Source organism: Acidithrix sp. C25, assembly GCF_904848545.2.
Map to the genome: position 1 here is coordinate 732,843 of NZ_CAJHCI020000003.1, position 57,671 is coordinate 790,513.

General features: G+C 47.4%; 43 protein-coding genes (2 of these 43 cut by a window edge). 30 read left to right on the forward strand and 13 right to left on the reverse strand.

The features are described from left to right. Positions 1-348, forward strand: the 3' portion of a protein-coding gene (locus ACIDITHRIX25_RS000000102225; protein ID WP_201732079.1) for an IS1634 family transposase N-terminal domain-related protein. 198 nt of this gene lie to the left of the window's left edge; 348 of the gene's 546 nt are visible here — the last part of the coding sequence; its start codon lies off the left edge, out of view; its stop codon occupies positions 346-348. Here ACIDITHRIX25_RS000000102225 and ACIDITHRIX25_RS000000102230 read toward each other — a convergent pair. Further along, positions 339-1,403, reverse strand: a complete 1,065-nt coding sequence (locus tag ACIDITHRIX25_RS000000102230) for an IS3 family transposase (protein ID WP_201732150.1) — start codon at positions 1,401-1,403, stop codon at positions 339-341. The genes ACIDITHRIX25_RS000000102225 and ACIDITHRIX25_RS000000102230 overlap by 10 nt on opposite strands. Then, entirely contained in the window at positions 1,349-1,837 is a 489-nt protein-coding gene (locus tag ACIDITHRIX25_RS000000102235) for a hypothetical protein (RefSeq protein ID WP_052604628.1), read from the reverse strand. Before ACIDITHRIX25_RS000000102235 ends, ACIDITHRIX25_RS000000102230 begins: the two co-directional genes overlap by 55 nt. A 68-nt stretch (positions 1,838-1,905) precedes the next feature. Between ACIDITHRIX25_RS000000102235 and ACIDITHRIX25_RS000000102240 the strand changes: the two genes are divergently transcribed. Beyond that, on the forward strand, positions 1,906-3,849 hold the full coding sequence (locus ACIDITHRIX25_RS000000102240) for an IS1634 family transposase (RefSeq protein ID WP_502756226.1): 1,944 nt from the start codon (positions 1,906-1,908) through the stop codon (positions 3,847-3,849). Between the two features lie 832 nt (positions 3,850-4,681). Here the strand turns inward: ACIDITHRIX25_RS000000102240 and ACIDITHRIX25_RS000000102245 are convergent. Further along, positions 4,682-5,704, reverse strand: coding sequence for a GGDEF domain-containing protein (locus ACIDITHRIX25_RS000000102245; RefSeq protein WP_052605185.1), 1,023 nt, complete (start codon positions 5,702-5,704; stop codon positions 4,682-4,684). Between the two features lie 157 nt (positions 5,705-5,861). Here ACIDITHRIX25_RS000000102245 and ACIDITHRIX25_RS000000102250 point away from each other — a divergent pair, with 157 nt between their 5' ends. The 3 genes from ACIDITHRIX25_RS000000102250 (at position 5,862) to ACIDITHRIX25_RS000000102260 (ending at position 8,391) form a co-directional block, all read left to right on the forward strand. Continuing rightward, the gene (locus ACIDITHRIX25_RS000000102250) at positions 5,862-6,269 is read left to right on the forward strand and encodes an EamA family transporter (protein WP_052605184.1); all 408 of its coding nucleotides are present in this window, start codon (positions 5,862-5,864) and stop codon (positions 6,267-6,269) included. A 208-nt stretch (positions 6,270-6,477) separates the two neighbouring features. Continuing rightward, positions 6,478-7,266: an ABC transporter ATP-binding protein gene (locus ACIDITHRIX25_RS000000102255; protein WP_052605183.1), complete on the forward strand. Its 789-nt coding sequence runs from the start codon at positions 6,478-6,480 to the stop codon at positions 7,264-7,266. A 153-nt stretch (positions 7,267-7,419) separates the two neighbouring features. Beyond that, entirely contained in the window at positions 7,420-8,391 is a 972-nt protein-coding gene (locus ACIDITHRIX25_RS000000102260) for a potassium channel beta subunit family protein (protein WP_052605182.1), read from the forward strand. A gap of 263 nt (positions 8,392-8,654) precedes the next feature. On the opposite strand, the gene ACIDITHRIX25_RS000000102265 is transcribed toward ACIDITHRIX25_RS000000102260, so the two are convergent. Together ACIDITHRIX25_RS000000102265 and ACIDITHRIX25_RS000000102270 are read right to left on the reverse strand one after the other, a co-directional pair. Beyond that, complete coding sequence (locus ACIDITHRIX25_RS000000102265) at positions 8,655-9,179, reverse strand: gamma carbonic anhydrase family protein (RefSeq protein ID WP_052605181.1); 525 nt, start codon at positions 9,177-9,179, stop codon at positions 8,655-8,657. Between the two features lie 67 nt (positions 9,180-9,246). Continuing rightward, positions 9,247-10,635 carry an MFS transporter gene (locus ACIDITHRIX25_RS000000102270; RefSeq protein ID WP_052605180.1) on the reverse strand — a complete coding sequence of 463 codons (1,389 nt, stop codon included), beginning with the start codon at positions 10,633-10,635 and terminating at the stop codon, positions 9,247-9,249. Positions 10,636-11,149: 514 nt separating this feature from the next. Here ACIDITHRIX25_RS000000102270 and ACIDITHRIX25_RS000000102275 point away from each other — a divergent pair. Further along, positions 11,150-12,364, forward strand: a complete 1,215-nt coding sequence (locus ACIDITHRIX25_RS000000102275; protein WP_152625917.1) for an MFS transporter — start codon at positions 11,150-11,152, stop codon at positions 12,362-12,364. 80 nt (positions 12,365-12,444) lie between these two features. Here ACIDITHRIX25_RS000000102275 and ACIDITHRIX25_RS000000102280 read toward each other — a convergent pair whose 3' ends face one another. Both ACIDITHRIX25_RS000000102280 and ACIDITHRIX25_RS000000102285 read right to left on the reverse strand, forming a co-directional pair. Then, a complete protein-coding gene (locus tag ACIDITHRIX25_RS000000102280) occupies positions 12,445-13,218 on the reverse strand; it encodes a ParA family protein (RefSeq protein ID WP_052605177.1) in 774 nt (257 codons plus the stop codon). Positions 13,219-13,273: 55 nt separating this feature from the next. Beyond that, positions 13,274-14,908: a CHAD domain-containing protein gene (locus ACIDITHRIX25_RS000000102285; RefSeq protein ID WP_052605176.1), complete on the reverse strand. Its 1,635-nt coding sequence runs from the start codon at positions 14,906-14,908 to the stop codon at positions 13,274-13,276. Between the two features lie 499 nt (positions 14,909-15,407). Between ACIDITHRIX25_RS000000102285 and ACIDITHRIX25_RS000000102290 the strand changes: the two genes are divergently transcribed. The 3 genes from ACIDITHRIX25_RS000000102290 (at position 15,408) to ACIDITHRIX25_RS000000102300 (ending at position 21,378) form a co-directional block, all read left to right on the forward strand. Then, on the forward strand, positions 15,408-16,799 hold the full coding sequence (locus tag ACIDITHRIX25_RS000000102290; RefSeq protein WP_052605175.1) for a metallophosphoesterase family protein: 1,392 nt from the start codon (positions 15,408-15,410) through the stop codon (positions 16,797-16,799). Continuing rightward, entirely contained in the window at positions 16,800-19,907 is a 3,108-nt protein-coding gene (locus ACIDITHRIX25_RS000000102295) for an AAA family ATPase (protein WP_201732081.1), read from the forward strand. It begins immediately after the preceding gene. 130 nt (positions 19,908-20,037) lie between these two features. Then, complete coding sequence (locus ACIDITHRIX25_RS000000102300) at positions 20,038-21,378, forward strand: MFS transporter (protein ID WP_052605173.1); 1,341 nt, start codon at positions 20,038-20,040, stop codon at positions 21,376-21,378. Between the two features lie 537 nt (positions 21,379-21,915). Here the strand turns inward: ACIDITHRIX25_RS000000102300 and thiD are convergent. The 4 genes from thiD to thiO all read right to left on the reverse strand — a co-directional run bounded on the left by thiD (position 21,916) and on the right by thiO (position 25,470). Further along, positions 21,916-22,740, reverse strand: a complete 825-nt coding sequence (thiD, locus tag ACIDITHRIX25_RS000000102305) for a bifunctional hydroxymethylpyrimidine kinase/phosphomethylpyrimidine kinase (RefSeq protein WP_201732082.1) — start codon at positions 22,738-22,740, stop codon at positions 21,916-21,918. A 141-nt stretch (positions 22,741-22,881) separates the two neighbouring features. Continuing rightward, the gene (locus tag ACIDITHRIX25_RS000000102310; protein ID WP_052605171.1) at positions 22,882-23,694 is read right to left on the reverse strand and encodes a thiazole synthase; all 813 of its coding nucleotides are present in this window, start codon (positions 23,692-23,694) and stop codon (positions 22,882-22,884) included. A 207-nt stretch (positions 23,695-23,901) separates the two neighbouring features. Continuing rightward, entirely contained in the window at positions 23,902-24,120 is a 219-nt protein-coding gene (thiS, locus tag ACIDITHRIX25_RS000000102315) for a sulfur carrier protein ThiS (protein WP_052605170.1), read from the reverse strand. A 222-nt stretch (positions 24,121-24,342) separates the two neighbouring features. Further along, positions 24,343-25,470, reverse strand: a complete 1,128-nt coding sequence (gene thiO / locus ACIDITHRIX25_RS000000102320; protein WP_201732083.1) for a glycine oxidase ThiO — start codon at positions 25,468-25,470, stop codon at positions 24,343-24,345. A gap of 465 nt (positions 25,471-25,935) precedes the next feature. On the opposite strand from thiO, the gene ACIDITHRIX25_RS000000102325 reads away from it, so the two are divergent. The 16 genes from ACIDITHRIX25_RS000000102325 (at position 25,936) to ACIDITHRIX25_RS000000102400 (ending at position 49,903) form a co-directional block, all read left to right on the forward strand. Continuing rightward, positions 25,936-27,573 carry a long-chain fatty acid--CoA ligase gene (locus tag ACIDITHRIX25_RS000000102325; protein WP_152625916.1) on the forward strand — a complete coding sequence of 546 codons (1,638 nt, stop codon included), beginning with the start codon at positions 25,936-25,938 and terminating at the stop codon, positions 27,571-27,573. A 107-nt stretch (positions 27,574-27,680) separates the two neighbouring features. Further along, complete coding sequence (locus ACIDITHRIX25_RS000000102330; protein WP_201732084.1) at positions 27,681-29,093, forward strand: M20/M25/M40 family metallo-hydrolase; 1,413 nt, start codon at positions 27,681-27,683, stop codon at positions 29,091-29,093. Positions 29,094-29,983: 890 nt separating this feature from the next. After that, a complete protein-coding gene (locus ACIDITHRIX25_RS000000102335) occupies positions 29,984-30,913 on the forward strand; it encodes a hypothetical protein (protein ID WP_201732085.1) in 930 nt (309 codons plus the stop codon). 399 nt (positions 30,914-31,312) lie between these two features. Continuing rightward, entirely contained in the window at positions 31,313-32,878 is a 1,566-nt protein-coding gene (locus tag ACIDITHRIX25_RS000000102340) for a glycoside hydrolase (RefSeq protein WP_201732086.1), read from the forward strand. A 206-nt stretch (positions 32,879-33,084) separates the two neighbouring features. Further along, positions 33,085-34,197, forward strand: coding sequence for a bifunctional UDP-N-acetylglucosamine diphosphorylase/glucosamine-1-phosphate N-acetyltransferase GlmU (locus ACIDITHRIX25_RS000000102345; protein ID WP_201732087.1), 1,113 nt, complete (start codon positions 33,085-33,087; stop codon positions 34,195-34,197). A gap of 2 nt (positions 34,198-34,199) precedes the next feature. Next, positions 34,200-35,171 carry a ribose-phosphate diphosphokinase gene (locus ACIDITHRIX25_RS000000102350; protein ID WP_052605164.1) on the forward strand — a complete coding sequence of 324 codons (972 nt, stop codon included), beginning with the start codon at positions 34,200-34,202 and terminating at the stop codon, positions 35,169-35,171. Positions 35,172-35,312: 141 nt separating this feature from the next. Continuing rightward, positions 35,313-35,846: a hypothetical protein gene (locus ACIDITHRIX25_RS000000102355; protein WP_082058551.1), complete on the forward strand. Its 534-nt coding sequence runs from the start codon at positions 35,313-35,315 to the stop codon at positions 35,844-35,846. Positions 35,847-35,856: 10 nt separating this feature from the next. After that, a complete protein-coding gene (gene pth / locus ACIDITHRIX25_RS000000102360) occupies positions 35,857-36,435 on the forward strand; it encodes an aminoacyl-tRNA hydrolase (RefSeq protein ID WP_201732088.1) in 579 nt (192 codons plus the stop codon). Positions 36,436-36,450: 15 nt separating this feature from the next. Then, complete coding sequence (mfd, locus tag ACIDITHRIX25_RS000000102365) at positions 36,451-39,942, forward strand: transcription-repair coupling factor (RefSeq protein WP_052605161.1); 3,492 nt, start codon at positions 36,451-36,453, stop codon at positions 39,940-39,942. Positions 39,943-39,988: 46 nt separating this feature from the next. Next, a complete protein-coding gene (locus ACIDITHRIX25_RS000000102370) occupies positions 39,989-40,537 on the forward strand; it encodes a YbjN domain-containing protein (RefSeq protein ID WP_052605160.1) in 549 nt (182 codons plus the stop codon). Between the two features lie 194 nt (positions 40,538-40,731). Beyond that, the gene (locus tag ACIDITHRIX25_RS000000102375; protein ID WP_052605159.1) at positions 40,732-41,760 is read left to right on the forward strand and encodes a peptidylprolyl isomerase; all 1,029 of its coding nucleotides are present in this window, start codon (positions 40,732-40,734) and stop codon (positions 41,758-41,760) included. Positions 41,761-42,567: 807 nt separating this feature from the next. Then, positions 42,568-44,028, forward strand: a complete 1,461-nt coding sequence (locus ACIDITHRIX25_RS000000102380; protein ID WP_052605157.1) for a MazG nucleotide pyrophosphohydrolase domain-containing protein — start codon at positions 42,568-42,570, stop codon at positions 44,026-44,028. Positions 44,029-44,317: 289 nt separating this feature from the next. Next, positions 44,318-45,592 (forward strand): phosphopyruvate hydratase, encoded by a 1,275-nt coding sequence (gene eno / locus ACIDITHRIX25_RS000000102385; RefSeq protein WP_201732089.1) that lies wholly within the window; start codon positions 44,318-44,320, stop codon positions 45,590-45,592. A 168-nt stretch (positions 45,593-45,760) separates the two neighbouring features. Then, positions 45,761-46,075, forward strand: coding sequence for a septum formation initiator family protein (locus tag ACIDITHRIX25_RS000000102390; RefSeq protein WP_052605155.1), 315 nt, complete (start codon positions 45,761-45,763; stop codon positions 46,073-46,075). Between the two features lie 474 nt (positions 46,076-46,549). Beyond that, positions 46,550-48,814, forward strand: a complete 2,265-nt coding sequence (locus ACIDITHRIX25_RS000000102395) for a xanthine dehydrogenase family protein molybdopterin-binding subunit (protein ID WP_201732090.1) — start codon at positions 46,550-46,552, stop codon at positions 48,812-48,814. A gap of 540 nt (positions 48,815-49,354) precedes the next feature. Then, on the forward strand, positions 49,355-49,903 hold the full coding sequence (locus tag ACIDITHRIX25_RS000000102400; protein WP_213333486.1) for a hypothetical protein: 549 nt from the start codon (positions 49,355-49,357) through the stop codon (positions 49,901-49,903). 1,024 nt (positions 49,904-50,927) lie between these two features. Here the strand turns inward: ACIDITHRIX25_RS000000102400 and ACIDITHRIX25_RS000000102405 are convergent. After that, positions 50,928-51,440, reverse strand: coding sequence for a DUF1707 SHOCT-like domain-containing protein (locus tag ACIDITHRIX25_RS000000102405; RefSeq protein ID WP_052605150.1), 513 nt, complete (start codon positions 51,438-51,440; stop codon positions 50,928-50,930). A gap of 51 nt (positions 51,441-51,491) precedes the next feature. Further along, the gene (locus tag ACIDITHRIX25_RS000000102410) at positions 51,492-52,067 is read right to left on the reverse strand and encodes a GNAT family N-acetyltransferase (RefSeq protein ID WP_052605149.1); all 576 of its coding nucleotides are present in this window, start codon (positions 52,065-52,067) and stop codon (positions 51,492-51,494) included. A 270-nt stretch (positions 52,068-52,337) separates the two neighbouring features. On the opposite strand from ACIDITHRIX25_RS000000102410, the gene ACIDITHRIX25_RS000000102415 reads away from it, so the two are divergent. The 5 genes in view from ACIDITHRIX25_RS000000102415 to ACIDITHRIX25_RS000000102435 are tightly spaced (at most 54 nt apart) and all read left to right on the forward strand, a layout consistent with a single transcriptional unit that may run on beyond the window. Then, positions 52,338-52,796: a (2Fe-2S)-binding protein gene (locus ACIDITHRIX25_RS000000102415; protein WP_052605191.1), complete on the forward strand. Its 459-nt coding sequence runs from the start codon at positions 52,338-52,340 to the stop codon at positions 52,794-52,796. Beyond that, positions 52,797-55,172 (forward strand): xanthine dehydrogenase family protein molybdopterin-binding subunit, encoded by a 2,376-nt coding sequence (locus ACIDITHRIX25_RS000000102420; protein ID WP_201732092.1) that lies wholly within the window; start codon positions 52,797-52,799, stop codon positions 55,170-55,172. A 54-nt stretch (positions 55,173-55,226) separates the two neighbouring features. Beyond that, positions 55,227-56,045, forward strand: a complete 819-nt coding sequence (locus tag ACIDITHRIX25_RS000000102425) for an FAD binding domain-containing protein (protein ID WP_052605147.1) — start codon at positions 55,227-55,229, stop codon at positions 56,043-56,045. Between the two features lie 17 nt (positions 56,046-56,062). After that, positions 56,063-57,070 (forward strand): AAA family ATPase, encoded by a 1,008-nt coding sequence (locus tag ACIDITHRIX25_RS000000102430; RefSeq protein WP_082058549.1) that lies wholly within the window; start codon positions 56,063-56,065, stop codon positions 57,068-57,070. A gap of 42 nt (positions 57,071-57,112) precedes the next feature. Next, positions 57,113-57,671, forward strand: partial view of a vWA domain-containing protein gene (locus tag ACIDITHRIX25_RS000000102435; protein ID WP_201732093.1) — the 5' end (the start) only. 560 nt of this gene lie beyond the right edge of the window; the window shows 559 of its 1,119 coding nt (coding positions 1-559); the start codon lies at positions 57,113-57,115; its stop codon lies off the right edge, out of view.

Genomic DNA, 57,671 nt, shown 5'->3' on the forward strand with positions numbered 1-57,671 from the left:
TTGTTTGAAGGTGACCTAGAACTAAAGTCGATAGCCGATAGAGTTCTCTCTAGCTTTTCTGTTACTCAAACACTTCGCTCCGATTCTGAAGTAATCACAAAAGATGCCGAGTTCCTAAATGTCAATACATCATCTCTAGAGGCATCTGATATTAGGCGCTTAGGTCCTGAACTAATAGCTAGTAGCTTCTATGACAGATTGAAGATCAAAGAGCAACTACTACGGTGTGGCCTTAGTGAAAAAGAGACAGCAATTGCGGAGCCTGCCAGGGAAGTTGTCACTTTCGCACAATCTAAGCTACCTCCTTTCGTCTCCCTTTTGGTCCATCTCCAACCGACTTATTCGTAGGAATAATAGGTACCTCTGATACTGGATCCCAGTCTCTGCATTTGCCCGAGATCCAGAAGTCCTGGTTTGGATTTGCGAGCTCCCTCGTAGAGCTCGCGCCGTCTATTTAGTAGCTCAATATGTTCGCCACTGTGTGCTTGTTGTGGAGTTACGAATTTGATGCCAGAGTGCTGATGGTCGTTGTTGTAGTGATCAACGAAGTCACTCATCCACTTACGCGATTCTTCTATTGTGGCAAATCCTCCATAGGGATAGCTTGGAAAGTACTTCACCGTCTTAAAGAGCGACTCAATATGAGCGTTGTCATTTGATACCCGAGGCCGTGACCGCGATATATTTACATCTAGCTCATACAAGTACTCAACTAGTGACCATCCCTTCATGGGTGACCCATTGTCACTATGGATCACTTTCGGAGCCATATTCTCTCGAGCTATCGCTCGCTTTACAACTCTCTTTAGCTGCTCAGAGCTTTCAGATTCGTATACTTCCCAGCCAACTATTTTCCTCGAATAAAGGTCGATGATCACATAGGCGTAGTAGTAGATACCCCTAGCTGGTCCATTTAGCCAAGTAATATCTAGGGTCCAGATGTCACCTGGTTTTACTGCTGTGTGTACTGGTCTTGCTCTCTTCTTCGGCGGCTTTGTTCTGCTCCTGCGCTTGTTTAGATTGTTATCGGCTAGAACTCGATAAAAGGTCCTCTCAGAGGCGATATATCTTCCCTGATCAGCGAGCTTTGGAACTATTTGGGCAGGGGTAAGAGACGAGTACGTACTCGAAGTACACACTTCGATGATCTTTTCTCTTTCTTCCTCCGATAAAGCATTAAAGCGACGTCTATGAGAAGCTCCTCGCCGGCGATCCGTTACACCAGATTCCCATCGCCTAAACGTACGAGTCGATATCTTGAGCACTTCACAGGCTTTGTAGCATCTGGCACCTGCGTCTATTGCTTCATTGATGAGAACTACAGCTTGAGCTCGATCTGAGGGAGAGACTAAACGTCCCCTTCTTCCCCCCAGATCTCTCGTACTTTTTTTTGAAGAACCAATAGAGCAGCAGCTTCTGCTAGCGCCTTTTCTTTCCGTCGAAGTTCAGCTTCAATTCGTACTCTAGCTTTACGTTCTTTATCAAGTTCCGCCTGGTGAGCCCTATTAGCAGCACTCTTGTTGTCAAGAGCTGACTCTAGGGTGTTGCGCCACTCCTCCAGGTCTACTGCTAGAACTCCATTTGATCTCAACCAAGAACCGAGTTCGTGCTCATTCATCGCAGCTGTGTCAACAACAGCTTTGATCTTGTTGATCTTATCGCTGGCTGAATTTGCACTAGCCTTGCGCTCTGAGTTCCACTGGTAGACAACGTTTGCATTGATTTCGTTATCCCTTGCAATCTTGGCGATAGCACCAGGTGTAGCATCTCCTGAATTGTCGAGCTCATATAGAGCTGCAACTACTTTTTGCTTTAGTTCTTTGGGGTACCTTTTCATGACCATTCCATCTTCGCCCTCTTATAAACAAAAATCAAGCTAGGTGACAACAATCTTGGCAGAGAGGGATTGCTAAAGCTGTAATATGTGCTCGTTTGGTTGCTCCTTCTTCTGATCTTGAAACACATCGCTTCCTAAAAGAGGACTCTGCACTCTATGAATTGGTAGACCAAGACCTTAGCAATATCGGTAAAGATGCTATTTATGAGATAGCTGATGCTATCTACGAAGCTAAAGACTCAATCGAGATGGCACTTATCAAAGCCGAGAATGAGCTTTACCCAACTAATAAGCGTCTCTTTTTATTTGATCTTACCAATGCCTATTTTGAGGGACGAACACTTGGTAATGATCTAGCCCAATATGGCCACTCCAAAGAGAAGCGCTTCGACTGTACTTTAGTAAGTCTTGCCCTTTTGGTGGATGATCGTGGACTACCGATCTATAGCCACATATATCCCGGTAATCAGTCAGAGCCTGAAACCCTTGGTGATGTCTTATCTAGTATCTCTAGTCACCTAAGACAGGGACTCTTTAGCGAAGATCTCCCAACGGTTATCATGGATAGAGGGATAGCAACTTATGACAACATCGCACTGATTGAGTCCTATGGTCTTAGCTATCTGGTAATTACACGCGCTAATGCAGCTAGACACTATCTAGCTGAACTACGCCAAGGAAAAGATACCTTCTTAGAGATCAAGAACTCCTCCAATGAGAGCATCTACATCAAAGAACTGGGTGATGACCTGGGTGGTGAGATGGATGACAAGGGAGAAGCTGCCGAGGCGGGTGCTGACCTGGGTGCCGAGGGAGAAGTTGCCGAGTCGGGTGCCGAGGGAGAAGCTGCTGAGTCGGGTGCCGAGGGAGAAGCTGCTGAGTCGGGTGCCGAGGGAGAAGCTGCTGAGTCGGGTGCCGAGGGAGAAGCTGCTGAGTCGGGTGCCGAGGGAGAAGCTGCTGAGTCGGGTGCCGAGGGAGAAGCTGCTGAGTCGGGTGGTAACCTGGGTGCTGAGGTGGATTCTGAGCAAATAGTTGTTCATCTACAAGGCAGTGAGTCGATGGGCATCGAGTCGATGGGCAGTGAGTCGATGCGTGTTGATTTCATCGATGCTGGATCACTCAGCGCTCATCCACAAGCTAACCATTCACTTGGCGGCGAGTCCCTCGGTATCGATTCGATGGATACTGCTCCACAAGTTGGCGGTCCACAGGCCAAGCACTCCCAGAGCAATGAACCCCAAGCCAACCATTCCAATAGAGCTCAACCATACGCAAGTGACTCCATGGACAACAAGATAAAGCAGATCCTATGTATCTCAGAGCGTCGCAGGGATAAAGAAGAGGCAATTGCTATAGGTATGCAAACTAAGTTCCAAAGTGCATTTGACAAACTAGCTGACTCAGTTAAGCGTGGTCAATATTCCAATGCCACAACTGTGGCTTCAAGAATAGGAAAGCTAAAGCAAGAGCATCGCTCTATTGCACGTCGCTATGAGATAGATGCCATAACTGGCGATGACCAAAAAGTCAAAGAGCTGGTTTTGACTGAGAAACCAAAAGTAAAAGAAGCAGCTGAGACTCTCTATGGTGCATATGTGATTGAGACCAATAGGAACGATCTAGAACCAGAAGAGATCTGGAAGCTCTATATGACCCTAACAAAGGTAGAGGATGCATTCAAAGCCCTAAAGAGCAATCTAGGGATGAGACCGATCTATCACCAACTAGCTAGTCGTACCGCTGCTCATCTATTTATTTCAGTAGTTGCTTATCACCTCTATGGAGCAATTGCACTTAGCTTATCTCAAGCCGGTGACAAAAGAAGTGTTCACAGCATTCTTGCTCAAGTGTCTACCCATAGCCGCTTGAACGTAACGATGTTAGATGATAACAAACGTCTACATAACCTTCGTATCTCCTCTACTCCAAACTCTACCCAAAAAGAGATCTACTCTATTCTTGGAGTAGTAGATACCCTAGCTCGAACCAAGAAGGTGATTGCTCAACTGTAGTGCCCAAATCCAGACACCAATATGGTCATTACCTGGGCTTTCATGGGGTGGTTGCCGAAAGTAGGGCTAACGATTTTCATCGCTTTGGATAGGGAGAGATTATATCAACCTTTTTTTATTCTGTCTAGTTGGAACAATAATATGCCCATGAGAGGCAAGGACGAACCAATGCATGCGTTTGATTCCATCGCTTGGGCCCGACCCTGACAAGGGCCAGCTAAGGAATGCTCTAAAAAGGAGTTGAAGCCGAGAATCGAGCCGCTGGACTTTGTTGCAAATAGGTCGGGCCTCCTTCGGGTGAGAAGAGTCCAACTGTCCAATTCAACGGCCTCAATGGTGCCTTTGTATCTCTTGTTGAGCTTCCATGGTTAAGGTAATTAGTCGTCTTCATGCACTTTGACGGAGAAACTCCCAAAGGGGCGTGTGTTTCGTGCTTATTCGCCTAATTTCTGCAGTTTCTAGATCTTTTATGACCTAATGGTTAAATCGTTTCATTGTCGCAAATAGGTGACAGCTCTCAAATTTGTGGGCTGATGAAGGCTGTACTTCACTTTGAGGCCTACTTGGGTGATCTGCTTGGGATCGTAATCAAATTGTCATGTTGTGGCTAGAAATGTATTCTTCTAATTCTTTCTTGAAGAGGATTTGGGCTATTGCCCTAATTTTGGCCCTTTCTGGTCGAGTGTCGCCTTTGGATATATTTGTCCTAATTTCAACACTTTCTCCAGAAGTGCGCTGGCATTGATTTGGCTCAGATTCGGGTTTGTACGACTCGCTTGCCTGTAACGGATCATAAAGAGCGATGGCAAGCTAATAATGCTTAGTTTGGAATTTAAAAGAGGGTGCCGGTCATGGCGATGGTCTTTTTGTATCTTTTGCTCTGGTACATCATACGATCCGATTCCTCGAGGAGCCTTTCGATCGAAAATGGGGTCATTCCAGAGGCATGGCCGATGGAAGCGGATACGCCAGCCGCAATTAGTTGTTGTTCGATTCGAAGCGAAAAGTCTCGTGCGCTCGATGCATTCATTTTTGGCGCCAAAATTGCGAATTCGTCTCCACCAACCCGCGCAACCATGTCGTTGTCTCGGACAGCGTTCTTCAAGACTTGAGCGAATTTCGCAATATATCGATCGCCACTTGAATGACCCGATGTATCGTTGATTATCTTGAGGTTATCGAGGTCAAAGGTGACCACAGAGTAGATCGAGCCTGGTTTCTCACTTCGAAGGTGATCGATCGCTCGTTCCCAACCGAATCGGTTCAGAACGTCCGTGAGGGGATCTCTTTCGGCTTCGCTTAGGACTATAGATGTTTGAATTTCGCGCCGCGCCGCGATGTAGCCGTCCGCGATGATTTGCGCTACCAGAGGCCCAATACCAAGCAGGGCAAGTGAGATCTCTTCAGATGAGATTATGGACTGCTGGGTGTCATAGATAATCAGTTGGTGCTCGTTTAGGTCATGTAGTTCCGGCATTATCGACAGTGCAGCCATCAGCCTTATGGGACCGACATGGAAGGCATCGTTTACCTCCAGCCAGAGAGGCTGTTCGCTTTTGTCAAGGACGAGAAGCGAGGCGAGAATGGATGAAGGGTTGATCACCTTGGTGGGGTTATCTTGGAATTGAGAATATCTTGGCGCAATGCGTACTTCGTCACCATTAAGAACGCCAAAGGATCGCCCAAATTTTCTTAAAATAACTCCCGAGACCTGAGATCGCGAGAAGCTTTGCCTCGCAAGAAGGAACCCTCCGTCGAGGCCAAAATGATCTAGAATTAACTGAACTGACGAAGCGATAGCTTCGAAAGCCTTCGAAATGGGGTGAGCCACTCTCGTTGGTTGTGCCAGGTTCATTGTCTCGTTTCACCAGACCTGCGAGTTTGAAAATTACCTATATGTAGTTATTCGGCAGATTAGTCCAATACCTTTCCTGATTTCTTCAACTTTCGTCCAATATTTCCTCTAACGTGATTCCTTGGGATTATAAGAATATTTGATAGAAGGCGATTTGATGCTAGCCAAGATTGAGCAAAATTGGATTCTGCTTGCTGTGTTCTCATCCATTGGATGGGGTGTTTGGGGATTTTTTTCCGGGCGTGCATCCAAAGGAGCTTCTCCAATTGGCTTATGGGCATCGGTTGTTATAATTGAAGGATTGATCGCGGTGCCTGCACTTTTCAAAGTGCGGCCTGTATTAACCACACCTTCCGTATTGGCAGCAGTTTCGGGTGTCATTGGTTATCTTCTGTTTTTCGTTGCACTAAAGCAAGGAAAAGCACCGACCGTCGTGGCTATCACCGCCCTCTATCCCATGGTTACCCTGATAATTACGGTATTTGCTAGTGGGTATAAGCCTTCCGCGCGGGAACTCATTGGGATAGGGGTCGCTATCTTTGCCGTCTACCTTTTGGCGGGATGAGCCAAATCTTAGATTTATTCTAATGCATAGCGATGCATTCGATTGATACTTCAATAGGCGAGTTTGTACTCTGTGGTCTTATTTGAGGCGGTTTCTTTGGCCATCAATGATGGCTCGGGGAGATCCCCTAGAGAACTCTTGGCCCATTGTAGAGTATTTGACGGATTTGCAATGGTAGCAAATTATCTGAGGGGACGTTTTGAATTCAATGCAAGATCTAGCGATCGATTTTCGGAGAGTTGGCGTAAAGGCTGGGGGGCGAGATCTGCTGTTAGATTTCGACCTATCGATTGACTTGGGGGCCAGATTTGTGATTCTTGGGCCCAACGGCGCCGGAAAAACTACCTTGCTGACAGTTCTCAGTGGCACGGTGCGTCCTTCTAGTGGCCAGGCTGTAATCTTATCTGAGCTGCTAGGGCGCACCGATATGCGTACCCTGAGGAGACGCATTGGACTCTGTGGAAGTTCGGTGATTGAACGGCTCAACGGTGCGATGACGGTTCTACAGTGCGTACTAAGTGGTATCGATCAAGTATTTTCACCCTGGTGGATTGCTTCGACTGCTAAAGATGAGGCACGAGCACATGAGTTGCTTGAACTTGTGGGGTTAGATCCTCTTAGCGGGAGAAATTTCTCGCTCCTTTCTATGGGTGAGCGCCAGCAGGTAGCGATAGCTCGAGCACTTGTTTCACAGCCCGAGATTCTGCTTTTGGATGAGCCGTCGGCGGGTCTTGATCTTGGGGCACGTGAGGCTTTGGTGAATCGAATTGAGAGGATTGCTCACAACAATCCCGCTCTAACTATTGGACTAGTCACACACCATTTAGAGGAGATTCCCCCGGCCTTTGATCGCATCATTGGTATCAATAGTGCTCGAAAGGTTGTCGACGGTAACAAAAATGCCCTCTTGACCTCGAGTGTCGTGGGCGAGATCTTTGGGATAGATGTTGATGTGACGCGAATAGGCGAAAGATTCGTTGCCTTTGCGCGTGTCTAGAATCGCCTGATTTGTTTTTGGCTTGCTCGTTTTAAGTATGATGCTATTTTCCAAAGGCATGACTTGCATCTATCTACGGTAGCGTTTAATTAGATAGCAAGAATGACTGGTTCGGCATAATTGATTGCTGGTAAATATGAAATGGATACGAAGATGGAATATAGAAGATTAGGAAGGTCGGGGGTTAAGGTTTCAGCCTTGTCTCTCGGGTCATGGGTAACCTTTGGAACTGCCGTCGATACGGATTTGGCAGTTGCAACGATGAAAGTCGCTCGTGAAGCCGGTGTGAACTTCTTTGACAACGCAGAAGCATATGCAGGAGGTCAATCTGAGGAACTGATGGGTAAAGCGCTACGGAAGTTGAAGTGGCGGCGTAACTCTTATCTCGTTTCCTCTAAGTACTTTTGGGGACTAAATGACGGCGTCAACGAGCGCAATACTCTAAATCGCAAATATTTATTGGATGCAATCGATGGATCGTTGGAACGACTGGGACTTTCTTTTATTGATATCGCCTATTGTCATCGGCCAGACCCTGAGACTCCAATCGAGGAGACCGTTAGAGCTATGAACGATATCATCGATCGTGGCAAGGCCCTTTATTGGGGCGTCTCCGAATGGTCCGCCGCCGAGATTCGAAACGCCTATGAGATCGCAGATCGTTACGGATTTCATAAGCCAGTGACAGAGCAACCCCAGTACAATCTGTTTCATCGTAAGCGTGTCGAAGTCGAATATGAAGAGATCTTTAGAGACTTCAAGATGGGCACGACAACTTGGTCTCCGTTGGCTTCGGGGCTCCTGAGTGGAAAGTACGTCAACGGAATTCCCGAAGGATCGCGTGGTGCACTTAGTGGCTATGAATGGCTTACTCCAAGTTTGACCGATCCATCAAAGAACAATGTTGTTGGTGAACTAGCTAAATTAGCAGCTGAGATTGGTGCGACGCCGTCGCAGCTTGCAATTGCTTGGTGTCTGTTGAATCCGAACGTTTCCACCGTAATTACAGGTGCGACCTCGATCGCCCAGGTAAATGAGAATATGGAATCGATTAAGGTTCTTTCTAGTTTGACTCCAGAGATTGCTCAAAGAATTCAAGCAATCGTAGCTTCGGTTGCAAACTAAGAACAACAGGTATTGCACCCTGAAGAAACTTGATTCGACTCTTTTGAAAAAGCAATTTCACGTGAACGTCATAAGGTGATCAATCCGCTGGCACGAGTTCACTTATCATCTTGCTAGGAGAATCATGAAGCTATGGCCTGGTATCGGTGAATTTCATCGGTACCAGGCCATTTTGGCGTTTGACCTAGATTTCTGCATAGCTTTCTGATGGTCACTATTAGGCGGTTTGCGGATATGCCAAGTTGCTTGTTCGAGGTGGAGTACTAGCTCTGGGTAACTTCTTTCAGCCCCAACTTGTATTTTTTACCGTTTTGTACATACTTATCCACTGCGTCGCTAAAGTCGACTTCGTTTGTACGATTTGGGTAAATCTTGGCCGGGATTCCGAGCGCCATCGCTCTGGTTGGGACTGTCACATCCGCGACTACGACCGCATTTGCCCCCACGAGTGCGAAAGACTCGACTCTAGCTCTGTGTAATACGATCGAACCGGACCCCACTAACGAATCACTTTCAATGGTGCATCCTTCGAGGTGCACTATGTGGCCGATTGTAACTCTATCGCCAATGATCGTCGGTAATTCTTCTGTTGCGTGTATCACGGTACCATCTTGGATCGACGTTTGTGATCCGATTATGATTGATCCATAGTCGCCTCTCAGCACTGCATTTGGCCAGACGGTGGACTCTTCTCCGATGGTTACATCGCCGATGATCGTTGCAGTTGGATGCACGTAGGCGCTCTTGGCGATCTTTGGTATCCGATCAAATAGTTCATAAATTGGCATGGGTATATCATAGAATTGCTTTGTCCATAGAAAAGGTCATCGTTTGGACGAATATGGTTTCGCAGGACTATCTGGTTATATTTTTAACCGCATTTCGTCCGGATGCAAAGGAAGTAGCCGCGACGATTGCGGTAAATGCGAGGGTCAGGTCTCCTGCTCCTATTGGAAGCACTACGATAGTTGGGATCAAACCTCCAGCAACCCAGGAGAGTTGAAATCGAGTTTCGAATCTTGCGAATGCTCGTCCTTGGAGCAGTGGATCAACGTTGTATTGAACTAAAGAGTCAAAGGCGAGCTTTCCAGAAGATGCGACGAATCCAATTATAAGCGCTAGAAGTACCTCTATTTGGCGGTTATTGATTGCAGCGCCAACAACTCCGAGTACGGCTTCAAAGACCAAACCGGTGATGAGGAGGATCTCCTCTTGCATCAAGCGCCTAATTTTAGGAGTCAAGGCGGTGGCCGTTGCAGAACCCACAGCTGAGGCCGCAAGAATCAGTGCGAAGTAATAGGCAGGAGCGTGTGTACGTCTGAGATTGAATGCTATGAAGAAGGTGAAAAATCCTACAGAGCCTCTAAGTACCGACATGGCAGCTGCCGCAAGTAGGACTGACTGGGGAGATCGAGGTCGGGCGGTTCCATCAGATGGCTCATCTGATTGTGAATTTTGATCATCCGGCAATCTAAGATTTCGATTGGGGTCTGTAGTAGGATCGCTGGGTTTTTGGGGGTTGTCTCCTTCTCTTCTTGGGCGACTTGGCTTTATATGTAGGTGTCTAACTTGGGTGACGCCAAAGGCAAATATCACCAGACCGACTCTAAGAACCCAAGGCGAACCTAGATGTGGGGTCTTTAATATTCCGGCTGCAATGGCACCACCGAAAAAGCCTGATACTGCTGCTAGGAGGGAGATTCCTGAGTTGACAGCAACTAAATTTGGGTTACCGCTTTGGTTTTGGCCGCTCTTCCATCTCCGAGACTTTTGGACCTCCGGTTTGAAGTCAATCTGCTTTGCGAGATCGGGAATTAATGCGGCTTTGGCTACCAAATACGTCTTGGAGGCTACCAGGACCGTGAAGGCCTCCGGAAAGAGCAAAAGACTTTTGATGTCGCGAGCCATGAAGAACATCAACACACACCGGACTATGAGTGACATTGAGATTAAAAATCGTCGAGAACCGCGATTTCTATCCAGTATCGGACCCAGAAATGGTGCCACAATTCCAAATGGCGCTACGGTCAGCAAAAGGTAGAGGGTGATTTTCGAGCGAGCAGCGTTTGGTGAGATCGAAAAGAAAAGTGACCCAGCTAAAGCGACAGTTGTAAAAGTGTCGCCTACTGTGGATAAAAAGTGGACACGCCGCATTGGCCCAAGGGGCGAATTGCGATCGAAGTAAATTTTGAGCCAACTAACCAAACGATATAGGTGGTCTTTTATCGTTGCAACAAGGGACACTGCTACTCATGCTAAAGGCGTCTTGGCAAATTCCATCGGATAGATCTAATACGAGGGTCGGGTAGTCATGGGCGATAATCCTAATTTTAAGATATGGCAATGAGTGACGATAACTTTTTGCTTCAAAGGATGTTTCTTCGCTGGTCGAAATTCAGTTTTCAAGCTTTGTTTTGTGTCAGCGCTTTGTGTCAGCGCATTGAACTATCGATTTGAACCTAACAACCTCAAGTTTCTAGAGTTACTGGCGGGGCGGGTAACTGTGCTAAATCAATGACAAAGCTGCCAGATACACAGCCGCAGTGTTTTTAAGGTTCAGTTTTTTTTGCGAGGCAAAAGATCATACTTTTATCTTGAAACAAACTAGAGGCTAAATAGATCTTTGACCTCCCTTTCAGTGTCTTGTGTGCGATAGAGTTGGTGTCTCAAAGGATGCACATCCACTTGCTCGCTCTTGAGTGCCGACCCGTCGATCACTATCAAGAGTGGTCTGGAGATAAATTTAGATTGGATTAAATTGGAGACCAGAGTTGCCCGACCAAAGAGTGCGGGAGCCATTATTGGATTGTCGATGCTCTTTGCTGCAGTTGCACAGGGATTTGGTCGGTTTAGTTACAGCCTTATCATTCCGTCTTTGGTGCGTACGACTATTCACTCTGTCGCCTTGGCTGGGACTCTAGGAACGGTAAACGTGGGCTCGTATTTGCTGGGATCTACCTTTGTAACTTTGAACTCCCGAAGAATCTCCAACATTACTCTCATTCGTGTGGGTCTCTTCCTTTCTGCAAGTGGCCTTTTGATCTTTGCCTTTACAAATTCGTTCATCACTTTCTTTTTTGCGATGGTCCTGATGGGTTTCGGAGGGGCGATGATCTGGATCCAATCTCCTGGATTGGCAGCCTCTGCAGTAAGTGTTGAAAAAAAGGGATGGGCCATGGGTCTAACTGGGGCCGGGATAGGAATCGCCATCACACTCGAAGCGCAATTTGCCAGAATGACTCAGAATCTGGGGGGCTTATGGTCTTGGAAGATAATTCTCTATGTTGAAGGTTTCATTGCCCTGGTGAGTGCTCTGATTGCGCTATTGAAATTAAAGGGTGAACAAAAGGTTGTAGACCTCTTCGAAGTGACAGATTCTGACGTAAAACCCTCTCACGTTCCACCAATACCGGAACAGAACTTTCTTTTTGGTGCATATATGGCATATGGCTTGGCTCAAGCGATATTTTTGACCTTTGTTGTGACAGCTCTCGAACACGACCACAACTATTCGGCTGGATGGTCTTCGTTTATCTTTGCTCTCGTTGGTTTTATATCGATCTTTGGTGGGGTGCTTGCTGGGCGAATTAGCGATTCGATCTCCAATCGTGGCATTGTTATGGTAGGTGGTTTCATATGTATGGCTTTTTCTGGGGTGGCTGTCGTAGAAGGGGCATACCCATTGGTTATAGTGGGAGCGATCACATATGGTTTAGGGATGTCGGGTATCCCGAATTTGGTTGCTGCATATATCTCGGACTTTCAAAGTGGTTCTGATTTTGCAAGAACTTTTGCCTTGGTAACCCTTTTCTTTGGAATTACTCAGGCTGTTGGTCCACAGCTGGCAGGAGTTGTAGAAAGTTCTACTGGTAGTTTTGTGGTTGATTTTTTGCTCGTGTCAATCTCTTGTGTGGTTGGAGTTTTGTTCAGTATAAAGTTGAGCTACCGGGCATCGTTGTCTAAACTCTCATAAATCGGCGGAGTCTAGACCTCTCTTTGATCTTAGATATTTGACTCTAAGCTTCTTATGTAAAGTTGACTATCACACCTTTACTACTCTTTTTTGTTAGGGCGAGTTTTTATTTTTTCGAGTTTGCTCTGAATCTCAAAATAGAGCGATTCAATTGCGATAGCAAGTCTATGGGGACCATTCATTTCGAAAATCGGTGCTCGTTCGATCGCCATCTTCTCCATCTCTGCCGCATAGGGAATATAGCTCGATAGAAGTTGAATATTGGAAAGTTTTTCGTGATTTGAGATCGCATCTCTATGTGCATTTCTGCGGATATCTACCATGTTGTAGACCGTGAAACTTCGATCGATCATCTTGATCTTTTCTAGATGTAACGACAGCGCTTCCAGTGAGTGAGTAGCCAGTGGGCTGGGTTGTAGGGGAATCACAAGGAGGTCAATTGCGGCCAGCATTGAATCCGAGAGGCTATTTAAGCTGGGTGGCGAGTCGATTACGACAAGATCAAACGATCCTTTGGCAGATGATGTTGCCCTAGAGATCGTGTTTTTGCCTGAGTTTGAATCGAAGATTTTTTCTGAGAGAAGTCGTTGCGCATTCGAAGCCGGAACGATAAATAAGCTTTGGTAGTTGGTGCGTATGGCTAAATCTTCCAAGGAGACATTTTTGTCTAAAAGCGCCTTGGCCCTTGGCGCTAGGGTTTCGTTAACTCTAAGAACATAGGTGGCACTCGCTTGTGGGTCTAGATCCCAAAGCAATGTTCGAAGGCCCGACCGGGAGGCGAGGTATGCGTAGTTTATCGCTAATGATGTTTTACCTACGCCTCCTTTTTGGTTGTAAAACGCGATTGTCTTCACTTGTCGTCCTTTGTCTGGGTGCTTCTAGGGCGGATTTTTTTCGTTGTCTGTAGCTTCATAACGTCTTGGAGCCGTGTTTTTTCGAAGTGGTACTTAGAGATTTTGAAGTGTTTGCTCTTTTACTGTTTTTGGACTTGTTAGTTTTAGAGATCTGCGATGGGTGCGACCAACCAGGTTTGCCAGAGAGTTCCACCAATGCCAAGACCGAAGAGGCTTTCGTCTCTTGTAGTGAGGTTTGTGCTTGATTGATTAGCGACATAAGTGGTGCAAGGTCATTTGAGTCCTCGAGTCCTTCTTTTTCTTGCTCTAAAAACTCCATCCTTACTGTGGCGTCTTGAAATAGACCAAGTTCAGTTTGGAGAACTTTGGAGAGAAAGATATCAGTGTTGGTGGTAGCCGTATTGTCGCTGGCGAAGGTCTCGCTTAGATACCTCAGGCGTTTGAAGTCTTTACGAAGGTCGTGTAGTTCTTGGGAGGATGGATCATTTTTCTTTGCTATCTCTGAAACCGTAATTTGGCAGTCGCTTTTTGCCATCGAGATAGTTTTTTCGACGAATTTTTTGGTTTGAGTACTGGCTATCTCCAGTTTCCCATCCGGCCCTTTGAAGGTTCCCGATGATGCCGCGATGAGCTTGGCAATGCTGGCTTGCCAGATGCTTTCGAGTGCCACGAACCTCTCCTCTAATTCGCGTTCTAACGTCTCGTTTATCTGAGATTGACGTTCTTTGAGCTTGTGCAGGAATGGGTTATACGGAGAGGTCTCTCCAAAGTACGTGACTATTACATCGATGTCGCGGGCAGAATTTGTGGCTTGTGCGATTGACTTTACATTTGAGAGCAGATCTTCAAGCGAACTAGAGTTGAAAGTTTTGACCACGGGTTCTAGGATCGCTCGGGTGGAACGCAAAATGACCCGAAGATGATGAAGTGACTCTTGGTCGGCGCGAAGTTTCGCGACATCCAGGGCTAGTTTGGCGTTTCGGAGTGATTTTGACAGGTATGTAGACATCGAAAGTGCAACGTTTTCATTTGCTTTTGGAATGACGCTAAATTTTACCGCGAAATCGCCGCGTGCTCGATTGGCACTTCTGAGTGCGCTATCGTAATAGTCGTGGCTGGGGGCGACCCTCCAAAATGACCCCATCGCCCGCTTGAGAAAGTCAAGAATGCGGTCCATCAACTCGTTGTCGTCTGAATCGCACTCTAGATGGAGCCAAAACTCAAAGGCAGCTGGGTTGGCAATGATCTCAACGCTTGCGTCCCGCCGTTGATGTGAATCAATATGGATCAGTTCGGCATGGTTGGTATCAACTTCGACGATTGAGATCACCGCCATCTCTAGGGCAACTTCATTGACTCTTTCGACTAGCACTTTCGAACTGCATGATTGAATTGAGATTGGTTGGGGGTGACTCGAGGTTGTGGGCTTTCCAGTATATTCACCACGAAAGCTCACACCCTTTTCGTCGGTTAATACGAGCTCACATTTGGAAGTTTTCGGAATCTCTTGAAGTTCGAGACGCCACCCGTGACTCGCAAATCGCCAATCCAAAGTATCTAAGAGAATTCTTCGTTGGCGAATGGAAGTTGGAGACTGTGCCTTCAAGAGGTCACTTTTACCAAGATGGTCAATTACGGTTTCAATTGCAATTTCACGGGTAGCAAGATAGCGTTGGAAAATTCTCTTCAAATTGCGCCGTCCTTAGGCTGGGATACCTTAACAAAAGGTAAACAATTAGAGTCTAAATGGTAAATTCAGTCGTTAGACGCAACTTTTAGCTTGGTAAATTTGGACTTCAAATTGAGACTAGCAGGCGAAATGATCTTCGAATGGACAGTTTTGGCCATTCTAGGTATTTTGTAATTCCCTTTAGAGCGCGCTAGCTTAGATCTTTTCTCGAGTTTTGAACTGTAGCTGCTAAGTGGTTTGGCTTTAGCCTGTAGATTTTAGAGTCGAGCCAAAATCAATTCTTGTTACATCTCTTTGATAGTATCGTATTTAAAGTCGTAGCTTCTGATATTTACTTAAATAGCGGTCATGCTTTAGAAGGGCAACCACTGAGTGCCATGAGCAAGGACTCTTCCTGAGTAGGAATTAGCTTCAACTGTCGGCTTTAGGCAACGATTGACTTGGGAATGTGGAATGTCAAATGTCGAGCTATAGCTCCACAGGTGAGAACAAATAACAGATGAACGACCAAGTTGTGACTTTTATACACGCGTCCGACCTCCATCTCGACTCTCCATTTGTCGGCTTGGCGGATCGCTATGGCCCAAGAGTCCGTGATGCTGCGACGCAAGCCTCTATCTCGGCATTAAATTCTCTTGTACGCAATGCGATCGATCTGCAATGTGATTTTGTAGCCATAGCCGGGGATCTTTACGATGGTGTTTCCGTCGGCGTAAGAGCAAGGGCGGCCTTTTTGGATGCCGTGCACACTCTGTCTGAGCACGAGATACGGGTTTGTGTGGCCTTGGGAAATCATGATCCTCTGGATGAGCAATGGCTGCGTTCGTCTAATCTTCCTAGTAATCTGACGATTTTTGATAGTTCTGAGCCCGAAGTTCTTACTTTCCCTAGCCGCAGCGGTCTGGTTGTCAATGTTGTTGGAGTCTCTTACTCAATACGAAACGAGAGCCGAAACTTAGCTTCAATGTTTCTCCACAAGAGTGCTTTGGATGGATCTGCGGTTACTGTTGGCATATTGCACTCCAATGTTGGTAGCGTCAAAGAACATGCCCCCTATGCACCTGCAAATTTGGACGATATAACTCGTCTCGAATATGATTACTTTGCGCTTGGCCACATCCATTCCTTTGAGGTGCTCTCGCAAAGGCCAATGGTTGTCTATTCAGGCACTACTCAGGGGCGGAGTTTTAAATCTTCCGAACAGGGTGCTAAGGGTGCTTTGGTAGTTTCAATTCGCCCTGAGGTTACTCCCGTGCTGAGATTTGTCGAGTTGGGCACCTTTCGTTTTGAGAAAATCTTGGTAGACCTCTCATCTCTAGAGTTGGGTGAGGATCCGCTTGATGCCATGGACTACATCTATGGGGTTGTCTCAAGCGAAATATCTACACTTTTGGAGGGGACTTCGCATCCATCGCGTCGCTTTTTATTGAGGGTGGTTTTGAATGGTCGGGTTAGCTCGAGGATTCGTATCGCAGAACACCTTAGGGAATATACGGATTTGCTCGGTGACAAAATTGTATCTGGGGGTGGCGGGGATTTTGTCATTTTGGAGTCGATACGTGATGAGACAGCCTCGTATTTTGACTTAGATGAGATCGACGTAGTTTCAATTTCGGAATCAGGTGGCTTTTTGAGTTTGCTAATCGAGGATTTCAATACCGACGGAGGCCACCTTGGTACAGGGGAAACCACGACGACGACGGAGGCAATTTTAACTTCGCTGTCCCGTCTTCGAGAGCGGTCAAAGGTTTCTAGCGAAATCATAGCCCTCGTGAGAGCAACTTTTTCTAGCAGCGATGCCCTAGATGGCTTTAACCTAGCAGAACTGGATCGCAGGGTTATCGGAGAGGTCTTGATCAATCTCCAGGCTCGGACAGAAAGTGCTCGCTAGATGACCTCCAACTCCATTAGTGTTCACGTCAAGACTATATGGGCGGATCAAATTGGTGCTTTAGACAAGCGCTCTTTAGGAGTTTCGAATTTACAACTTGGCGGGGCACTAAATGTGGTTATCGGACCAAACGAAGCAGGAAAGTCAACACTTCGACGGGTCGTCTCCTTTGTTTTATTTGGAAGCGAATTTTTGTCTTATCCTATAAAGGCAGGTTTGACCATAGGGGTTGGAGATATGGTCTATGAACTCCAAAGGGAGGCTCAAAGTCACAAGGCTAGTCATCGGATATTTGTAAGATTGCGCTCTGACCTTAACCCAGGGGCTTCACCGGATGATTTTCCCGGGACCTTCACCCTTGTTGATCAGGACTATATTAGAAGGACCCTGATTGGAGTCGATTCACTTACCTTCGATAGCGTCTATTCGATCGCCCCAGAGGCGCAAATTTTGAACGAGAAGATAGCGATGGCCACCACTGCAGAGATGATGGCCGGCGCTTGGTTGGTAGGTGGCGGTGAAAACCCCACTCAATTGGCCAAAAAATACGCTTCGAATAGTGATGGAATTTGGCCACCAAGAGCCACTGGCATCGATACGCTGTCGTCAATGGCCAAGGAGTTCCGAGAGCTAGAAGATAAAAAAAGAGAGCTGTTCGGGCGGTCTTTGAGCTATGACGACAAATTAGCCACGATCGATCGACTGACTCAAGAGCGTCGTCACGCAGTTCAAGGTCTAAACGAAATTGAAGTTGAACTTAGAAATTACGAAGTTGCCCTCAAACTAGTCGAGATTAAGGCTGAGGTCGGCAACCTACGCGCTCTTCTTTTGCCCTTTGTGGATACGCGGATATTAACGGATGCAGAAGTATTTAAGCTACGAGAACTTTTGAGCGAGAACGACTTTAGGGTTAGACACTATGAAGCCATAAAGGCGGAACTTGAGGCTCTTAGCTCCTTGGACGAGCTGGGCAACCTAGATATTGACAGAAGCTCCCTTCGTTTGTTGCTTGAAGAGATGAGGACGCATCGCGAACTCTACTTCCGTGCCAAAGCCCGTAACAACGCTATCGAGGAGTCGCTAAAACGCTTGGAGGGGGAGATCCAAGAGACACTGGGTGTCGAGGGTCTCCCCTTTATTAGCCCGCTCAAGCTTGAGATGTTGGGGAAAATTGAGGGAGAATTGATTCGAATTAGAGGCAAACTTGCGCAAATCACCTCAATCGAAGGCGCTCGAGATCGAACCTTGGATGTACTGATCGATCTTGATGTCCAGCTCAACAGGGAAATGGCTGCACTCGGCGGTTTTGACCTACCGTCGATAAAGAGCTGTGACACCTTGAATTCGAGGGAGTTCTCGACGCAGCTGAATCAAGAGATATCTACCATTATCTCCCTCTGCGACGAAGCCATTGCGCTGCAGGCTCGCAAGGTCGAATATGGATCGACTCTAGGATTGGCCGAAGATGTGGCGTCTAGGACTAGAGGGGTCCTAAGGTTCGCTCCTTACTTTCTGGTACTTTCTCTACTTGGAGCAATATCTATCTTTTTGTTTTCCGGAGCTGCGATGGTTCTGAGAGCTCTTTTGTCATTTGCTCTCATTGCTTTTGGTGTTTTCGTTCTTTTTTTTGCCAGCAATCGTTTCAACGGTCTCAAATTGGGGAACGCTCTAGGTACGGTGGATGCGTTAAATCGACAGATCGATAAGTTGGCAGGTGATCTTCGGAGCGTCTATGTGGGGTCGATAGAGTTTGGAGCTATCAGAGATAAAGCTATTGCGATGGTGAGCCTTGCTGATCGACTTGGCCATATCTTTTCACTACAAAGACAAAAGGCAGAAGAACGGGACTCTTTAGAAGATCAAATCACGCTAATGACAGGTTCATGGGTGAGGTCTCGGGACGATGTAGCGGCGAGCCTCTCTGAAATGGGTGTCGATAAGATTGACTATTTCTTGAGTGAGAAAGGCTCATTGGCTCTCAAAGGGGCGATTGAGGATCTCTCGAACTTCTCTCGGATGAGTAGCGAATGTAAAAGCGGACGTGAGATCACTGATAGCTTTGAGGCATCTTATTCTAAGCTCTGTGAGATTTTGGCAATAGATAATCTCTCGTTTGAAAGAGATGTTATTTTGGCTGTGTTGGACCAAGCGACATCGATAGTTGAGGCTAAGGACGACTTTGACCGACAGTTCGAAGCCAAAAGTGCTCAATTCCAAGCACTTCGACTTCAGATCTTCTCTCAAGAGGTTAAGAACGCCATCGAAACGTTTGGCCCCTCGAACATGGAACAACTAGAGAGACACCTTGAGCAACAGCGCTGGTTACTTGACAGGCGTGCTCATATGAAAGTCTTAGAAAGTGAGCTTCGGAGTCTCTCTCACCGGCTAGATGGGAGTCTATTTTTGTCCGAGCATGTCGCGTCAAAGGATGCAATAGATAGGATCGTCTCCGACCTAGAGGCCTCGCAACTGGTCGCTAAGGATACCGTGGCTAAGATTGATTTAGATCTAGGTGAGCTTCGAAGTCAAAGTTCACTTTTAGCGACCGACGATGAAATGACTACCCTGAGCACCGAGATTGAATTTTTAAAGGCGCGTTTTGTTGGCCGACTTAGGGAATGGTATATCAACGCTCGAAGCCGCGAGATCTTAGAGTCGGCCATGGGGAGATATGCTAGCGAGCGCATAGGGGAGATCTCTGAACTTTCGTCGAAGTTCATTACGGATGCGACAGGCGGACGTTATGTCAGGGTTCACTATGATCTGGATCGATCTGGTCTTGAGATGATGGATGGCACTTTGTTGGCGTTCAAAGACCTATCAAGGGGAACTGCAGACCTGGCATACCTGATAACACGCTTTAGCGCTGGGCAAACGCGAAAGGTAAGGATTGGGAGCGATCTTGTTAACCTGCCATTTATCCTGGATGAAACATTCGCCCATCAGGATGGTTTGCGACTAGATGAAATTGTTAAAATCTTGATAGCCATCGCCAACGATCGCCAGGTGATAGTCTTTAGTTGCCATGACCATATTGCCAGGCGATTTGTTGAACTCTCTAAGGATAGGCCTGACGCTAGAGCGACTATAGTGGTAGACGTAAGATAAATTCTGCTGAGCCGCTGGCTCCCATCTAATCTTGGTTTTTCTAAGTAATAGGTGGTGACAAGGTCGATTAAGTTCGCCGTCGTGGAAGGTCAATAATAATCCCCAAGGGATTCAAAGAGGTAGTGATATCGTGCGTCCATTTTTCTCGGTGGCGTCCACAAAGGTAAGAGATTCATTTCCAGGCATTTCATTTGGACGTCTGGGTTTGGCAAATGTAGCTAGGGTTCCAATCGCAATGGCCCCCCTTGCGTTGGTAATTTCAGAGGGTAAAACTAAGAGTGCCTTGGCAATGGGTTCGTTCATGGTTTCAGCCTTCACCATTGGCGAGATCTTTCTTTCGTCTCGACTGGCTAAGTTGGGTGATTCTATCGATCCAAATTCGGCTCTGATACGACTGCTTTTTCCTTTAATTTTTATATGGGGATTATTTGGAGTTCTCTCATCCCATGTTTCAAACCCGATTGTATTTGGCGTTCTTGCACTATCTTCCCTTTTGATTGGCGGAATCGGAGCAGGTTTATTTGGTATCTCTCGAAATATTGTTTTGGATGGACCAAAGGTGCTCAAAGGCAGTGCTAAATCTCGTGACCGCCTGATTTCTCTAGATACGTCGCTAATGGAGGTCTTTTTCTTGGTCTCGCCAATAGTCGTCTCGTTTGCCGTTGTTCTCGGCGGTTCGGCCTTTGGCGCTATAGTCACTTCTTTTGTGAGCCTGGGTGGTCTTGGAGTTGCCTTCTATTTCAAGAGAAGCGGCCGTATTGAGACCAAAAACCAAAATTCGAACGCTGATTCAACGGTTTTAAGGGGTAGCCATCCTTTTGAAGGCGGCTCGCTGAAGCTCAAGAGTAAGGGTGAAAGCGTTTGGTTTTCCAAGTCTCGCCTGTGGATCTTTTTAGCTTCAGCGGGAGAGGGAGTTGCCGAAGGTGGGCTCATCATCGCCATACCCTCCATTTTGCTGGAGAATCATCAAAGTGTTGGATTTGCCGGAGTGGCCATTGCGATGATTTCACTTGGCAGCATTACCGGTGGAACGGTTGCAACTGCCTTTTCTCATTCGTTATCGCGTATTGATATTCGAGTCCGACTGGCCCTGTTTCTCTTGGGTCTTTCTGGTGGGGTAGTGGTTTTGACGACCCTGCACAGCCTTTTGTCGATTCTTATTGCTACGTTTATTGCTGGGCTTTTTGTAGCTCCTATAAACACTGCTCGTGCATTGGCTATTGGTGCGACTGTCTCAGAGGGGCAAAACGCCGAGGCGTTTGGGGCTCTATATGGCTCCTATTCGATTGGCTTTGCGCTTATAGGCCTCATATTGGGGATCTTTGGAACATCAGTGCCGGCGGCATCACTACTTGGTGCGACAGCATTCCTATCACTTTTGATCGCCCTATACCTTATGCTTACTCGTCGCAGCAACTTTAGTGGGCTGTCACGGACTACTCCTACCGGATCTGCGATTGTAACGAATTAGAGTCCCCCTCTCTTTTGATATCCTTGGGTAAAGAACGTCTTTTTGGCGTTCTTTACCTTGATTTTCTTCTAGTGCAAAAGCGCCATATGCAAAAGGTCCCAATTGACCCTGTGGCTGCTGTAAAAGAAGGAATATACCCTTTATCTAGATCCGTGCGCTTTTTTGGAGAAGGTAGATTTAGCCGAATATCCTATAAAAGCTCCGGTAGAGATAGAGGGCAATCCTTGGATTGGAGAAGGCGAGATTTAGGTTTGCTAGATAAATGTCACAGGAGGGGACTCGAGAAGCCAGGCTCGTAGTTGGAACTGAAGACGAATCAAGTTTGGTGACACTCTGGTATCGTCGGCCTTTTTTGTCGGACCTGTCTCCTTTTGTAAGAAGTTGATCGATCTGTTTTGACAAATTACAAGTTCGATTTCATTTGGACTTGTAGATTTGCTTTAATCTTTTTCACGGCCTGGCAGAGCTTTTCAGCTGTGTCCTTCAGTGTTCATCGGCAGTGGAATACTTTAAGTAGTTGCCTAGTTGCAGGGTGACCTAGAATTGATCTGGGTGTGACCATAGGAAATGGTCAAGCGGCCCTGCTCCTGAGCCAAGTGCCCAGGACGATCCCCCCATGATTGCCTTGGTTGTGTAGATCTTTGCGTTTCTTATGGCTTGGTCTATGGGTTGACCGCAGGCAATTTGGGCTGCCAAAGCAGCAGAAAAGGTGCATCCCGTTCCATGGGTATTTGGGGTGGCGATTCGATTGGTCCGGAGGTTTGATACATTTTGTCCATCGAAGAAGATATCGATCGATTCATCGCCTTCTAGGTGTCCACCTTTTATGTAAACGTATTTGGGGCCAAAGCGATGAATTAGTTGTGCGGCTCGTACCATTTCAGATTGGTTTGTTATCTCGATTTCACTGAGAAGTTCGGCCTCTGGAATGTTAGGAGTGACTACATAAGCATATGGAAGCAGAAATTCGCGATAGCCGCTGACGATCGACTGCGGACTCAGAATGTCTCCAGATGTGGCGATCATAACCGGATCTACGATTAATTTTGGTAAAGTCCCCCTGCGAGCAAAGTCTGCAACAATCTCAAGCAACTCGATAGATCCCAGCATCCCAGTCTTGGATCCTCGTATGAAAAAATCTGAGGTAACCGCATCGATCTGGGCGTAGAGACTGAGTGGGCTCATTAGATCGATCGCAAGGACCCCTTTGGTATTTTGAGCCGTGACTGCCGTGATGGCCGAAGTTCCATAGGCACCGTTGGCAGCAAAGGCCTTGAGGTCGGCTTGGATTCCAGCACCGCCGCCGGAATCCGAGCCTGCGATGGTGAGAGCCACTGGAGGTGTTCTAGTTCCTGGATACATAGAGTTGACAACCTTGTTAGTGCGAATCGCTACGCTATTTTCTTTCTTAGCAAATATTAAGAATAAGTCAAAATCACACCAAACGTGTCCTTTAGACCTACTTTAAGTGAGAATTACTACTTTCCCATTTGATTATCAGGTTTATTGGGCGATCATTCCTTCGGTTGGTGAACTAGCAAGTGCTTGATCGCGTTTGGGTATTCGCCCACTTATTCTTGTTAAGTATCCAGCCTCAAGCGCCAGCGCGAGAGACTTCGCCATCAATTCTGGGTATTGGGCACGATTGATCGCTGATGCGACCAACACGCCATCGCAGCCAAGTTCCATTGCTTGACTGACGTCTGATGCCCCACCTACGCCTGCATCTAAGATGACTGGAACGTTTGAGTGGTTCGTGATCGACTCTATGTTGTAGGGATTTAGTATTCCAAGGCCCGATCCGATGGGCGATCCCAGAGGCATAACTGCTGCCGCCCCTGCGAGTTCTAGTCTTCGGGCCAAGATCGGGTCGTCGCTGCAATAAGCCATAACTAGAAAGCCTTCATTGGCGAGGCTCTCAGTGGCTCGTAGAGTTTCTATTGGATCAGGAAGCAAGGTGGCATCGTCGGCGATCACTTCGATCTTTATGAACTTCGTCCCTAGCACCTCAGATGCCAACTTTGCGGTTAATATTGCCTCTTTGTGGCTATAGCAGCCCGCAGTATTGGGCAGGATTTTCAAGTTCAGCTCACCTAGGAGCTTGTAAAGTCCCATTGAACTGGTCGGCTCGAATCGTCGAATTGCTACGGTCGTTAGAGATGTTTTAGAGGCAATCAATGCTGCCTTTAGTGCGCTGAGCGAAGTCATGCCTCCACTGCCGGTTATGAGACGCGAAGAGACCTCTTCGCCACCGATGACTAGCGGGGGATAGGGAGTGACTGGTTCGGTCGCGTTTGCTTGTGCGGTAGTTGTCATTTGAATATCTTTTCGCAGTGGTCTTTCGATTTGGTCCCGTATGTTCTTAGTTTTAATATGTCTTTAGTCGTGCCAGATCAAAACCGCCAAGACGAGTACATTTCTACGGGTTTTATGCTTGGTATCCTAGTACTTGGAGGAGTCAAATCTCCTTTCGAATTTATGGGAATCGAGGCAGATAACTACTATTGAATGTCATAGATGATATTATCCACCTGCAACAATCGATACTATCTCAATTTCTTCGCCACCTGTAATTATTCGCATGGTCCACTGGCTTTTATGTATGATTTCTTGGTTGATTGCGATTGCTACCCCTATTGTTGGAATGGTTAGTTCGTCCAATAGCGCTGCCAAACTTATTGATTCATTGATCGATAAAGCCTTGCCATTGATGGTTATATCGATGTCTTTTCGAAGGTTCAATTAATTGCTCTTTCAAATTAGATCATAAAGACCGTCTCTGTATGGACCTCTATGGATTGCCCTAGGCCATTAGTTGATTAAGGTTGGCCCCAAGCGACAGGTAGGGGCGATCTCGGTTTGTTTTATTACCAGAGGTATGGCGTGGTCTTGTTTGACTTTCTACCGTGTCTTTTTTGTTTTTCATTCTTCTACCCAATTTCTATCCTTATAATTTGCGACTGCTTACCTAAGGCGATTTGGAGTAAATAGTCCTAGTTCGATAGAGGTTGTAGGCCCAGAGATCATCTCGGCAATTCCCCTGCCAATTATTGAAGAGAGCAGGATTCCATGGCGGAAGCTACCAAGTGCGCAGAAAAGATCTTGTTCGACCTGACCCAAAATTGGAAAGTTGTCGTTAGTGGCTGGCCGAAAGCCGACGTTGATCTCGGCGATCTCCATCTCTCCCAATGCAGGTATTACTCTCAGAGCGTCACGAAGTAGTTCATAGGTGGATCGCACCTTTGTGCTAGCGTCAAATCCCTTTTCCTCTTGCGTGGCACCGATAACAATCTCCCCGTCCAGGCGAGGAACGATATAGCCCGATCTGCCCTCTACCAAGTAGCGAACAATTCGCTCTGGAGCAGGTGTGAATTTGTTTGTCCTTATTCGTATTACTTCTCCGCGTACTGGCCTGAGCGAGTCGTAGATAAAGTCGGGAACACCCTTGATGGCATCCTTGGTTACGCCAAATGCAAGAACGATTTTGTCGGCTTTGATGCAAGTCTCGTCTTCAAGGGAGATTTCGAAGGAGTCCCCAATTCGATTTATCTGTGTCGCGTCGTGCGTTACGAAGTCAACGCCTAGGCGCTTGGAAGCTTCAATTAGGGCGATGTGTGCTTTTCTGTTGTCAACTTGGTTGTCAATCTCAGTAAAGATACCACCAGAAATCATGGGTGAAAGGGTTGGTTCTATCGAATCGAGTTCGCTCTTAGAAAGGTAGGTGCAGGCAAGTCCGAGTCTGTCGTAAAAACTTTTTGCACGGTTGATCTCGACTGTGTCATTTGGGGTAGCTCCAATCAGTAGTGATCCAGTGTTTCGCAGACCCACGTCCAGACCGAAGTCATCTCTTAGCTTCTCGGCGAGTTCCCCCCAGTATCGTGCAGCTCCAAGCATCGTATCTAAGAGGCGTTCTTCTCCATAGACGGCTTCTGCGACGGGTGCTAACATCCCAGCGGCGACCCTGGTGGCACCCCTGGCCACATCTGCGTCCAGTACGGAGATGTTGAGTGATTTTGTCGACGCCAAGTGGTAGGCGATAGACGCCCCGGTAATCCCGCCGCCAATAATTGCTATTTTTTGATCTTTGCTCACTTAGGACATCTTAGGTCGTTGAATTGGGTGGTCAAAATAATGTGATAAGTGATTTCCTCTAAGGCCGATACCTTGCCTACTATCAACCTTAGGTTTTGAGTCGGCTTTGACTAACTTCATATGCTGGGTTGGATGATTTGAAGTTACGAAAGGTATTGAGGCCAAGTGGAGGTTCGAATTCTGGTCTCTCCTTAAGTGATCACTTCTATAGATGCCATATCTTTGCTTCATCAATGTTTCAGCTTGATATATTCGACTAGCTTAAATTCTTACACCTATCAAGTTGAGATAGTTCAAAATAAGCGTGCATTGCTTTGCAATTTGGATAAGAATTAAGTAGCTGGGCTTTTGGCGCCTAGATTGCCCAGCGTTTACTTTAGTCGCTTGAATTTAGCAGTTAAAGATTGAGCTGCCCTTGTAGTTAGAGTACATGGGCTGGCTATCGAACGAGTGGGAGAAAATAACTTGAAATCTACTATGCAGGAATCAAAGCTTTCTGTCCCGTTTATCTTTCGCCATGGAGAGATGCTTTATGGGAATTCGAAGATCCTCAACTTCGATGGAGAGAATGTCGTTGAATTTACCTATACTCAGGTGGCCAAGAGGGCGCACGCTCTTTCAGGTGCGCTTCGTGACCTCGGCGTGGGCAAAGACGACAGAGTAGCCACTTTTTGCTTTAACCACAATCAGCACCTTGAGGCTTACCTTGCGATTCCTTCTATGGGTGCTATTTTGCACACCTTAAACGTGCGCCTTTTTGCAGACCAATTGGAATTTATTGTGGACGATGCCCAAGATAAGGTCATTATCGCGGATGGGATTGTCTTGGGACTTTTGTTGAGAGTCTTAGGTCGCTCAACCTGTGTTCGAGACGTCATCATAGTTGGTGGCTACGACCACAGCGCGATAGAGGCTTTCGGCAATACTTCAAATATTCAATTTCACGAATACGAGGCGTTGATTGCAAACGGTGTCGACGTGGGTCACTTTGTCGAGCCTGACGACGAGAACGACGCTGCCGCGATGTGCTATACCAGTGGAACAACTGGAAAGCCTAAAGGCGTTGTTTATTCTCATCGCTCAACTTGGTTGCATTCAATTGCAGCATCATCGTCCGCCTCGCTTGGCCTCTCTACCATGGATCGATGTCTTGTGATAGTGCCAATGTTTCATGCAAATGCTTGGGGAATACCCTATGCTGCGTGGATGGTCGGTGCCGACATGATTATGCCAGGGAGATTTCTTCAGGCTGCCCCGTTGGCTAGGATGATTAGCGAACTCGCTCCAACTGTGGCCTCTGGGGTGCCGGTGATATGGAATGATCTATTGCATTACGCAAAAGACAACGAGGTGGATTTCTCATCTGTGAGGATTCTATCGGCTGGTGGCTCTTCGGTTCCTCGTTCATTGATCGAGGGCTTCAGGGATCGATATAATATCTCACTCGTCCAGGGCTGGGGGATGACTGAGACATCGCCTCTTTGCACCCTAGCCATTCCGCCAGTCGGAACCGATCCAGAACGTGCTATCGAATATCAGGTAACAGCTGGCCGCCCGGTAGCGGGGGTTGAGATCAGAATTGTTGATGCCGAAGGCATTGTTGCTCCTAATGATGGTACGACGTTAGGCGAGATTCAAGTTAGCGGCCCCTGGATAGCAAGTAGCTATTACAAGGGTGTCAATCCCGAGAGCTTTGATGGGGGATGGTTGAAGACCGGAGATATGGGCACTATTGACGCGCAGGGGTACCTTCGAATTACCGATCGCACTAAGGACGTGATTAAATCTGGCGGAGAGTGGATCTCGTCGGTTGAGCTAGAGAATGCCATTATGTCACATCCATTGGTTTATGAGGCCGCCGTGATTGGTGTACCAGATTCCAAATGGGATGAAAGGCCGCTGGCTTGTGTAGTTGTGGCCCCGGGAAGTGAACTCAGTGCAACAGAGCTTTCAAACTATATCTTAAAGATGGTGGCAAAGTGGTGGCTACCTGAACGGTGGAGCTTCGTGGATGAGATTCCAAAGACGTCAGTTGGCAAGTTCGACAAGAAAGTTCTGCGTAATCTCTATTCACAGGAGAAACTTGCGATAGAGACGATCTAGGCGAGAGTTTCATTCGAGAAGTTGATAGGTGAAGTGGACTCTGGCAATTTTACGGCCATGGCGACATTGCGACAGACAGACTTGTTGCTAAGACTAAGTTTTAAGGCGTGACTAGCATTAAAGATGATATCGACCAGAAGTTTCGCCAGGTAGCCATTCCCTATCTGGAAAAGTACATAGCCATCAAGTCTCTTTCTCCGGCATTTGATCCGCACTGGGAAGAATCTGGAGAGATTGCAAGAGCGCTCGAGTTGTTCAGCGCATTCGTTGGGCAGCTCGAGATACCTGGTTGCGTGGCTTGGGTCTCGCAGATCAAAGGTCGGACACCTGCTTTAGTGATCGAAGTTCCACCTTCATCTCCTGAGATTGTGGCTCCTGGTGTCCTTTTGTATGGTCATCTTGACAAACAGCCCGCTAGCGGCCCCTGGATGGAGGGAACCGACCCCTTCGAACCCCATATGCGAGGAGACTTACTGTATGGGCGAGGCGTGGTCGACGACGGTTATTCGATCTTTGCTGCCCTTTTGGCGATTGATGCTCTTGCGCGTCGGGGGCTACCGTATCCACGGTCTGTTGTGATAATTGAGGCAAGCGAGGAGAGCGGCAGTCCGGATCTTTCTGCTCATCTTGATCGCGCCAAGGAAGTGCTGGGCGAGATTGGTTTGGTGGTATGCCTCGATGCGGGTGGCCTGGACTTTGAAAGAGTTTGGGTGACTACCTCGCTTAGAGGGAATTTAGTCATAAGGGTAAATGTCAAAGTTCTAGAGCACGGCGTACATTCGGGTGAAGCTGGCGGCGTGGTGCCATCGTCCTTTCGGATACTTAGACAGCTGTTGTCTAGAATAGAAGACGAGAGAACGGGTGAACTGATACCCCAACTCCTTCGTCCTGAGATTCCGCAGTTTTTCATTGATGGCGCGAACGCGTTAGATAGTCAACTTCGTGATCCGCTGGCACGGGCTTTTCCTATTGTCGATGGTCTAGCTTTGGATGGCGACGGCGCGCAGCGAATTTTAGCTCAGACATGGAAATCGTCTCTCTCGGCTATCGGAATTTCTGGAATTCCCGATGTCGATGAAGGCGGAAATGTATTACGGGCCAATACCCAACTTAAGATCTCACTTAGAATTCCTCCATCGGTGGATCCCCTCGCCGCACAGGATGCGATCGTCGAACTCCTCTCGAACGACCCTCCCTATGGGGCTCTCGTTGAGATAGAGTGCGAGGAGCCCGCCGCAGGATGGGTTGCCAATATTCCTGCGCCCTGGTTGATGGATGCGCTCTCACGTGGATCCCAGGATGCCTTTGGAAAAGATCCTGGATTTTGCGGTGAAGGTGGCAGCATCCCATTTTTAGCAATGCTCGGCGAAAGGTTTCCAACTGCGCAATTTGTAGCAACGGGTGCGCTTGGGCCTGGTTCTAATGCACATGGGCCAAACGAATCCCTCAACATTGCTTTTGCCTCTGGAATATGCACTGTGGTCGGCCACCTTCTTATTGCCGCTAGTTTATGTGAATGAATTAGGGTAGCAATTTTTCGGTAGATTGGTTACTTGACCCAAGGATGGCAATTTCTTAAATGAACATCACTATTGTGGCACAATTTTGCAAATTTAATGGCTTGATTGAAGTGCCAATGGTCGGCTAATTTACCCGTTAACTGCATGATTGAAATTATTCAAAGGGTATATTCACTTATTTGCCTTCCATAATTTTATCTTTAACGTGAGGTAATCTATTTTTTATATTCTTGTGCTACAGCTAAGGATAATGAAATAAGGTGTTTCGCTATTGGCACATTTAATATCTAAATATGCCTGATTGATCTGTTCATAAAATTGGTAATTATTGCACTATATGACAACTTCACGAAGGTCGTGGTCGATAGGGACCGCCAGAGGTGTCTTGGAATGGTCTTTGACATGTTGCCTACATCGTTTAGCTTGTCTGGTTTTTAAGACCATTAGTCTGCGACATAAGAGTAATGACCTCAATAACTAGTTGACTTATCACTTGCCTGAAATGAAATGCGCAAAAAGCGATTGAGTTGAAATGGTGGTGATTAAACCACCGGATTAAATTCGATATCTTTCTCATTTATCTCAAGTTATTACTAGTAATTTTTTTTTGCGTGATGGTCATACCGTGATAATACCGATGTAGTGAGACCTGTTGGTTTCTAATTCGAATAGAGCAGTAATACTCTATTCAATACGTGATTTAGATAGGTGAATTTAGCAACTGGGATGATCTAGTTTTAAACGAGCCAGAGTTCAAGATAGATTGATATGGTGTCGATTAAGAATCGTAGAGCAATCTCAAATGTTTATCTGCAAAGCGGCGGTTGGGATGTTTGGATGCGACTTGGCCGATGGGGTTCATTTCCAATAAATAAAAAAGGTGGCCGATCTTGGATATCAAGCTCGCTGAAAGTAGTGCACCGGTGGCCGGGTTTGGTAGCTTTGAAGATGCCTCACGATCACTTCTAACATATCTGCAGCAAAAGGTAGGGTTAGACCTCTGGATGGTGACTCGTACCGTTGATCCGTATTGGACGATCTTGGAGGTAGCAGGGTCAAAATTCGGGATTCAGGCAGGGGCGGTTCTTTCCTGGAGCGATTCGATCTGCTCAAGAATGATAGCCGGGCTAGGGCCTAATATCGTGCCCTGTCTAGAAGACGTTCGTCAATACATGGAAGCGGCAGTAGCTTTGACCCATGGCCTTGGCGCCTACGTAGGGGTTCCGATAACCTATTCGGACGGTTCTCTTTTTGGTACGCTGTGCGGCATCTCCACCCAGAAGATGGATGAGGCGATTTTACAGTATCGAGATGAAATCCATTTGATGGCTCGCTTGCTATCAACGGTTTTGGCCTTTGAACTAGAGCGAGATTGTCTTGAGCGTTCGATTGACGCTTTTGAAGATGATCTGAGGTCAAAGAGAAGAAATGGAGCCCTTGGCGTAGGGGACTTTTTTGGTGCGCTCAGGCGCGAAGGTGAACGTGGAAGGCGATTATTCACACCTGTGCTTGTCGGAGTGATTGATCTAGTCTTAGAGCCGGGTAAAACCCCAAGTAGCGACTATGACGTTGTGACCCACAAACTCTCGTTTTCCATAAGAACTAACAGGTTGGCCCGCGGCACAATAGGGAAACTGTCCCAGGGTGAGTATGGTTTTTTCGTCTGTGAGCTTTTTGGTAACTCAGCGATTCAATATTTGGCGATGCTGGAGAATATGTTAGGGGATCTGGGCGTCAAGGCAACGGTTCGCAGTGAACAGATGCCGGCAGGATCGGATCTTCCTCGTTACTTCGAAGAGTTTTTAGGGCGAGGTATTTAAAGCTATAGCCATAACTGTCTATCACTATCTCGCTGGAATCCCTCTCGTCAATCTCAGAACAAAGCCAATCCGCGCTAGGATTCCCAGATCTGAATGCGATGACGGGGTTCACGTGTCGCCTACTTGCCGCGGTTTGTATGGATGCTTACGCCGTGAGATCGATAACTTAGGAGCTAACGTTCGTCCAAAGTCGGCCCGTCGCTTTTTGTGATCGGGTGAAGGCCAATTTGCTCTTCCTCTTTTGGGCTTGGATTGATTGGCCTGTGATTTAGCCTGTGATTTAGCCTGTGACGAGTGCTATCAGCTTGAGTGGCAGACTCATCGATTCGATCGAATTGAAGCTTTGGCATTTTGGTGTTACCTGTCTTTAATCTTTAGGATGTAAGTTCTTTCTTTGTCATGAATGCGCAGGGCCAAGAAAATAGCAAGTGGTTATTTGCTGACCTTAAATCGGTGAGTAAAAGTCTGCGTGTTACCTTAGTCGTAACGACGATATTTTTTCTCTCATTGGGCTTGGTCCGCGTGTCACAGCTAATTAGGGGTGCCCCGGTAGTCCCTAACGCGGTAGTTTCTCCGACGAAGTTGCAGAAAATTGCTGGCTTTGGGGCATCTGGTGCATGGTGGTCTGGTCCTGTGTATTCGATGCCCAAGTCAAGCCGTCTCGAAGTCGGAAAGTTGCTTTTTTCATCCAAGGGGCTCCAGATGAGCCAATTTCGATACAATGTGGGTGGCGGAGGCGTCGGGGTCACAACGTCTTGGAAGGCCCCGCCGACTTTTTTGAATGCAAATGGAAGTTATAACTTCAACAACGACCCAGCGGGAACCTATTTTCTCAAGATGGCCAAGGCTTATCATGTTCAGGATTTAGTTGCTTTTGTCAATTCGGCCCCACCAATCTTTACCTCTAACCATCTGAGTTGTCGGGGATTTTTGTCGTTCCGGCAGGTTGCTCCCTACGCAAGATATTTGACCCACGTCGTGGTAGGCCTAAAGAAACACTTGGGGATAGACGTTAGCTATCTCTCTCCGATGAACGAACCTGACTTTTCGATGGCGCCGTGCAAGCAAGAGGGGATGAGGGTCCCTGTGCCTGTTCGGGCTCTGCTTGTGAGCACTTTGGGAAAGGATCTAGCCAAGTCGGCACCTTGGTGTCATATAATAGCAGATGAGTCATCTCAAATAGCGTTCCAGCTTATTCCTGAGGTGTCCCACTGGGTTCATCATCTCAATGCAATTAAGTACATAGCCGCCTTCGCACACCATAGCTATGATTATCCAGGCCCTCAGGTCCTAAGCGATATGAAGAGTGTCTTTGCTCGTTTGGGACTCAACTCCTGGATGACGGAGATCTGCTGTTTCAACGGAAAGCGTTTTGGCTATCAATACGATCCAACCATGGTCTCTGGTATGTGGCTCGCTAAATCCATCTTTAACGATCTTTTTTATGGTGGGGATTCGGCCTTTGATTGGTGGACTGCGCTTTCGCCTAATATTGGCTGCCAGCCCAATCTCTCAAGCGGATGCGCCTCTAACGTCAACATTCTCGGTAGGAATGACGGCCTCGTCTATTACGACATTAACTATCCAAATGACCACAACTATAAGTTCTATTTGACTAAACGGTATTATGTTTTTGGTAACTTTTCTAAGTTCATGCCCATCGGATCGGTTCTACATGGCGTAGTTGGTCTGCCCAATGGGATTGAGGCAATCGCTAGTCAAAAGCTAGGTAGCTGGTCTGTCGTTCTGATCGACGATCGATCAGTCAATTCCCCTACAGTGAAGATCAAGATTGCCCTGCCAACGCAATTTAGTTCATCAAAGGTAGTCTCTAGCGCTCTCACGAGTGCACGTAGCTCCTGGGCGAAGATTTCAAATGCGTCAATGGCGCAGAATGTTTTGACATTCAACTCTGCGCCACAGAGTGTGAGTTCGGTTATGGTCTCGCCAACGCCGATTCGCTAGCTATCTGTTCCGATAAAGATTCGATAAGGATACCGTCTTAGTCTCTAAGATTTAGCTTTTAGAGGGCTAGTCATTCAGATTTTGGCCGATAGCAAATGCACGATATAGCCGAATCGGTTACGCGTTACTTGTGCCATGAAGGTTTCAACAAGAGGCCAAAGTCCACGAGAGTCAAGATATAGTTGCTATACGAGGTAGATGATTTTATGCAAGACAAAACTAAAGTGCGCAAACGTTTTGGAGTCATCATGGCGGCAGGAGAAGGCACGCGAATGAAGTCGTCGCGTCCCAAGCCGCTAGTTCGTATCTGCGGTAAGCCTATGGTCCTGCATATCTTAGAGGAGATTCTAAAGGCAGGCATAACCGACGTGGTTGTCGTCGTGGGCTTTCGTGCCGATGTTGTAAGGAACTCCATACTAAGGCTGGCTCCCGCCGGAATGCATATAGAGTTCGTCGAACAAAAGGCTCAGCGAGGGACGGGCGACGCTCTGGCAACTGCCATGACAGCCTTGCCAGACCCGATAGCATTTGATATCGACGCGCCACCTATGGTTCTTGTGGTTCCCGGTGATACGCCGTTAATTCGCGCCGAGACCATCGAGGCTATATTTGCTAGTCACGTACGAGATAATTCTGCGCTTAGCGTGAGTTATACCGATCTTCTGGATCCCAGCGGTTACGGAAGGGTGATCTTTGGTAAGGACGAAAAGGTGCTCAGGATCGTTGAGCACAAGGATGCGACAATCCAAGAGCGAGACTGTACTTATGTAAATTCGTCGATCTATGTGGCTAACTTGGATGTGCTTTCTCCGGCGCTGCGTCGGCTGAATCCGTCAAATGTACAAGGCGAGTATTACCTTACTGACGTTGTGGAGATTCTTGCTAAGGCGGGATACCATGTAAGTGGATACGAGATTTCTGACCCAGATGAAGCCTTGGGCGTAAATGATCGCCGTCAACTCGCTAGTGCAGAGGCGAAGATGCGAGAGCGAATCAATGCCTCCTTCATGCTCAAAGGGGTAAACTTGGTGGACCCGAACAGCATCTATATAGATTCCACTGTAGAGATCGGCCAAGATACGACAATTTGGCCAGGTACATTTTTAATTGGTCAAACGACGGTGGGCCGAGGTGCTGAGATTGGTCCCGAGGTACGTATTAGCGACTCGGTGATCCAAGATGGCGCTAAGGTTGTGAGATCGGACCTTGAAGGTTGTCGGGTCGGTGAAGATGCTATTGTTGGACCCTATGCGGTGCTTCGATCAGGTGTAAAGATCGACGATTCGTCAAAAAGTGGATCGTTTGTAGTTTTGGAGTAAATGTGGAATTAGTCCCTCGTAAACGTCTTGAGATCTATTCAGGTAGGTCGCACCCAGAACTCGCTGCCGAAGTTGCGCTCCACCTCGATGTACCCTTGGGTCAAGTTGACCTAAGGGAATTTGCAGACGGGGAGATCTACTGTCGCTTTGGCGAGTCGATTAGAGGTAAAGATATCTTTATCATCCAATCACACGCCTACCCGGTAAATTCGGCGATCTTTGAACAATTGAATATGATCGATGCCGCTAAGAGGGCCTCAGCAAAGCGAATTACGGCGGTCTGCCCATACTATGGCTACTCAAGGCAAGACCGAAAGGCCTCGGGTCGTGAGCCAATCACGGCCAAATTGGTGGCTGACGTTCTAGCCACTGCGGGGGCTGACAGGATTATAACTTTAGATCTGCATTCCGGTCAGATCCAGGGGTTCTTTGATGGTCCAGTTGATCATTTGACTGCGATGCCGGTATTGATTGACTATTTGAAGGCCAACCACACCGCCGATACCGTGATCGTGGCTCCCGATGCTGGTCGTGTAAAGGTTGCTTCTCGCTTTTCGCTCTATTTGGACATGGAACTAGCATTTGTGCACAAGAGACGACCTCGTGGCAAAGCCAATGTTGTGGAGGCACTTGATGTCGTTGGGGATGTTGCAGGTAAACGCTGCGTTATTATCGACGACATGATCGATACTGCAGGAACTATCTGCGCTGCAGCCGAGTTGTTGATAAGCCAAGGAGCAGCTGAAGTTTGGGCGATGGCTACGCATGGCATTTTGAGCGATCCAGCGACTAAGCGCCTCGAAGAGTCGCCAATTTCTAAGGTTGTAATTACCAACACCCTTCCGCTTCTTCCTGAGAGGAGGATCGCCAAGTTGGAGGTGCTCTCGGTCGCCCAAGTAATAGCGGCAGCTATTGGCGCAGTCTTTGAGGATACCTCCGTCTCGGATATCTTTGGTGGAGAAAACCTTTCATGACGATTTTGCCCTGCCGGCTATAGAGCGATTAGGGCGGCGTGTTGGCTTTTTACCACTAGGATGCTTTGGGTTATATTCAACTCTTTTTGACGAGTGAATTCATACGTTCTAGTTCTTTGATGTACGCGAGGTTTATTAAAAGTGTCCGATTCCATATTGCAGGCCCTAAGCGGAAGAGAGCTTGGTAGCCGACCTTCAAGTCGCCTTAGAAGGCAAGGTTTTGTGCCAGTAACGATCTATGGAAAGGGAAGCGAACCAAGGTCGATAGCAGTACCTGCTCGAGAACTTAATGCCCTAGTCATTCATCGTAAGCTAATGGGTGCAATTTTGGAGATTGAGATTGACGGAAAGCCTCAGACGACCTTGGTGAAGGATATTCAACGTCATCCAGTTCGGCGAAGCCTTCTTCATATGGACCTTCAATTGCTCTCAGCGAATCAAGAGGTCGTTGTCACGGTGACTTTGGTAGCAGGTGAGGGCGTTGAGCTTGAACTCGACAACCTAGAGGTATCGGGACCAACTTCAGAGATTCCTGCGACTATTGATGTCGGACCGGAGTTACTGGTCGATGGAATGATCTTGGCGTCTGCACTGGGCTTGCCCGCGAAAGTTACACTTCTAACTCCGAGTGATACCGTCGTCGGCAAGGAAGCTGGACTTCGCGAAGCTGAGTAGGTGATCGCCGTTGCGATCTGTTAAATTAGTCTTAGGCCTAGGAAATCCTGGTCGCCAATTTGAGAATACCCGTCACAATTTCGGTGCGATTGTCCTAGATAGAGCCGTCAAGGATCGAGGTCTCAAGCTCATTCCTTCACTTAGAAGCCACAGCCTTTTAGCGGAGGATCGAGATGGACTGGATGTCGTTGCCTTTGCATTCCCTCAAACATTTATGAATAATTCTGGGAATGCTTTGGCGGGCCTATCCAAACGTTATAAGTTAAAGGAAACTTCTGATCTGATCGTCATACACGACGAACTAGATCTCCCACCGGGATCCATAAAGGTAAAACGTGGTGGAGGAGTCGCAGGTCACAATGGATTAAAGTCTATTGTGGCACAACTGGGTTCCTCTGATTTTGTGCGAATACGCGTTGGAATTGGACGTCCGATTGGGACGCAACCGGTTCGCGACTACGTCCTTGCACAGTTGAAGCCGAGCGATCTGGCCGGATATGAAGGTGCATTTGAACTTGGCGTAGCTGCCCTACAGAATGTACTGGGAAAAGGGGTCGATGCCGCAATGAATGAAATCAACAGGAACTAGCGTTTCAGCTTTTATATGTCTATAATCTCTCATCTTGCCAAGGTTTTGGATTCCAGAGGGGTCTTCGATGAGATCTCGTTGTCTCGAAGTAAGAGCGTCTATCTAAAAGAGCCAGGGTTTGCCTTTTTGGTAGCCCGTTACGCTCGTGCTAGGAATGACTCCCAGCGGGTCATTGTGGTAGTGCCTTCAATGGCGGACGCGGAAGTCTTGGCTAGGGACCTAGAACCATTTCAGGACGAATTTTTTGCGGCAATTATGCCAAGTTGGGATACTCTGCCCTTTGAGAGATTGTCTCCACGTCTGGAGACGATGGCTATGCGCCTTAGGTGTCTTTGGGAGTTGACGCATCGGGAGAGCGCTATCTCCAAAACGGCTATTTGGATCGTTCCCGCTCGATCGTTAGCTCAGAAGATCGACCTCTCTAGCCTTGGGTTTACTCCAATTGAGGTCAACGTGGGTTCAACCATAGATATGGCTGAACTCGTTCGATCGCTTGGGGAATTTGGTTATCGACGTGAATATCAAGTTGAGTCTTTAGGTGAATTTGCGGTAAGGGGATCGATCGTCGATCTCTTTGCGCCTGGACTACCGTCGCCAATACGAATCGATTTTTTTGGCGATGAAATTGATCGATTGTCAAACTTCTCACTTGTAGATCAGTTGAGCACAGAAGCGCTTGCTAAGGCTACCATCTTTCCAATACGTGAGTTTCGCCCAAATGCTTCCCAACGTGGCGAGGCGTTGACCTTAGCCGATTCCATGGGGGTCCTATCTGGTATCTTTGAACAGATCTCTCAAGGAATTTACTTCGAAGGAATGGAGTCCTGGACTCCATTTTTCTCATCCTTTGATACCGCGTTTGAATCTTTATTGACCAAGGGTGACACCGTTATTGTGTCTGACTCACCCAGAGTTGTTGAGAGGATCTCCGCAATTGCTTCGGAAGAAGAAGATCTAATCTCGGTGCTAGGTCCAACTTGGGGGCTAAAGAGCGACGAATATTCCAGTGTGACGCTGTATGTACGAGCCGACAATCTCTTTGGCGATTTTGGCGGAGAAGTGATATTCCGCGATTCACTTGCTAGGTCGAGCGATTCAACTGTAATTGATATTGGTGGGGTAGGTCTCGGCGATCATAGAAGTGAGACTATCGTATCGGCCATTCGTAGTGACATGACTGCTGGTTTTTGTGTGTTGGTCAGCGCTGACTCTGCTGCGATGGCGAATCGGATTATCGCTTCCCTCAAGGACGAGGGCGTTGGCGCCTTTGCTATTCGCAATACTAACGAGCTAGAAGTCGCTCTTAGCAATCGACGCCGAGGCGGAGTCGGATGTTTTATCTCTGGGATCGAAGTTGGCTTTCGAAGTGCTCGCGGTGGCTTTGTGGTTATAGGACCTAGCGACTTTACTGGTCATAGGGTACGTCGCACCTCGACCTACTCTACCCGCAGCGCTCGTGGAGTAGGCGCTTTCTTTGATAGCCTTTCCGCGGGCGGTTATGTAGTACATGACTATCACGGAGTCGGGCGATATCTTGGGATGGTGCGACGCAGCATAAGTGGTGTTGAGCGCGACTATTTAGAGATCGAATATCGCGATAAGGCGAAGCTTTTTGTTCCAACCGATCAGATGGGAGCCCTAACCCCATATTCGGGTGGTGATAATCCCACTTTGTCTCGAATGGGTGGCACCGATTGGACAAAGACGAAGGCCAAGGTAAAGGCCTCGGTGGAGCGAATAGCCCAAGAGCTCGTCCTGCTATACCAAAAGCGTTTAGCAGCAGTTGGTTTTTCTCATGCTCCAGATACGAATTGGCAAGTGGAGATGGAGGAACTCTTCCCCTACACCTTGACGCCTGACCAGCAAAAGGCGATAGTCGAAGTGAAAGCCGACATGGAGAGCGATCGACCCATGGATCGTCTCATCTGCGGCGATGTTGGCTTTGGCAAAACCGAAGTCGCTATAAGAGCTGCCTTTAAAGCGGTTCAAGCTGGCAAGCAGGTAGCTATCTTGGTCCCAACTACTCTTCTGGCGCAGCAGCACTATCAGACTTTTTCGGAGAGGTTTTCCCCATTTCCAGTTCGAGTTGAAGTGGTATCGCGCTTTTTGTCGAATTCGGAGGCAAAAGAGATCATTGCCTCTCTAGGTGATAGAAGTGTTGATGTAATTATTGGGACCCATCGCCTTCTTTCGAAGGACGTTAAATTTGGGGACCTCGGTCTTTTGATCGTTGATGAGGAGCAACGCTTTGGAGTGACCCATAAAGAGGCCATTAAAGCGCTTAGCGTCAATGTGGATGTGTTGACCTTGAGTGCCACTCCAATACCCAGGACGCTTGAGATGTCTTTGACCGGTTTGCGCGATCTATCGCTTTTAAATACTCCTCCAGGGTCGCGTCAGCCTATTTTGACCTACGTGGGTGACTTTGACGAAGCCGCTGTTACTGAGGCGATTCGCCGCGAACTTCTTCGCGAGGGTCAAGTCTTTTATGTGCATAATCGCGTGATGGATATAGAAGCGGTTGCCTCGAGGATTCGAATGCTTGTTCCTGAAGCGAGAGTGGCGGTTGCCCATGGCCAGATGGAAGAGTCACACCTAGAGACGATTGTCGAAGATTTTTGGCGTGGCGAGTTCGACGTTTTGGTTTGCACCACCATTATTGAATCTGGAATCGATATGCCAACGGTGAATACATTGGTTGTCGATCGAGCTGAGCTGTTGGGACTAGGGCAGTTGCACCAGCTTCGAGGTCGAGTTGGACGTGCTGGCGTAAAGGCTTATGCATATCTATTTCATGCTCCTAACACCAAGCTTACCGAAGAAGCCTACGAACGGCTCAAGACCATTGGTGAGGCGATAGAGCTAGGTTCGGGTTTTAGGATTGCTATGCGTGACCTTGAGATTCGAGGAGCGGGAAGCCTTCTTGGTCATACTCAAAGTGGCCACATTGCAGCTGTAGGATACGACCTCTACGTCAAGATGGTAAAAGAGGCCATTGCCTATCTAAATGGAGAGGAGGTTGCACTACCGGTTGAATGTCGAATTGATATTCCTGTGAGTGCGACGATACCTCGAAGTTACATTGAAAAGGATGAGATTAGGTTAGAAACTTACAAGGAGTTGGCTGACTGTCAAAATGACGAGGCAATTTCAGCGATTCAATTGGCTTGGCAAGATCGTTTTGGTCCTGTTCCTGATGAAGCCAAAGCCCTCTGCGATGTGACGAGAATTCGTAATCGGGCTCTTTATTTGGCTATGACCGAGGTCAAGGGTGTAATCCAGAGCACGTCATTTCAAAGTAGATTGCGGATTACAATGGTTGGATTTTCACCAGCGTTGAGTGCCCTTGTAAATTTGAGGCGACGCTTTGCCAAAGCAGACTTTAGAGACATCTCTAAGACTCTCTCGATCGAAGTTGATAGTACTTTGGATCCAGTAGAGGTAATTCTCTCCATTATGGATCTACTTATTGAACGTGCTAACATCAAGTCGGCGAGGATAGGTTAGATTCTTAGGGTACCTTTTTGGATGCCAAATTCTTATCAGGAGTATCATGACAGAACCGGAAATTAGCCTTAGCCCCTTGGCTCAAAGTATTGCAACTTTTTTGGCGGAATCAGGATGGGGTATAGAAAGTCAAGATGGTCTTTTGACATGTCTTGGCGGAATCACCACAGACACTCTTGAACTGGGTTATATAGCCACCTTGGCCCCTGACAGCGATCAGATTTTAGTATCCGTTGTCTTCGAGCTTGAGGTCGATGAGACTTTCAAGATGGAGCTGTTGCTCTTGTTGAATGAGATCAATAAGGGTGTGATTCCGGGTTCGGCATCTTATCACTTTGATGACTCGATGGTTGAACTCTGCTCGAGCCTTATCGTTGGCGGTATTGATAATCTAGATGACGCTCAAATTGAAGAGATTGCGATTGAGTCATTCGCTCAGGTTCATGAGATCTTAATTGGTGTAGCGCTTGCGGCTCACATGTCAATAGGCGAATTGGTGAGCGGGGTTGGCGTTGAGTCAGCATTTTCGACCTTCACAAACGCGATTGACACTTTTATCGCCGCTCTGGATTTGGAGTTGGACGAAGAGGAGTAATTTCCAGGTAGAGATAGAAGTTTTTTTAACTTGTGCTTTTGGGATTATCTTGGTTTAAGGACTAAATTGAGATATTGAGCTTGTGTGCCATAGGGTTTTTGAGTGACATATCGCCAGATTCATGGCTTTTCGGCCTTGGTGAAATTGGCTCGGCGCATTTTTGCTTAGATAGAGATTTATAAAGATAGGGTTCAATGTTTATTAGAGGTAATCGCAATAGTTCGATCTTTTCTCGTAAGAGACTTATGGTTGGGGGCGTTTTTGGCGCACTAGCGATCACTGCATCAGCCTGTAATGTGACTCCATATGCCGCTTCGGTAGGATCGAGCTATATCTCTGTATCCTCATTAAATTCAGAGTTGGCATCTTTAGCTGCTAACAAGACTTTTGTATCGAAATTAACAGCCCAAGAACCAGTATTTGCATCTAACAGTGCAGGTTCAAAGGTTTTTTCGACCAAATTTGTTGATCAAGTCCTCAATCGAAGAATCTCCGTCGATCTCATTTCCCAAGCTGTAGCTAAGTTGGGATTGCATATTTCTCCCTCGGAGATGACAGTCGCGAAAGCGACAGCAGTTGGATCATATGGTGGCACCGCTATATTTGACCAGTTTCCTAAGTCGTATCAGGCCATCTTGACTTCAGATACCGCAGATATTACGGTTTTAGAGGCCTATATAACCAAGGCGAATATCTCGATTCCTGCACTTCGCTCCTATTATCAGGCAAATCCAACTCAATTTGATCAGATCTGCGCTGCTCACATTTTGGTACCGACCCTAGCTAAAGCACAATCCCTCCTAAGCCAACTTAGGGCTGGAGCGAGCTTTGTGACTCTAGCTCGGAGCAATTCAACTGATACGAATACCGCTCCTAACGGCGGCTATATTGGCTGTGGGCTCGACGCCAACTTTGCAAGTGCCTTTGGTAGCGCATTTGCCAGTGAAGTGGCCACGGGGGTTCCAAACCAGGCGCTAACTCCAGTGGCGCTCGGTTCTAGTTATTCCATTCCGATGGTCGTTTCGAGGACGCAAATTAGTTTTACCAACTCGATAGCAAATATCGTCTCTGATAAGTTTGGAGCGAATGGGAGCGCGAGCCTAAATGCTTTCATAGCTGGCGAGGCTAAGGGGGCTAACGTGAATGTGAACCCTGCTTATGGAACCTTCAGTATAAATACTTCAAATTCCGCCGTAAACCCTCCTGCGTTGCCCAAGCCATAAAGCCGACTCTGAAGTGCTATCTGAGCGATTGACTCTGAGTGATCGAGATTGCCACGAAAGGTCCCCGAATAGGTGGTAGGTGGATTGAGTTAGAGGGTGAGAGGGTGAGATGGTGAGATGGTCTAAGGATCCCTCTCTTTTTAACATCCAAAGATCAGCCTTTGTGTGGGTGCTAATTGCGCCATCGTCTTTTGATTGTCTTTGGCTAGGTTGAAATGCGTCTGGAGTTCTATGGGATCCCGTTATGGGAAGCCAATCGAAACGCTGTGGAAATTCTATTTTAGCAATAGCTCGACTAAGTGGCTCATGGTCAACTTCGATTGCGACTTTGGGGGCCGGATAATCAGGCGCCTTTAAATTTTTGACGATGCAATTATCCGGCTTCACCCGCTCAAGGCAGCACCTGATGACTAAGGGCTATTTCTATACGTGAAGAGATCAATCAGTAGTGATAGGCAATTTGACATCGGTCCTTTGTAAAAATACTTTTAGTATTGTTGAGACGATAGATCTTATGATTATCGATTCCTTTACCCTTACCCCTTACCCCTTACCCCTTACCCCTACCTCTTCAATTTGGCTGTGGTTTTTGAGCGTGCTGCTACGAGGCAGATTCAATGCCAGCAGTTTTTACCTGGAGCATTGTCGGCTTTCTCTTTTTGTGTAGCTATTTTTAGCTTATGGCACTGAGCAGACTGGAGATTCGTAGAATCATGGCTCAATCGATAAGTCGCACTTGAGCTACTAGGGTTTTTGGTTGTTGGCTGCGAAGTTGCTAAGTAGATTTACCTAGAATTTGGAGATTAAATGGCTTTCTTGACGATCGTCGGCATGGGCCCAGGTGCTGACTCTTATCTAACCCTTGGAGCCATGGCCGAGATTGCCTCGGGCGACCTTGTGGTGTTTAGAACAACCAATCATCCGAGTGCGGCTTCGGTGCTGGATAGCTTGGCTCAAAGTGCTTCGCCAGTTTTTTCCTTTGATCTTCTCTACGATCGATTTGATGACTTTGATACGATCTATGAGACTATGGCCAAGCTTATCGAGGGGCTTGTTCGTCAGCGTGTATCTATAGAGGATTTTGCTCAATCGGCGACTCTAATTCATGGAAAACTAGAGCTAGATGAGTTGAATAAGGTAGTCTTCGTAGTTCCAGGTTCGCCAAATGTAGCAGAGGCGAGTGTGCGCCATCTGTGTGAGATCTTCAAGGATTCTATTCAAGTTGAAGCCGGCGTATCGTTCTTGGACATTGCATTCTCTAGGCTGAATCGCGACCCGTTTGAATCACCTTTAACCTTGGTCGATTCTACAGAGTTTTTGGATCATTTCGATCGATACGCTGGAGATCTTTTGATAGGACAGGTGTGGTCTGAGATCATCGCTATGTCCATAGCGGACCTATTGGTTGGTGCTGATAAGGCCTATTCCATGACGTACCTATATCACTTGGGATTAGATGATGAGCTCGTCAGGGAGATTGGTCTCGCCGAGGTCTCCTCTTTGCCCTTTGACCATTTGACTTCACTTCTTCTGAATGACTTTACTGAATCTTCGGCGAGCGCTTTTACCTCACTTTTGGAGATAGTTCGTGAGCTAAGGGTAAAGTGTCCCTGGGATGCTAATCAGGACCACCAAAGTCTCTCCAAACATTTGGTCGAAGAGGCCTACGAAGTTGTGGATGCTATCGACAAGTTCTATTCAGAGACTTCCAACTCTGGCGCACTCGGAGATGAATTTCTCTCTGATCACCAGATCTATTGCGATGAATTTGGGACAGAACTTGGAGACTTGGTTGTGCAAGTATTCTTTCACGCAGTTATCGCTCAAGAGGGTGGCCTCTTTGACATGCGGTTTGTCCTTGATGCCATTCGCCAGAAGCTGATTCGCCGCCATCCTCACGTCTTTGGTGGTCTCAAGGTGGATGGAGCTAGCGAAGTTGCGAGCAATTGGGAGAAGATAAAACGGGAGGAAAAGCCAGACTCCTCTCCGATCGATGACATTCCATCGTCACTTCCTGGCCTTTTATATGCCGGCAAGGTAATACGAAAGGCGGGTGGTTTTGGCTTTGTGATACCTGAAATGCCGGAGTTGGTCCGCTCGATTCGATCTTTTGGCTCCTTGGAGGAATTTAGCGAAGCGGATCTCCTTGAACTTATATTTGAGATTGTTATGCTTTCCAAGGCGATGGGAGTTGACCTTGAGTCGGGCCTTAGGCTAAGGGCTCGCCAATTTGCAAGTCAGTTTTCAGGGGACGAGGCCGCTGAGTAGCTTTTGGAGGTGATTTGTAGCTCTTAAACCGGGCATTTTGGCTTTCTTTGGGCCTTGGCATTTTCTTTGTGGTTGCAAATGCAACAATAAGCCTATTTTACCAATTGATTCGAGGAGTTTTTTTGTACGGTTTCTAACTAGGCTAGAGGCAATTATCCTCCTTGTTATCTTTCGAACTCTATATCGGAGTTGGCCTTGGCTTGGTCGGTATTAGCTTTATGAACACAGTTGCAATTGATATCCGCGAGGTTCAACGTGGGATCAACGAAGTGAAAAGAGATTGTTAGGTATGACCATAATCAAAGACATTATTGGGAGAGAAGTTCTAGATTCTCGAGGCAACCCTACCGTTGAGGTTGAGGTCAGATTAGATAACGGCGTTCATGCTTTGGCGATTGTACCCTCGGGTGCATCAACGGGATCGCTTGAGGCTCTTGAACTGAGAGACGGCGATGATCGCTATCGAGGCAAAGGCGTACGTAGCGCGATCCAAAATGTCAATGAGGACTTAGCGGCGCTTTTGGTGGGTCGTTCGCCCTTTGATCAACGGGCGATAGATCAAGATATGATCGCCCTAGATGGTACCAAAAATAAAGATCGGCTTGGCGCTAATTCAATTTTGGGTGTTTCGTTGGCCGTGGCTCGAGCGGGAGCCATTTCTTTGGGCCAACCTCTCTATCGTTATCTTGGCGGCGTGAATGCCCATCTTTTGCCAACGCCAATGATGAATGTAATCAACGGGGGTGCCCATGCCGATAACTCTATTGATCTCCAAGAGTTTATGATTATGCCAATTGGCGCTCCGAACTTCGCTGAGGCTCTTAGGTGGGGTAGTCAGACCTACCACGTGCTAGCTTCCCTGTTGAAGGAGATGGGCCTATCGACCGGGGTTGGAGATGAGGGTGGTTTTGCACCAAACTTGAAGGCCAATACAGATGCGCTCTCTATCTTGGTTACCGCGATTGAGAAGGCGGGGTTTGAGCCAGGTGTTGACATAGCGCTTGCTCTAGATCCAGCAGCATCGGAGTTCTATGTCGATGGTTCATATCATCTCGATGGAGAGGGCCGCGTTCTCTCAAGTGCTGAGATGGTGGATTTTTGGGTAGATGCTGTCGATCGTTATCCGATCGTCTCGATCGAAGACGGTATGGCTGAAAATGACGCTCAGGGCTGGAAACTCTTAACGCAGCGTTTGGGGGACCGTATTCAGCTCGTTGGTGATGATCTTTTTGTTACTAATCCAGCTATTTTGGCTTCAGGAATCCAAGATGGGATCGCGAATTCGATCCTGATCAAACTAAATCAGATTGGCACTCTAACCGAAACTTTAGATACGGTTGAGCTTGCTAAGAGATCGGGCTACTCTTCGATTATCTCACACCGTTCAGGTGAGTCAGAGGACACCTTTATCGCAGATCTTGCGGTTGCTACAAATGCCGGTCAAATAAAGACTGGTGCGCCTGCTCGAAGCGACCGTGTGGCAAAGTACAACCAGCTTCTTCGCATTGAATCGGCACTAGGCGCTACTGCTCGCTTCGCAGGAGCATCTCGAGTAAAGAAGTAGCTTTGTGATCTTGCTCTAGTGCATTCCTCTCCAAGGAACGTGCTTATCGACCTTGTGATAACTCAGAGCTCGAGTTTATCAGTTTGATTTGGCCGATTGACACCTCTAGTCGCGGCCAAATCGACGTAGATGTGGACTGGATAATTACAACCATGGTATTGTTATCATGTGACTACTATCGACGCAAAGCCAAAGATTGTCAAGCCTTTTAGGGGCTATTTAATTTTGGTAGCTTCATCTATAGTTTTGGCGGGCATTTTGCTTTGGTCGCCTATCAATGCCTATTTTGTTGCGAAGACAAATCTCACGGCGACGAACACTCAGCTGGCCCAACTTCAACTTCGCCAGAGGCAACTTTTGGCCCAGATAAGTAAGTTGAATAGCCCAAATGAGATTGCCTACCTTGCGAAGGTAGATTTGAATATGGTCTACAGCGGGGCCAAGAGCCTCGCACCACTACCCTCCGGTAGCCCCAACGGTTAGAAATCGTCCCCTGAATTCTTTAGAGTCTTCTCTCTGTAAAATCGGCGATTCTCTGGATTTTCTCTATTGAATATCGATAACCTCCGGAATTTCCATTTTTGGACTGATAGCCTTTTGATTGCTTTGCATGAGTAGTTCGGATGAGAATTGAAATGCTAGAAATTCCATTCACTTTTTGGTGCGTGCGGATTTGGGATATTCATGGAATTGAAGAATATCTGCCATCTTAAAGTCTTACTGATCTTTCTCAGTGGGTGGTTTTGATTGATGGAAAGTGTATATGGGAGGGCTCTCTAACTTCGAATAAGTGGTGGCTATCCTATTTGCGTTTATTACCTCGCTTTAGCGATGCAACTTAGAACTTTGATTTATTGAATCTTTCAAGGAATCCATTTGAAACAAGAGGCCCGAAAAGGTGGTGTACCAGGCTTGGTGCATCAGAGTTGAAATACGGTTCGATTTTAGGGGAGTTTTATGAGTATTCTTGGTAACCGCGTATTGAGGAAAGAGGATCCGAAACTTCTTACCTCCGGGGGTGTTTATGTTAGCGATCTGAAATTTGATGGCATGCTCTATGCAGGATATGTGACTTCATCTATGGCTTTTGCCAAGATATTGACCATCGATGTTACCGAAGCCTTGGACCTAGAGGGCGTGGTAGCTGTCTTTGTAAACAGTGATCTAGAGATTCCACCTCCACCTCCACCTCGAATGTTTAATGCTGCAATGGCTCGAAAGTGGCTCGCTGACGATTACGTGCGCTATGCGGGCGATCCAATAGCATTGGTCGTTGCAACCTCGCAAGCCTTAGTAGAAGATGCTATTGAGCGCGTATTTGTTGAATTCGAGCCATTAGAAGCCGTTATTGATCCGCTTGTAGCACTGCGAGATGAGACCTTGCTCTTTCCAGAGGCGGGTACGAATATCGCAACCACATTTGCTGGTGACTTTTCCGATAAATTTTTTGACGACGCTGATGTTGTAGTTAGATCGAGTTTTGTCAATCAACGGCTCGCTCCAGCACCTCTTGAGGTGAGGGGTGCGCTTGCTCGGTGGCTCGAAGATGATCGCTGTGAGTTTTATATATCCACCCAGGTCCCCCACTCTCACAGGGACCAGGTTGCTGATGCCCTAGGGGTGGATAAAGAGATGGTAAGGGTGATCACTCCCGATGTAGGTGGAGGATTTGGCGCTAAAGGTACGGTTTACATTGAGGAGATTTTGATAGCCTGTGTCTCCCGTGTCTTGGGTAGGCCGATTCGTTGGGTCGAGACACGCAGCCAGTCCATGATGGGATTGGGCCACGGTAGGGCCCAGCACCAAAGAATCGAGCTTGGCGCTACACGGGAGGGCATTATAACTGGCTATCGCCTAGATGTAGTGCAGGATGCGGGCGCATATCCGATGGTGGGTGCATTCTTACCCTATCTGACCAAGGTTATGGGGACCGGCGTTTACCAGATTCCAAAGTATGAGTTCAATTCTGTTTCGGTCCTAACTAATACCACTCCGATCGTCTCCTACAGAGGTGCAGGACGCCCCGAAGCGACTGCTGCTATTGAGCGAGCAATAGATCTGTTGTCGAATGAGTTGGGGATGGATCCGGCAGAATTGCGGTTGAAGAACTTTATTAGGCCAGATCAATTTCCCTATCAAAGTGCAGCGGGATCAAATTACGACGTTGGCGACTACTCCTTAGCACTGGAAGTGCTCTTGGAGAGATCTGACTATAAGGGACTGAGGGAACTTCAGGCACGAAGAGTCGCGGATAAGGATCCAATTTTGTTGGGCCTTGGCCTTTCAACCTATGTAGAAGTCACTAATCCATTCCCCTCGGGTGAGTTTGCCCGGGTGGAGATACTAAAGGACGCAAAGGCGATCGTTTACACGGGGACTTCACCACACGGTCAGGGTCATGACACCTCGTGGTCGATGATTGTCTGTGAGACGCTGGGTATTGCTATGGAGGACATAGAAGTTGTGCATGGCGATACGGATCGAGTTGCACGAGGCGTTGGAACCTTTGGGTCGCGTTCGCTCCAGGTTGGAGGGAGCGCGGTACTAAATGCTAGCGAGGAGATTGCTGACAAAGCGCGGGAGTTGGCTGCGAGTTTACTGGAAGCTGATCCGGCTGACGTAGTCTTTGATGTCGCCGTAGGTGGTGCTTACATTATTGGTACCAAGACCAAAGCAGTCACATGGGCGAAACTATATGAAGCTTCGTCGACAAAGGGCATCGATCTCTTTGCGGAGGTGGACTTTAATCCTGATGGATCTACCTATCCCTTTGGTGCCCATTTGGCAGTTGTCGAGGTTGACAGTGAGACGGGCAAGGTGTCGATTTTACGCATGATAGCCGTGGACGATGCGGGCAGATTGCTAAATCCGCTACTTGCAGAGGGCCAAGTCCAAGGTGGTCTCGGCCAAGGAATTGCTCAGGCGCTTTTAGAGGAGGTCGCCTATGATGAATATGGAAATCCAACAACTTCTAACTTTAGCGATTATGGGGTAATCTCTGCCACCGAACTTCCACTCTTTGAAGTATTCCATACTCAAACCCCAACTCCGAGGAATCCCCTTGGAGCCAAGGGTATTGGGGAGTCCGGCACAATTGGATCGACTCCAGCCGTTTGGAACGCGGTAATCGATGCTCTTAGTGTGTTTGGGGTAACCACCATAGAGATGCCGACTACGCCAATGCGCGTATGGCAGGCAATCTCAACCGCTAAAAAAAATTAGTTGCGTTAAAACTTCTGATCCCCTAAAAAAATTAAATGGCCTGCTCTTCTTATGGGGGGAGAGAAAGCAGGCCTACAAACTTTGGGGGAAGTTGTATTAATTATAACTATCGGATTGGGAGTTTTATTCCTTTAGATCTAAAAGTTAAAGTTAGCACCTATCAAACGCCCAATATATGATTTTGATCCCAAGTTGATGGGGTTGATGACGCTAATATGCATGGTGTTTGAGTAATTTATGCGAAAATAACTTCAATGATTAGCCAATCAAGTGCCTATTGATAAGTGATGCCTTGGTGTCTTGAAGTTTGCAAGACTTTACCTTCGGATGAGATTTTATCTAAACCGCCACAGTTTTAGACTTATCCAATATGACCCAGCGCTTTCAGTGTTTTCGATTGATCTAGTTTGTCGTGAACTCCAAAGTTCGGCTCGGCCAGGGAGAGCCCTCGCCTTGTTATGATTTCGCGCAATAGAATGTAAAGATAGCAAGAGAATGGCCAGCCGATTTTGAAGTGGCTACGAGGTTAAATTTATAGACATGGACAAGCAGATCTCACAACGGAAGATTCCATGGCTTGCAAATGCGTTAGTCTCTAGCGTGATTTTGGTTATCGTGCTGGCGTCTGTTTTTCTGTTGACAAGCATTATTAATGGTTCGCCGACCAACAGTGTGGTTCGTACCTCTAAAGTTATGACGAGTACGACTGATCCTTCAAGTGCGCAGGTTGGTGCTGTGACGAATGTTTCGGTAAATGACTCTACGCCTCCGACGGGAAGTACTCTCATATCACTAAGTGGAAGTGGCACAAGATTATCGCGCCCGATCGATCTCTCTTTTTTATGGAGCGGTGTTTGGTCTGTGGATTGTATCGATACGACGACGTCTGCGAGTCTAAGCATCTCTTTGTCGATCATAAGTGCCACGAATGGTCAATCGATTACAACGACATCGCTTCTTAGTCGTCCCCTAAAAGTTGGTGGTATATCATCTGGAACTTTCTTGGGTAAGGCCGCAACTCTTGGTCGAATTTCCGTTTCATCAGGTTGCGACTGGTCGGTTTCCATCATTCGTAGCAAGGTCAAATAGTGATAGAATTCGCTAGTATTGCATATTCAACTTTCACATTTAAGTATTCCCATGGGTAAAAATAAACTGGATTACCCATGTCAAATTACCCAGGCCAAATTACCCAGGCCAAATTTGTAGTTCGATTGTTCGTCAAAATCGCCTGACAAGGATTGAGGTTCTAAATATCGATTTAAAGTAGTTGAATTGATCACAGATTTGCAAGTTTTACGAAATCTCATGGATAAAATCGATTGGTGATGCGGGAAATGTCGCGCAGATTGTGGTCAATCGCAAAGATATCAAAGTTTCATAAATTGCCTGCAGAAGACGTGCTTATGCCGTTGCGACAAGCTCAAGTTGTAGGCATATGTTTTCGTTTTTATATCAATCATTAAGAAGACGATTGAGGACATTCCATAATTCCAGCGGGCAACGTTGTGCCGATTATTGTAATTGTCGCAGCGCAAGTCCCACCCCCGATCGATCCAGTAGATGGGAATGATTGATTTCAATATCTCTATGGGAGTTGTCTATTGCGAATGATGCTAAATGCACATACCCGGTTTGTAGGTCGCGCTTATAATCTTTGGGATTGTATCTTTATCTTTGGGAAATTAAATCCCCGCATCTCTTGAGACGTTTGCGGAAGTTCTATGCCAGATGTGGGTTTGTTTTGGTCTTCATTTGGACCTGGTTCAACTTTTTAATGCCCGAACTATTTGAAGGTTTGTCTCATGTCCTGTGCTTAGAAAATTTTGATGGAATATGGCCATTTGAAGCGCGATCAGATCACGGTGCGATAGCAGTGAAATAAGAACTGGTCGATGCGTCATCATGGTTCATCGATGGCGCATGGTATTTTGGGTCGATTGGGTTGTCAAATCTCACGCGTCATTGGTCGTGATTTGAGAGAAGGTTAGTTCCATATAGTTGCAATGATCCAGCAACTATGAATTGCTAAAGGAGACATCCTATATCACCGGAAATGGGTGATATAGGAACATGGAATAGGTGGCTAAAACTTTTAGTTAGGCTACTACTTCTAGAAGTGGCGCTTTCTGATCAATCTGAAAGAACCTCGTGGGGATCGTCGAACAATCCTTGAGATTATAAAGAGCGGCGCCATCATTATTCCGAGAATAAACATGAAAGAGACGAGTTTGAAGAGTATGAAAGCTCCAGCAGTTGCCATTTGAAAGAAGAACATGAACCCAAGTATCAATGCGGCGACCCTAAGACCCGGATGACGGTTAGTTTGATGTCTGTGGTTGTGTGGTGGCCTTAGATCCAGATGCGATGACGTTGAGTATGACTGGGGTGTGGCGAAGTTGGAGCGGATATGAGAGCGCGCAGCGTCTCGCACTAATTCGGCTCCGCCGGGAATATCTTTGACGAGGGTCAGAAGGTCTGAAAAAGTTTTTGACGCAATCGCAACGTCTAGACGACCCCGCATTTCGTCGGTCGTTATAAACCCTTTTGCAAGGGCATCCGATAGGAAGTTTGTGACCTTATTTCTGTCCTGGTCACTCGCACGTAAAAAAAGTTCATCGCCCATGATTTGAATCTACCACCGAAACATAAAGATTGCCCAAAGGTTTATGAGAAGTTATCGGTGCGGGGTCCTCAAAATGAAGTTATCCATGAAAAATCTCCGCCTCTCAATCCATTCCTCAACTGTGATTGCAAAGATATCGTGGTCTTCCCATGCGCCGTTAATCTCAATATATCTAACAGCAATACCCTCATGTCTTATGCCCAATTTTGTTATAACTCCGTGACTTGGTTCATTTCGGGGAACTATGGAGATCGCGATTCTATGGAGACCTAGATCTTCAAATGCGAATTTGAAGATTACCGCTACCGCCTCAGGGATATATCCTTTGCCGGCGCGTTCTTTGTCGATCCAGTATCCGATGTTGGCTGTTTGCACTGGACCGCGTTGAATCCCAGAAAGATTTGCTTCACCGATAAAGTTGTCTTCAAGGAATACGCCAAAGGCATAGGCGCTGCCAAGGCGACTCTCCTGTTCCCGGGCGACGCAACGGGATTGATAGAGTCGCTTGCCGTTTGGGTCACCCCAACCCTCTGGGGGTAGCGGCTCCCATTGGGTAAGCCAATCACCGCATCGAACTCGTACTTCGTTCCACCTGTCGAAATCGGTGTCACGCAGGGGACGTAACATTATCCGACTTCCTCTCAAAATAATTGACATTGTAATCAGTTAAGGTTAGCTGAGTAGTTATCGTAAGATCCGACCTTTTACCTTTTCTTTTATTACTAATGACCGACATTTAGACGCGATTGCTAATAACCTTATGCAGCCAAAGGGAAATTTGATTTTTTTTCTTTGCCAAAAGAGCAAATCTCTTTGAAATGGTTTGTGAAGTGTGTCACTAAATGCTAGCTTTAGCTAGTTGACCTTAATCGGGAAAGGATTGTCGTGGAAGTTACCATGATTATCAACGGGTCCAGCGTCACCCGTGACGTCGAGCCAAGGACTTTGTTGGTACATTTCATACGAGACCAAGTGGGTCTCACCGGCACAAATGTAGGTTGTGATACCTCGTCTTGTGGGGCATGCACTGTGCATGTAAATGGCGAGTCGGTCAAGAGCTGCACAATGTTAGCGGTGCAGGCAGATGGAGCAGAGATCAAGACCATTGAAGGAATGGCAAGCCCTAGCGGTGAATTGCATCCGCTTCAAAGAGCTTTCCAGGAGAATCATGGTCTGCAATGTGGGTATTGTACCCCCGGTATGGTTATGGCCGCCTCTTCCTTCTTGGCCGAGAACCCACATCCAACCGAACAAGAGGTGCGCCACGGGCTGGAGGGAAATCTTTGTCGGTGTACGGGATATCACAATATAGTCAAGTCTGTGCTGGCTGCAGCAAATGAGACGGCGGAGGTCTAAATGACTGTTACTGAGCCCAAGACCTCTGGCGGTGTAATTGGAACTCGTATGCTTCGCAAGGAGGATCCAAGCCTTCTGACTGGTGAGTCAAAGTTTTCAGATGATCTTGTTATCCCAGGTGCACTCTATATTGCGCTTTTGAGAGCGACAGTGGCCCATGCTAGGATCGTCTCCATCGATACCTCAGCGGCAAAGAGCAGTGCTGGGGTGGTCGCAGTCTATACCTATGATGACCTCAAGGATGACTGGGCTGGACCGATGCCCTGTGCTTGGCCTGTAACGGCTGACATGAAGAACCCAGCGCATTTTCCTTTGGCAAATGGCAAAGTGAACTATGTAGGTGATGGAGTGGCCGTCGTCGTCGCCAACTCCAAGACTGCGGCGATCGATGCGATCGAGGCGATAGAGGTTGAATATGAGGAGCTGACTCCGGTGCTCGATCTCGAGGACTCGGTTTCGGATTCAACGGTTATCCATCAGGATCTAGCGACCAATTCGAGTTATTTATGGGAGCTAATTCCAAATAAGGATGCAGTGGACGAAGCGTTTTCTAATGCTGTTCATACCGTCAAAGAACGATATATTCAGCAACGACTGATCCCTGCAGCCATGGAACCTCGCTCCTTAGTGGTTGTTCCGGCTCCCTTTGGCGGCGACTTTACCGTATATACCTCCACTCAAATCCCACACATTTTGAAGGTTATGTTAGCGCTAACCTTGGGTATCTCTGAAACTAAGATCCGTGTCGTTGCGCCTAGTGTAGGCGGCGGCTTTGGCTCGAAGTTGAATGTCTATGCCGAAGAGGTTCTAGCACTAGCGATAGCTCGTAAGTTGCGTAAGCCGATTCGATGGACTGAGGAGCGTACCGAGAACGCTCTTGCTACGATTCATGGCCGAGGCCAGGTCCAAGACATTGAACTGGCTGCTGACGCAAATGGGAAGATTACTGCCGTCAGGGTTAATATCCTTGCTGATATGGGCGCTTATCTCCAGCTGGTAACCCCAGGAGTTCCACTCTTGGGTGCATTTTTGTATCATGGAGTCTACGACATCCCAAATTACTCCTTCTCCTGCACCGGAGTCTTTACCAATAAGACTCCAACCGATGCATATAGAGGCGCGGGTAGGCCTGAGGCAACTTATGCAATCGAGCGAGCGGTGGATGCCCTTGCTCGCAAGATGGGAGTCTCAGCGATTGAGCTTCGTCGAAGGAACTTTATTCCAAAGGAGGCTTTCCCTTATCCTTCTGCAGCTGGACTTACCTTCGATAGCGGCGACTATGCGGCGAACCTTGACAAGGCCCTTTCTATCTTGGATATAGAGCCCATCCTTGCGGAGAAGCAGGCAAGGATTGACGCTGGATCGACCAAGGTTTTAGGTGTCGGCCTCTCTTTCTTTGTAGAGATGTGTGGCCTTGCCCCAAGTAGGGTTTTGGCATCCTTGAACTACGGTGCGGGTGGCTGGGAAGCTGCCACAGTTCGCATCTTGCCCACATCGAAGGTTCAGGTTGTAACTGGAACTGCACCACATGGACAAGGTCATGAAACATCGTGGTCTATGATTGTTGCAGATAAGTTGGGTATTTCCCCTGATGACATCGAGGTGCTGCACTCTGACACTGCAATTGCTCCATATGGTATGGATACCTATGGATCGAGATCGTTATCTGTGGGTGGAAGTGCTATACATCTTGCAACCGAGAAGGTTTTGGATAAGGCGCGAGCAATTGCTGCCCATCAACTTGAAGTTTCAGCGGATGACCTTGAATACTCAAATGGCACATTTGCTGTGAAAGGTTCTCCAGAGAAGGCCTACCCACTTGCAGCAGCAGCCTTTGAGGCCTTTACCGCCCACAACCTCCCTGACGGAATGGAGCCCAATCTGGAGGCGTCGGTAACATGGGATCCACCTAACTTTACCTTCCCTTATGGTAGCCATTTTGCCGTTGTCGAGGTTGATACTGAGACTGGTAAGGTCGAGTTAGTTCGCTATTTAGCGGTGGACGATTGTGGAAATCGAATTAATCCACTGATCATTGAAGGTCAGATTCATGGAGGATTGGTTCAGGGCATCGCTCAGGCACTCTATGAAGAGGCATCTTATGATGCAGCTGGGAACCTTTTAACCTCCACATTGGCTGATTACCTTGTGCCATCTGCGACCGAGTTTCCGTTCTTTGAGCTGGATCATACGGTTACACCGAGCCCGACAAATCCGCTTGGAGTAAAGGGAATCGGTGAAGCTGGCGCTATCGCATCACCTCCAGCTATCATCAATGCGATCATTGATGCATTGAGCCATTTAGGTGTCAGTCATATTGATATGCCTGCATCTCCACAGCGAGTATGGGAGACCATTAATAATGCCGGAAAATGAATGGCAATTGCATATTTTTTGTAGTTATCAAACCAAAGAAGGGTTAAAAGGGTAATGTTTCCATCATCTTTTGACTACGTTCGAGCATCGTCGGTGGCTGAAGCCATATCGATTCTTGCGAACGAGGAGGATGCAAAGCTCTTAGCGGGCGGCCACTCACTCCTACCTCTAATGAAATTGCGCCTAGCGAGTCCGTCAAAGCTGGTTGATATTGGACGCATCTCCGAGTTGTCCTATATAGAGGATCGCGGCGAGTACGTGGCAGTAGGTGCTTTGACGAGACATCGGGACCTAGAGGTCTCGGCGGTGCTGGGCTCAAGCGTGCCTATGCTCTCTCACGTAGCATCTTTGGTTGGAGATCCATCGGTTCGTCACCGCGGTACTATCGGTGGCTCCGTAGCCCATGGCGATGGTGCTTCAGACCTTCCAGCAGCTGTATTAGCGCTAGATGCAACAATGGTTGCTCAGGGGCCAAATGGTACTCGAGAGATCCCGGCTTCGGAGTTTTTCTTGGGCTTTTTGGAGACGGCACTTGAAGAGGGCGAGATCTTGACTGAAATCAAGGTTCCTAAGATACATGGTGGATGGTCGTATCAGAAGTTCAACCGAAGGGCTCAGGATTGGGCTATTGTAGGAGTTGCAGCCGTAAGGAATGGATCGACGAAAGTTTCGTTGGTTAATATGGGTTCAATGCCGCTTCGTGCTTTAGCTACCGAGGCAGCTATGAACTCAGGTGCTTCAATCTCTGATGCCGCAGCCTTAGCTGCGGAGGGAATCGATCCCCCCGCAGACTTAAATGCTTCGGCGGATTATCGTCGGCACCTTGCTTCAGTTTTAGTAAAACGAGCCTTGGAAGAGGCAAGTTCAAGTTAATCATTCAAAGGAGTTTGATGGATCCAAAGACGCGTCAAAGCCATGACGATTTGGCGCAGTTGCCATCAATTTGTGAGCAGCTCTCGATAGAGTCGCCAAGTGCGCTCATTCGAGAGCTGCGCGATTGTGATTACATAGCCTCTGAATCTTTGGCCACCGCTATCTATTTGGCTCTTAGCCTTCGCCGTCCGCTTCTTTTGGAGGGTGAACCTGGTGTTGGAAAGACAGAGGTGGCCAAGAGTCTTTCTAGGCTGCTAGGTTCTCCACTGGTTCGCCTTCAGTGCTATGAAGGGATCGACGTATCCCAAGCACTCTATGAGTGGAACTACTCCAGGCAGCTTTTGCATCTACGTACCGTTGAAGTTTTATCAGACACCAATGGCCTGAAGGTGGATGAATCCATAGAGGACGATCTCTACAGCGAGAAGTTTTTGGTTCGCAGACCCCTTCTTCGGGCTCTAGATCCTATAGCAGCAGGGGACGAGTTGCCAACGGTTGGTGGCGCCACCTTGCCGGCAGTCCTATTGATCGACGAGCTTGACAGGGCTGACGATGAGTTCGAGGCGTTTTTGCTCGAAGCCCTCTCAGACTATGCGGCTACCATTCCCGAACTCGGCACAATCTTTGCTCCGGTCCCGCCGGTCGTGATTATCACCTCGAATAGGACACGTGATCTTCACGATGCACTAAAGAGACGATGTCTCTACCACTGGGTAGATCACCCTTCCTTTGAGACCGAAGTGTCGATCATCATGACACGCGTACCAGGAGCGGATCGCTTTTTAGCTTCTCAGGTCGCTATTTTGTCGGGTTCTCTTCGTGCGATGGGTTTATTTAAACCGCCAGGCGTCGCCGAATCTATCGATTGGCTCCGTTCGCTAATAGCACTAGGTGCAAGCGAGATAACAGAGTCAATCTTTGAGGCGTCACTTTCTGCGGTAGTCAAGTATAGAGAAGACGCGCAGAAAGTTAAAGAGGCAGATGTGTCGGCGTTAGTGCGGGCGGCGATTGCAAAATCAAGCTAACTCTTAAAGTTGGACTTAGCCCTGGTAACTAAGGTTTGAGATATGGCAAATACCTACGAGATAGTAGTGGGCTTCGGGGAACACCTTCGAGCAAATGAGGTTTTGGCTGATCCAGATTCTCTTTCTCTTTTTTTGAGAGGAATGGAACTGGTTGGAATAGATACCAGAGCAAAGGTATACGAGGTGGCACGCGTTACCTTGGTAAAGCGCGTTGAGGATTTGGCAAAGTTCGATCGAGCATTTGCCAAGTTCTTTGATGGTGGTATTTTCGATGACGATTCACTCTTTAGCGAGCCCCAAGTTCATGAGACGCTCTTTATAGATATCGCCAGTGATGAAGAAGACCAAAGCGATGAAACTCAAGATATTCCCGAAGATGAGAACCACGTAACATTGCGTTTTTCAGCCAAGGAGATACTTTCTAATAAGGATTTTGCTAAATGTACGCGAGTGGAGCTCGTGCAACTTTATGCGATGATGTCAATGATGCGATTCTCTGGATCTAAGCAGCGCTCCAGAAGGATGATTAGAGATCGCAGAGGCGGCCTCCTAGATCTCAAAGGAACCGTGTCCAAGGCAATTTCTCGATATGGCGAGCCTA

Excerpts from the sequence above, each read along its gene's own strand:
- ACIDITHRIX25_RS000000102235 (WP_052604628.1), bottom strand. The coding sequence starts at position 1,837 with ATGAAAAGGTACCCCAAAGAACTAAAGCAAAAAGTAGTTGCAGCTCTA.
- ACIDITHRIX25_RS000000102245 (WP_052605185.1), bottom strand. The coding sequence starts at position 5,704 with ATGAACCTGGCACAACCAACGAGAGTGGCTCACCCCATTTCGAAGGCT.
- ACIDITHRIX25_RS000000102250 (WP_052605184.1), top strand. The coding sequence starts at position 5,862 with ATGCTAGCCAAGATTGAGCAAAATTGGATTCTGCTTGCTGTGTTCTCA.
- ACIDITHRIX25_RS000000102255 (WP_052605183.1), top strand. The coding sequence starts at position 6,478 with ATGCAAGATCTAGCGATCGATTTTCGGAGAGTTGGCGTAAAGGCTGGG.
- ACIDITHRIX25_RS000000102260 (WP_052605182.1), top strand. The coding sequence starts at position 7,420 with ATGGAATATAGAAGATTAGGAAGGTCGGGGGTTAAGGTTTCAGCCTTG.
- ACIDITHRIX25_RS000000102265 (WP_052605181.1), bottom strand. The coding sequence starts at position 9,179 with ATGCCAATTTATGAACTATTTGATCGGATACCAAAGATCGCCAAGAGC.
- ACIDITHRIX25_RS000000102290 (WP_052605175.1), top strand. The coding sequence starts at position 15,408 with ATGAACGACCAAGTTGTGACTTTTATACACGCGTCCGACCTCCATCTC.
- ACIDITHRIX25_RS000000102295 (WP_201732081.1), top strand. The coding sequence starts at position 16,800 with ATGACCTCCAACTCCATTAGTGTTCACGTCAAGACTATATGGGCGGAT.
- thiD (WP_201732082.1), bottom strand. The coding sequence starts at position 22,740 with ATGTATCCAGGAACTAGAACACCTCCAGTGGCTCTCACCATCGCAGGC.
- ACIDITHRIX25_RS000000102310 (WP_052605171.1), bottom strand. The coding sequence starts at position 23,694 with ATGACAACTACCGCACAAGCAAACGCGACCGAACCAGTCACTCCCTAT.
- ACIDITHRIX25_RS000000102340 (WP_201732086.1), top strand. The coding sequence starts at position 31,313 with ATGAATGCGCAGGGCCAAGAAAATAGCAAGTGGTTATTTGCTGACCTT.
- ACIDITHRIX25_RS000000102345 (WP_201732087.1), top strand. The coding sequence starts at position 33,085 with ATGCAAGACAAAACTAAAGTGCGCAAACGTTTTGGAGTCATCATGGCG.
- mfd (WP_052605161.1), top strand. The coding sequence starts at position 36,451 with ATGTCTATAATCTCTCATCTTGCCAAGGTTTTGGATTCCAGAGGGGTC.
- ACIDITHRIX25_RS000000102370 (WP_052605160.1), top strand. The coding sequence starts at position 39,989 with ATGACAGAACCGGAAATTAGCCTTAGCCCCTTGGCTCAAAGTATTGCA.
- ACIDITHRIX25_RS000000102375 (WP_052605159.1), top strand. The coding sequence starts at position 40,732 with ATGTTTATTAGAGGTAATCGCAATAGTTCGATCTTTTCTCGTAAGAGA.
- ACIDITHRIX25_RS000000102380 (WP_052605157.1), top strand. The coding sequence starts at position 42,568 with ATGGCTTTCTTGACGATCGTCGGCATGGGCCCAGGTGCTGACTCTTAT.
- eno (WP_201732089.1), top strand. The coding sequence starts at position 44,318 with ATGACCATAATCAAAGACATTATTGGGAGAGAAGTTCTAGATTCTCGA.
- ACIDITHRIX25_RS000000102395 (WP_201732090.1), top strand. The coding sequence starts at position 46,550 with ATGAGTATTCTTGGTAACCGCGTATTGAGGAAAGAGGATCCGAAACTT.
- ACIDITHRIX25_RS000000102400 (WP_213333486.1), top strand. The coding sequence starts at position 49,355 with ATGGACAAGCAGATCTCACAACGGAAGATTCCATGGCTTGCAAATGCG.
- ACIDITHRIX25_RS000000102405 (WP_052605150.1), bottom strand. The coding sequence starts at position 51,440 with ATGGGCGATGAACTTTTTTTACGTGCGAGTGACCAGGACAGAAATAAG.
- ACIDITHRIX25_RS000000102410 (WP_052605149.1), bottom strand. The coding sequence starts at position 52,067 with ATGTTACGTCCCCTGCGTGACACCGATTTCGACAGGTGGAACGAAGTA.
- ACIDITHRIX25_RS000000102415 (WP_052605191.1), top strand. The coding sequence starts at position 52,338 with ATGATTATCAACGGGTCCAGCGTCACCCGTGACGTCGAGCCAAGGACT.
- ACIDITHRIX25_RS000000102420 (WP_201732092.1), top strand. The coding sequence starts at position 52,797 with ATGACTGTTACTGAGCCCAAGACCTCTGGCGGTGTAATTGGAACTCGT.
- ACIDITHRIX25_RS000000102425 (WP_052605147.1), top strand. The coding sequence starts at position 55,227 with ATGTTTCCATCATCTTTTGACTACGTTCGAGCATCGTCGGTGGCTGAA.
- ACIDITHRIX25_RS000000102430 (WP_082058549.1), top strand. The coding sequence starts at position 56,063 with ATGGATCCAAAGACGCGTCAAAGCCATGACGATTTGGCGCAGTTGCCA.